Annotated in this window: 52 protein-coding genes (1 of these 52 running past the window's edge); 26 read left to right on the top strand and 26 right to left on the bottom strand. The window is 66.3% G+C overall.

What is annotated here, in order from left to right; genetic code table 11:
- Positions 1–272, bottom strand: partial view of a TatD family hydrolase gene (locus tag Q9R30_RS14520; protein ID WP_311217996.1) — the start only. The gene continues 634 nt to the left of window position 1, outside the view; the window shows 272 of its 906 coding nt (coding positions 1–272); its start codon is at positions 270–272; its stop codon lies off the left edge, out of view.
- A 162-nt stretch (positions 273–434) separates the two neighbouring features.
- On the opposite strand from Q9R30_RS14520, the gene Q9R30_RS14515 reads away from it, so the two are divergent.
- The 3 genes from Q9R30_RS14515 to Q9R30_RS14505 are packed head-to-tail and all read left to right on the top strand — an operon-like array spanning position 435 to position 5543.
- Positions 435–1562: a MoxR family ATPase gene (locus Q9R30_RS14515; RefSeq protein WP_104997245.1), complete on the top strand. Its 1128-nt coding sequence runs from the start codon at positions 435–437 to the stop codon at positions 1560–1562.
- A 10-nt stretch (positions 1563–1572) separates the two neighbouring features.
- Positions 1573–3021, top strand: a complete 1449-nt coding sequence (locus Q9R30_RS14510) for a DUF58 domain-containing protein (RefSeq protein ID WP_104997244.1) — start codon at positions 1573–1575, stop codon at positions 3019–3021.
- Complete coding sequence (locus tag Q9R30_RS14505) at positions 3018–5543, top strand: DUF3488 and DUF4129 domain-containing transglutaminase family protein (protein WP_396136731.1); 2526 nt, start codon at positions 3018–3020, stop codon at positions 5541–5543. Before Q9R30_RS14510 ends, Q9R30_RS14505 begins: the two co-directional genes overlap by 4 nt.
- A gap of 20 nt (positions 5544–5563) precedes the next feature.
- On the opposite strand, the gene Q9R30_RS14500 is transcribed toward Q9R30_RS14505, so the two are convergent.
- Positions 5564–7063 carry an NAD-dependent succinate-semialdehyde dehydrogenase gene (locus tag Q9R30_RS14500; protein WP_311217994.1) on the bottom strand — a complete coding sequence of 500 codons (1500 nt, stop codon included), beginning with the start codon at positions 7061–7063 and terminating at the stop codon, positions 5564–5566.
- Between the two features lie 187 nt (positions 7064–7250).
- A complete protein-coding gene (gene rsmI, locus Q9R30_RS14495; RefSeq protein ID WP_104997241.1) occupies positions 7251–8126 on the bottom strand; it encodes a 16S rRNA (cytidine(1402)-2'-O)-methyltransferase in 876 nt (291 codons plus the stop codon).
- A 46-nt stretch (positions 8127–8172) separates the two neighbouring features.
- Between rsmI and Q9R30_RS14490 the strand changes: the two genes are divergently transcribed.
- Together Q9R30_RS14490 and Q9R30_RS14485 are read left to right on the top strand one after the other, a co-directional pair.
- Positions 8173–9900, top strand: a complete 1728-nt coding sequence (locus Q9R30_RS14490) for a phospholipid carrier-dependent glycosyltransferase (protein ID WP_311217993.1) — start codon at positions 8173–8175, stop codon at positions 9898–9900.
- A gap of 66 nt (positions 9901–9966) precedes the next feature.
- On the top strand, positions 9967–11796 hold the full coding sequence (locus Q9R30_RS14485) for an AMP-dependent synthetase/ligase (RefSeq protein ID WP_311217992.1): 1830 nt from the start codon (positions 9967–9969) through the stop codon (positions 11794–11796).
- A gap of 54 nt (positions 11797–11850) precedes the next feature.
- Here the strand turns inward: Q9R30_RS14485 and Q9R30_RS14480 are convergent, their stop codons facing one another.
- The gene (locus Q9R30_RS14480; protein WP_311217991.1) at positions 11851–13020 is read right to left on the bottom strand and encodes a TIGR01906 family membrane protein; all 1170 of its coding nucleotides are present in this window, start codon (positions 13018–13020) and stop codon (positions 11851–11853) included.
- A gap of 124 nt (positions 13021–13144) precedes the next feature.
- On the bottom strand, positions 13145–14137 hold the full coding sequence (locus Q9R30_RS14475; RefSeq protein ID WP_199775344.1) for a stage II sporulation protein M: 993 nt from the start codon (positions 14135–14137) through the stop codon (positions 13145–13147).
- Positions 14138–14209: 72 nt separating this feature from the next.
- On the opposite strand from Q9R30_RS14475, the gene Q9R30_RS14470 reads away from it, so the two are divergent.
- Positions 14210–15010, top strand: coding sequence for an RDD family protein (locus Q9R30_RS14470; protein ID WP_311217990.1), 801 nt, complete (start codon positions 14210–14212; stop codon positions 15008–15010).
- A 3-nt stretch (positions 15011–15013) separates the two neighbouring features.
- On the opposite strand, the gene Q9R30_RS14465 is transcribed toward Q9R30_RS14470, so the two are convergent.
- The 4 genes from Q9R30_RS14465 to Q9R30_RS14450 form a co-directional block, all read right to left on the bottom strand.
- A complete protein-coding gene (locus Q9R30_RS14465) occupies positions 15014–16252 on the bottom strand; it encodes an Ig-like domain-containing protein (RefSeq protein WP_104997235.1) in 1239 nt (412 codons plus the stop codon).
- Positions 16253–16315: 63 nt separating this feature from the next.
- Entirely contained in the window at positions 16316–17803 is a 1488-nt protein-coding gene (gene ahcY, locus Q9R30_RS14460; RefSeq protein ID WP_104997234.1) for an adenosylhomocysteinase, read from the bottom strand.
- Positions 17804–17812: 9 nt separating this feature from the next.
- Complete coding sequence (locus tag Q9R30_RS14455) at positions 17813–18040, bottom strand: Trm112 family protein (protein ID WP_104997233.1); 228 nt, start codon at positions 18038–18040, stop codon at positions 17813–17815.
- A gap of 78 nt (positions 18041–18118) precedes the next feature.
- Positions 18119–18508 (bottom strand): DUF3499 domain-containing protein, encoded by a 390-nt coding sequence (locus tag Q9R30_RS14450; RefSeq protein ID WP_104997232.1) that lies wholly within the window; start codon positions 18506–18508, stop codon positions 18119–18121.
- 118 nt (positions 18509–18626) lie between these two features.
- Here Q9R30_RS14450 and Q9R30_RS14445 point away from each other — a divergent pair, with 118 nt between their 5' ends.
- Positions 18627–19139, top strand: coding sequence for a metallopeptidase family protein (locus Q9R30_RS14445; protein WP_104997231.1), 513 nt, complete (start codon positions 18627–18629; stop codon positions 19137–19139).
- A gap of 27 nt (positions 19140–19166) precedes the next feature.
- Here the strand turns inward: Q9R30_RS14445 and Q9R30_RS14440 are convergent, their stop codons facing one another.
- From Q9R30_RS14440 to Q9R30_RS14430, 3 genes are read right to left on the bottom strand one after another with little or no spacing between them, the layout of a single operon-like run.
- Positions 19167–20855: a DUF5719 family protein gene (locus Q9R30_RS14440; protein WP_311217989.1), complete on the bottom strand. Its 1689-nt coding sequence runs from the start codon at positions 20853–20855 to the stop codon at positions 19167–19169.
- Entirely contained in the window at positions 20848–24213 is a 3366-nt protein-coding gene (locus tag Q9R30_RS14435; protein ID WP_396136730.1) for a glycosyltransferase family 2 protein, read from the bottom strand. Before Q9R30_RS14435 ends, Q9R30_RS14440 begins: the two co-directional genes overlap by 8 nt.
- Before the next feature lie 29 nt (positions 24214–24242).
- On the bottom strand, positions 24243–24776 hold the full coding sequence (locus Q9R30_RS14430) for a WhiB family transcriptional regulator (protein ID WP_104997228.1): 534 nt from the start codon (positions 24774–24776) through the stop codon (positions 24243–24245).
- Between the two features lie 407 nt (positions 24777–25183).
- Here Q9R30_RS14430 and Q9R30_RS14425 point away from each other — a divergent pair, with 407 nt between their 5' ends.
- The gene (locus Q9R30_RS14425; protein ID WP_104997227.1) at positions 25184–25882 is read left to right on the top strand and encodes a TIGR03089 family protein; all 699 of its coding nucleotides are present in this window, start codon (positions 25184–25186) and stop codon (positions 25880–25882) included.
- A gap of 13 nt (positions 25883–25895) precedes the next feature.
- Here the strand turns inward: Q9R30_RS14425 and Q9R30_RS14420 are convergent, their stop codons facing one another.
- Entirely contained in the window at positions 25896–26453 is a 558-nt protein-coding gene (locus Q9R30_RS14420) for a GtrA family protein (protein WP_104997226.1), read from the bottom strand.
- 172 nt (positions 26454–26625) lie between these two features.
- On the opposite strand from Q9R30_RS14420, the gene Q9R30_RS14415 reads away from it, so the two are divergent.
- The 4 genes from Q9R30_RS14415 to manA are packed head-to-tail and all read left to right on the top strand — an operon-like array spanning position 26626 to position 31339.
- Positions 26626–27822, top strand: a complete 1197-nt coding sequence (locus Q9R30_RS14415) for a 5-(carboxyamino)imidazole ribonucleotide synthase (RefSeq protein WP_104997225.1) — start codon at positions 26626–26628, stop codon at positions 27820–27822.
- Positions 27819–28403 carry a 5-(carboxyamino)imidazole ribonucleotide mutase gene (gene purE, locus Q9R30_RS14410; protein WP_311217988.1) on the top strand — a complete coding sequence of 195 codons (585 nt, stop codon included), beginning with the start codon at positions 27819–27821 and terminating at the stop codon, positions 28401–28403. The genes Q9R30_RS14415 and purE overlap by 4 nt, the downstream gene beginning before the upstream one ends.
- Positions 28404–28413: 10 nt before the next feature.
- Entirely contained in the window at positions 28414–30060 is a 1647-nt protein-coding gene (locus tag Q9R30_RS14405; RefSeq protein WP_311217987.1) for an LCP family protein, read from the top strand.
- Between the two features lie 28 nt (positions 30061–30088).
- Complete coding sequence (gene manA, locus Q9R30_RS14400; protein WP_311217986.1) at positions 30089–31339, top strand: mannose-6-phosphate isomerase, class I; 1251 nt, start codon at positions 30089–30091, stop codon at positions 31337–31339.
- 91 nt (positions 31340–31430) lie between these two features.
- On the opposite strand, the gene Q9R30_RS14395 is transcribed toward manA, so the two are convergent.
- Entirely contained in the window at positions 31431–32486 is a 1056-nt protein-coding gene (locus Q9R30_RS14395; RefSeq protein ID WP_311217985.1) for a peptidoglycan bridge formation glycyltransferase FemA/FemB family protein, read from the bottom strand.
- A gap of 88 nt (positions 32487–32574) precedes the next feature.
- Positions 32575–33597: a class II fructose-bisphosphatase gene (glpX, locus tag Q9R30_RS14390; RefSeq protein ID WP_199775395.1), complete on the bottom strand. Its 1023-nt coding sequence runs from the start codon at positions 33595–33597 to the stop codon at positions 32575–32577.
- A 224-nt stretch (positions 33598–33821) separates the two neighbouring features.
- Between glpX and Q9R30_RS14385 the strand changes: the two genes are divergently transcribed.
- The 3 genes from Q9R30_RS14385 to Q9R30_RS14375 all read left to right on the top strand — a co-directional run bounded on the left by Q9R30_RS14385 (position 33822) and on the right by Q9R30_RS14375 (position 36641).
- Positions 33822–34502: a DUF4245 domain-containing protein gene (locus Q9R30_RS14385; protein ID WP_311217984.1), complete on the top strand. Its 681-nt coding sequence runs from the start codon at positions 33822–33824 to the stop codon at positions 34500–34502.
- Positions 34503–34511: 9 nt separating this feature from the next.
- Positions 34512–35126 carry a carbonic anhydrase gene (locus tag Q9R30_RS14380; protein WP_104997219.1) on the top strand — a complete coding sequence of 205 codons (615 nt, stop codon included), beginning with the start codon at positions 34512–34514 and terminating at the stop codon, positions 35124–35126.
- Between the two features lie 87 nt (positions 35127–35213).
- Entirely contained in the window at positions 35214–36641 is a 1428-nt protein-coding gene (locus tag Q9R30_RS14375) for a class II fumarate hydratase (protein ID WP_104997218.1), read from the top strand.
- A gap of 141 nt (positions 36642–36782) precedes the next feature.
- Here the strand turns inward: Q9R30_RS14375 and Q9R30_RS14370 are convergent, their stop codons facing one another.
- Together Q9R30_RS14370 and Q9R30_RS14365 are read right to left on the bottom strand one after the other, a co-directional pair.
- The gene (locus Q9R30_RS14370; protein ID WP_311217983.1) at positions 36783–37253 is read right to left on the bottom strand and encodes an NUDIX domain-containing protein; all 471 of its coding nucleotides are present in this window, start codon (positions 37251–37253) and stop codon (positions 36783–36785) included.
- A gap of 71 nt (positions 37254–37324) precedes the next feature.
- Positions 37325–37879, bottom strand: coding sequence for a prepilin peptidase (locus Q9R30_RS14365; protein WP_311217982.1), 555 nt, complete (start codon positions 37877–37879; stop codon positions 37325–37327).
- Positions 37880–37938: 59 nt separating this feature from the next.
- Here Q9R30_RS14365 and Q9R30_RS14360 point away from each other — a divergent pair, with 59 nt between their 5' ends.
- Complete coding sequence (locus tag Q9R30_RS14360; RefSeq protein WP_311217981.1) at positions 37939–38733, top strand: hypothetical protein; 795 nt, start codon at positions 37939–37941, stop codon at positions 38731–38733.
- 43 nt (positions 38734–38776) lie between these two features.
- Positions 38777–39424, top strand: a complete 648-nt coding sequence (locus Q9R30_RS14355) for a GNAT family protein (RefSeq protein ID WP_311217980.1) — start codon at positions 38777–38779, stop codon at positions 39422–39424.
- A gap of 97 nt (positions 39425–39521) precedes the next feature.
- Here the strand turns inward: Q9R30_RS14355 and Q9R30_RS14350 are convergent, their stop codons facing one another.
- Both Q9R30_RS14350 and Q9R30_RS14345 read right to left on the bottom strand, forming a co-directional pair.
- Positions 39522–40937, bottom strand: coding sequence for a PhoH family protein (locus tag Q9R30_RS14350; protein WP_311217979.1), 1416 nt, complete (start codon positions 40935–40937; stop codon positions 39522–39524).
- A gap of 239 nt (positions 40938–41176) precedes the next feature.
- Positions 41177–41938, bottom strand: coding sequence for an isoprenyl transferase (locus Q9R30_RS14345; protein WP_104999660.1), 762 nt, complete (start codon positions 41936–41938; stop codon positions 41177–41179).
- Between the two features lie 151 nt (positions 41939–42089).
- Between Q9R30_RS14345 and Q9R30_RS14340 the strand changes: the two genes are divergently transcribed.
- Positions 42090–42833 carry a hemolysin III family protein gene (locus tag Q9R30_RS14340; protein ID WP_396136729.1) on the top strand — a complete coding sequence of 248 codons (744 nt, stop codon included), beginning with the start codon at positions 42090–42092 and terminating at the stop codon, positions 42831–42833.
- A 45-nt stretch (positions 42834–42878) separates the two neighbouring features.
- Here the strand turns inward: Q9R30_RS14340 and Q9R30_RS14335 are convergent, their stop codons facing one another.
- Positions 42879–43223: a hypothetical protein gene (locus Q9R30_RS14335; RefSeq protein ID WP_104997212.1), complete on the bottom strand. Its 345-nt coding sequence runs from the start codon at positions 43221–43223 to the stop codon at positions 42879–42881.
- A 93-nt stretch (positions 43224–43316) separates the two neighbouring features.
- The gene (gene mca, locus Q9R30_RS14330; protein ID WP_104997211.1) at positions 43317–44222 is read right to left on the bottom strand and encodes a mycothiol conjugate amidase Mca; all 906 of its coding nucleotides are present in this window, start codon (positions 44220–44222) and stop codon (positions 43317–43319) included.
- Between the two features lie 123 nt (positions 44223–44345).
- Here mca and Q9R30_RS14325 point away from each other — a divergent pair, with 123 nt between their 5' ends.
- On the top strand, positions 44346–44798 hold the full coding sequence (locus Q9R30_RS14325) for a DUF4307 domain-containing protein (RefSeq protein ID WP_311217978.1): 453 nt from the start codon (positions 44346–44348) through the stop codon (positions 44796–44798).
- Positions 44799–44990: 192 nt separating this feature from the next.
- On the top strand, positions 44991–45485 hold the full coding sequence (gene greA / locus Q9R30_RS14320; protein ID WP_104997209.1) for a transcription elongation factor GreA: 495 nt from the start codon (positions 44991–44993) through the stop codon (positions 45483–45485).
- Between the two features lie 71 nt (positions 45486–45556).
- Here greA and Q9R30_RS14315 read toward each other — a convergent pair whose 3' ends face one another.
- The 4 genes from Q9R30_RS14315 to Q9R30_RS14300 are packed head-to-tail and all read right to left on the bottom strand — an operon-like array spanning position 45557 to position 49763.
- Positions 45557–46177 (bottom strand): rhomboid family intramembrane serine protease, encoded by a 621-nt coding sequence (locus Q9R30_RS14315; protein ID WP_311217977.1) that lies wholly within the window; start codon positions 46175–46177, stop codon positions 45557–45559.
- Between the two features lie 10 nt (positions 46178–46187).
- Complete coding sequence (gene ilvA, locus Q9R30_RS14310) at positions 46188–47426, bottom strand: threonine ammonia-lyase (protein ID WP_104997207.1); 1239 nt, start codon at positions 47424–47426, stop codon at positions 46188–46190.
- Positions 47427–47429: 3 nt separating this feature from the next.
- A complete protein-coding gene (locus Q9R30_RS14305; RefSeq protein ID WP_199775342.1) occupies positions 47430–48764 on the bottom strand; it encodes an AI-2E family transporter in 1335 nt (444 codons plus the stop codon).
- Between the two features lie 39 nt (positions 48765–48803).
- The gene (locus tag Q9R30_RS14300; protein ID WP_311217976.1) at positions 48804–49763 is read right to left on the bottom strand and encodes an aldose 1-epimerase family protein; all 960 of its coding nucleotides are present in this window, start codon (positions 49761–49763) and stop codon (positions 48804–48806) included.
- A 102-nt stretch (positions 49764–49865) separates the two neighbouring features.
- Here Q9R30_RS14300 and galT point away from each other — a divergent pair, with 102 nt between their 5' ends.
- Positions 49866–51017 carry a galactose-1-phosphate uridylyltransferase gene (gene galT, locus Q9R30_RS14295; RefSeq protein WP_104997205.1) on the top strand — a complete coding sequence of 384 codons (1152 nt, stop codon included), beginning with the start codon at positions 49866–49868 and terminating at the stop codon, positions 51015–51017.
- Complete coding sequence (gene galK, locus Q9R30_RS14290; protein ID WP_311217975.1) at positions 51014–52201, top strand: galactokinase; 1188 nt, start codon at positions 51014–51016, stop codon at positions 52199–52201. The genes galT and galK overlap by 4 nt, the downstream gene beginning before the upstream one ends.
- 94 nt (positions 52202–52295) lie before the next feature.
- Here the strand turns inward: galK and Q9R30_RS14285 are convergent, their stop codons facing one another.
- Positions 52296–53180, bottom strand: a complete 885-nt coding sequence (locus Q9R30_RS14285) for a Bax inhibitor-1/YccA family protein (protein WP_104997203.1) — start codon at positions 53178–53180, stop codon at positions 52296–52298.
- Between the two features lie 359 nt (positions 53181–53539).
- On the opposite strand from Q9R30_RS14285, the gene Q9R30_RS14280 reads away from it, so the two are divergent.
- The 4 genes from Q9R30_RS14280 to Q9R30_RS14265 are packed head-to-tail and all read left to right on the top strand — an operon-like array spanning position 53540 to position 57638.
- Complete coding sequence (locus Q9R30_RS14280) at positions 53540–54823, top strand: branched-chain amino acid ABC transporter permease (protein WP_199775341.1); 1284 nt, start codon at positions 53540–53542, stop codon at positions 54821–54823.
- Between the two features lie 9 nt (positions 54824–54832).
- Positions 54833–55801, top strand: coding sequence for a branched-chain amino acid ABC transporter permease (locus Q9R30_RS14275; RefSeq protein ID WP_104997201.1), 969 nt, complete (start codon positions 54833–54835; stop codon positions 55799–55801).
- Positions 55798–56868 (top strand): ABC transporter ATP-binding protein, encoded by a 1071-nt coding sequence (locus tag Q9R30_RS14270; protein ID WP_311217974.1) that lies wholly within the window; start codon positions 55798–55800, stop codon positions 56866–56868. The genes Q9R30_RS14275 and Q9R30_RS14270 overlap by 4 nt, the downstream gene beginning before the upstream one ends.
- Positions 56865–57638, top strand: coding sequence for an ABC transporter ATP-binding protein (locus tag Q9R30_RS14265; RefSeq protein ID WP_104997199.1), 774 nt, complete (start codon positions 56865–56867; stop codon positions 57636–57638). The genes Q9R30_RS14270 and Q9R30_RS14265 overlap by 4 nt, the downstream gene beginning before the upstream one ends.
- Positions 57639–57671 lie beyond the last annotated feature (33 nt).

Here is a 57671-nt window from a genome sequence, read left to right as displayed (position 1 = left end):
TCCACCGCCCGGACCGTGAACCGGGACGATTCAAGGTCGCAGCCCACCTGGACTGCTCCCCGGACACCCACGGCGGCGGCGGCATCCAAAGCCGCCTTCACTCCGACAGGGGCCTGCCCGTCCGGGAAGTCAAGGTGCGTGTGGTTGTCCATAACGGGCACCGGAAGGGGTTCCGGAGCGGGCGGAAACGCCTTTGGCCGTGAACTCCCCGGCTCCGGTGCGCCTGCCGTTGCGGGGTCCTGGTAGGCAGCGGGAGGAAGCGAATTGCACATCCGTCCAGCCTAGCCGCGGATGGTCCCGGATATTTGTCGGAACTCTCTGTCTGCTGCGGCAGTTGTGTTAGTAGTCTGGTACGAACACATGCGAACGCCCACCCGACGGGCGAAGGCAGGCCTGCTGTCCCGTCCAGGTGAACCAGCGCTGAAAGGTTGCCGATGGAACCCCACCGACGCACTGCCAACGATGTGAGCGCTGTGAACCGCAACCTGGCGGGGATCGCTGATCCTGTCAGCCATTTGAACGGTCACCGCCCCGCAGCCATGGACGCTGCTTCCTTCCACGCGGCGAGCCAGCGCATCCTCACATCCGTCAATACAGTCATCGATGGGAAATCCGACGCCGCCAGACTGGCGCTGACCGTACTGCTGGCCCAGGGACACCTGCTGCTTGAAGATGTCCCGGGCGTAGGGAAGACACTCCTCGCCAAGACGCTGGCACGTACTATCGACTGCACTGTCAACCGCATCCAGTTCACCCCGGACCTTTTGCCGTCCGATGTGACCGGCGTGTCCATCTACAACCAGTCCTCCCGGCTGTTTGAGTTCCGTCCGGGGGCTGTCTTCGCCAACATCGTCATCGGCGACGAAATCAACCGCGCCTCGGCCAAGACCCAGTCCGCGCTGCTCGAATGCATGGAAGAGCACCAGGTGACAGTGGACGGCAACTCGTACCGGCTCGACGAGCCGTTCATGGTGGTCGCTACCCAGAACCCCATCGAAATGGAGGGAACGTACCCGCTGCCCGAGGCGCAGCGGGACCGTTTCATGGCCAGGATTTCCATGGGATACCCGGACAAGGACGCCGAGATCGAGATGCTCGAGACGCACCAGGCAACCTCGCCCCTGGCCAAGGTTTCCGCGGTCGTCACTGCCGCAGAGGTGGCAGCCATGATCACCACCGTCCAGCAGGTTTACGTGTCCCAGGCTGTCAAGGAGTACACAGTGTCCGTGGGCAGGGCCACGAGGGAAAGCCCGTTGCTTCGGCTGGGTGCCAGCCCCCGGTCAATGCTGCAGCTGCTGCGCGCGGCGAAAGCCACAGCTGCCCTGGACGGGCGCGACTTCGTGCTGCCGGATGACGTCGTCCACGTCGCCGAGGCCGTGCTGGCACACAGGATCATCCTGGACCGGAAGGCTGCTGGTGCCGGGGAGACCCCGCACAGTGTCCTGCGGGGCATCCTGTCACGCTTGCCCGTCACTTCCGGGACCACTGGAGCCGGCACCAGGGCTCCTGTATCTGCCGGCCGGACGGCTGCCCCGGTCACCGGCCTGGGCAGGAACCACTAGGCGGCTACCCATGGCCCTGCTGGACAGGGTGCCCCGGCACCTCTTCACAACTCGTGGCTGGGGCATGATTTCTGCCGGTGGCATCGCCCTCGGAGCGGCGTACATCATGGGCCGCAGGGACCTGTTGACGTTGAGTGTGCTGCTCATGGTCCTTCCTTTGGTTTCGCTTGCCGGGATCCGGCTGGTAAAGCCCAGGTTCCAGGTGTACCGGGAGTTCAACCCCTCCCCCGTGGAAACCTCCGCGCCCACCACCGTCCGGCTCGCGGTGGCCCGGACGGGAATCGGCAGCGGCAGCGGCAGGGCGACCATGGAAGAGCGGCTGCCTGCCCGCCTGGGCGAGTCGCCGGCGTTCCGTTTCCCCTCCCGTTCCGCCACCGGCGGCACCAGCCGGTACGAGTACCACCTGCGCTCAGCCCGGCGGGGGCAGTACCTCATTGGCCCGGTGACGGCCGAGTTCACGGACCCGTTCGGCCTTTCGCTGCACCGCCAGGCGATTGACGACGGCGACGTCCTCACCGTGACGCCCGCCGCCGTCGTGCTTCCCCTGACCGGGCTGGCCGGTGCCCGGGGCAACGATGGCGTCACGGCCACCAGGATCCGGGCCAATCCCAGCGACGACGACGTCATGACCCGCGAGTACCGGCATGGGGATCCCATGCGGCGGGTGCATTGGGCTGCCACTGCACGCCATGGCGACCTCATGGTGCGGCAGGAGGAGTCGGTTACCACCCCCGAGGCAACAATCATCATGGACCACCGGTACAGCGCGTTTTCCGGGGGCTCCGGTAACGGTCCGGCCGGACAAGCCGGCCAGGACGGGCACCCCATGGCCAGCTGCGCGACCTTCGAATGGAGCGTTGTGGCGGTCATGTCGATCAGCGCCCATCTGGCGGAGCGAAACTACGCGCTGCGCCTGCTGGACACCGGCGGCGGGCCGGCCTTCCTGCACTCGCCGTCCGCGCCCGAACCTGAGGTTGAGGAGTACAGCGGCGGTGCCGGGCTCCAGTCCATTGGGGAAAGCCTTGCTGCCATCCAGTTGACCGGATCCCATCACGCCCGGCGTGACAATGTCCTTCACGAGTGGGCGGCCCGGGCGGGGGGCGGCGACCGCGCGTCGCATGATCCGGGGCCGGAAGCCTTCGACGACCTCCTCATGGATAAGCTGTCCGCACACCGCATGCGGGGTCCCGTCATCGCGGTGCTCGGAACCATTTCGCGCATGGAGGCCCTTGCCCTTGCCCCGGCGGCAAACTACGCCACCAATGCCTTTGCAATTATCGCTGCTGACAGGCCCGCAGAGTATGCGGACGTCCTGGAGGTGCTCCGCCAGGGAGGCTGGCGGGCAGTGGCAATCGCCCCCTCGGTTCCCGTGGCGGCAGCCTGGAGCCAGTTCGACCAGGATCTGGCCATACCCACCCCCACCGCCGACGTCCGCCGCGGAACGGGGGTGTCCCTGTGACCATGGCACCAGCGCGCAAACACGGGACGGGCCTGCCGTCCGGGACGCCGGGCGAGCAGCCCGCCGCCAGGCCGCCGGTTGGCGCCTATCCCTGGGCCATGGCCGGCGCGATCGCCGTGGCTGTCTGCGGTGCCGCCCTGTCGCTGAACGGCGTGCTCCGGGGCTGGGGCTGGTACTGGCCGGTGCTGACCTCCGTCCTGGTGGTCAGTTTCACCCTGGCCGCCCTCCGGTCCCTGCGCGCGCAGCCCCTGCTGGTGACAGCCGGCGGTTTCCTTTCCCTTGGTGCCATCCTGACGCTGACGTTTTTCCGAAGCTCGAGCTTTGCCGGACTTATTCCCACCGGAGGCAGCTTCGCCGAGCTGGACCGCCTGGTCCGGCGGGCCAGCGAGACTGTTCTCTCCGAGACCGCGCCCGTGGCGCCCAATGTTGGCATCGTCATGGTTGTCTGCGCGGTCCTGGGCCTCGCGGTGATCCTGGTGGATGCACTTGCGCTGCCACTCGGCATGCCGGCCGCTACCGGGGTGGGGCTGCTGGCCATACTGGTGGTGCCAGCGATGATCAAGCCGCAGAGCGTAGGCTTCTGGGGGTTCGCCGCCACAGTTGCCGGATACCTGATGATCCTTGCCTGCAGCCAGTATTTCGCCCCCGACGCCCGGCTTCAGACCGAGGCCGTCCGGAGTCCGGGCCACTTGCGGCGCGCCGTGCTCACGGGGTCGGTTGCACTTGCCGCAACCCTGGTGGCGCCCCTGGCCATTCCCGGGTTTGACCAGGGCACGTTCCCGCAAGGATCCCGCCTTAATCCGTGGGGCACGTCGACCGGACTGAACCCCATGATCACCCTGGGCAACAGCCTGCGCACCCCTGACGGAAGCGGGCGGATCACCTACGCCACCAATGCATCCGCCCCGCTGTACCTGCGCTCCGTCACCGTGGACAATTTCGACGGCGAATCCTGGGGCCCGGACGACCGTGACGCTTCCCGGCTGCCGATGGGCGGCCGGATCGACCCTGGCTATCCGGTGCTTGCCGACGAACAGCTAAGGCTGGTCACGGCCATCGACGCCGGCAGCTTCAACAGCCCCTACCTTCCCGCACCGTATGCCCCCGAAACGGTCCGCGGGCTGAGCGGCCGCTGGACCTGGGACCCGGCGACCTTGAGCATCAAGGGATCGGGCACCACGACCACACGAAGGCAGGAGTACCTGGTGACGTCCTCCGTGCCCAAACTGACGGCTGCGCTCCTGGATCAGTCCTCGGCAGCAGTCCAGGGCATCCCCGAGGACTTCACCCGGATCCCCGGCAATGTTCCCGACGTTGTGCGCGCCACCGCCGATACCGTGGCCGGGACTGGCACGCCGTACCAGAAGGCGATGGCCATCCAGAAGTACCTGCGTTCCGCCGAGTTCACCTACTCGCTGCAGTCTCCGGTGCAGGGCGGCTATGACGGCAACGGGCTCTCGGTGCTGGCTGACTTCCTGGAGCAGAAGAGCGGATACTGCATCCATTACGCGTCCGCAATGGCCGTTATGGCAAGGCTGGAAGGTATTCCCAGCCGGATCGCCGTAGGCTACGCCCCCGGCAGGCTCACCGGCGCCACCGTTTCCGTGGCCGGTCAGGGGGCCCTGCCCGAATACGAGGTGGATGCGCGTGATGCCCACGCGTGGCCGGAACTTTACTTCCAGGGGCTTGGCTGGGTGCCCTTCGAGCCCACCCCGTCCCGCGGCGTGGTCCCCGAGTACGCCACACAATCATCGGTATCTGCCGCCCCCGACGCACTGGACAACAACCAGGACCTGGTGCCCGGCGCCACACCCGCTCCCGTTCCGGCACCCGGCACCACCCCGCTGCCCGCCCCCGGCGGTGGCGGCGGAAGGGCTGACGGCGGCGTCCAGCTCCTGCCGTGGCTCCTGGGCGCCGGTGGCATCCTGGCGATGGCGCTCCTTGCGGCCGCCCCGAGGATGGTTCGGGCGGGACTCCGGGCACGGCGGCTCCGGCCGCAGGACCCCGGCAAGGCCGTGCCCATGGGATGGCGCGAACTGCTGGACCTCGGCACCGACTACGGACTGCCGCCAGGCGCCAGCGAGACACCCCGGGCCTATTCGGCGCGGTTCCGTGGCGCCCTGCTGGGCGACCCGGAAGGCTTGGACCGGCCCGCGCATGCGGCAGCCGCTGCCCTCACGGAAAACTTCGAACGCCACAGCTATGGCCGCCCGCCCCGCACCATCCCGGAACAGGAAACCGACGACGCAAAGTCACGGGCCGCCCGGGACAGGGCAACCGCCATGGCGGCCGACGTTGCGGCCCTGGAAGAAACACTGCGCGCCAATGCCCCGCTCAGGCGGCGGCTGCAGGCCACCTGGATCCCGCCGTCGGTCATGGGCAGGCTGGGGCGCTTTCTCGCCGCCCCGTTCCGCGCCACTGGCCGCGTCCTGGCCAGGACGGCAAAAGCCGCCGCCCGTTCCTGGCCTGGTCCTTCCAGGCGGGGACCGCGCGACGGCGTCCACCGGCGAAGCGGGGGCTGACCGGCCGCCAGCCGAAAGTGTTATCCGGCGTAGGGGTCGGCGATGCCGATGTACTGCGTGTAGAGGTACTCCTCGATGCCTTCAAGGCCGCCCTCGCGTCCCAGGCCGGACTGCTTGACACCGCCGAACGGGGCAGCCGCGTTTGAAATGACGCCGGCGTTCAGGCCAAGCATGCCGGTCTCAAGGCGCTCGCCCATCCGGATGCCGCGGTTCAGGTCCTTGGTGAAGACGTAGGCCACCAGCCCGTATTCGGTGTTGTTGGCCAGGCGCACGGCGTCGTCCTCGCTGCTGAATGTGATGATCGGGGCCACGGGGCCGAAGATTTCCTCGGACAGGATGCGCGTGCCCTCGGTAACCCCGGAAAGGATGGTGGGCTGGTAGAAGTAGCCCGGACCCTCCACCGGCCCGCCGCCCAGGATGGCTTTGGCGCCTGAGGCAACAGCATCGGAGACGAGTTCATGGACCTTGTCCCGGCTCTTGGCGTCAATCAGCGGGCCCACCTTGGACTCCGGCTCGGTCCCGCGGGCGGTGGTCATGTCCTTCATTTTCGCCGCGAACTTTTCCGCGAACGCGGCGGCGATGGACTCATGCACGATAAAGCGGTTCGCTGCAGTGCAGGCCTCGCCCATGTTGCGGAGCTTGGCGAGCATCGCCCCGGCAACGGCGGCATCCAGGTCAGCGTCCTCGAAGACCAGGAACGGGGCGTTGCCGCCGAGTTCCATGGAGGTGCGCAGGACGGTTCCGGAGGCATCGGAGAGCAGGCGGCGGCCCACCTCGGTGGACCCGGTGAAGGAGAGCTTCCGGAGCCGGGAATCCTTGATCAGGGGGCCGGTAGTGGCACCAGCGGTCGAGGTGGGAATGACGTTCAGGACACCGGCGGGCAGGCCGGCTTCCATCATGACGGCGGCGAACAGCTGGGAGGTCAGCGGGGTAAGGTTCGCAGACTTCAGGACCATGGTGCAGCCTGCAGCGACGGCCGGGGCGATCTTGCGGGTTGCCATGGCCAGCGGGAAGTTCCACGGCGTGATCAGCAGGCACGGGCCCACCGGCTTCTTGGTCACCAGCAGGCGGGACTTGCCGTCCGGGGACACTGAGTAGCGGCCGAACGCACGCACTGCTTCCTCGGAGAACCAGCGCAGGAACTCGGCACCGTATGTGACCTCACCGCGGGCTTCGGCCAGCGGCTTGCCCATTTCCATGGTCATCAGCAGCGCGAAGTCCTCGGCGCGCTCGGTGACGAGCTCGAACGCGCGGCGGAGGATCTCGCCCCGTTCGCGCGGGGGCACCTTAGCCCAGGACTCCTGGGCCGCGGCGGCAGCGTCCAGGGCTGCCTTGCCATCCTCTGCACCGGCGTCGGCAAGGCTCAAGAGCACCTTCCCGGTGGCGGGATCCTCGACGTCGAAGGTCTTCCCGGAGATGGCGTCCCGCCATTCACCGTTGATGAGCAGGCCAGTGGGGACAGAGGCCAGAAGGGCGCTTTCGCGGTCTGCGGAAACGGCCGGCTGTGCAGTGACAGTCACGATGACTCCCTCGTCAGTAGGGTTGGTGCAGCCCGATCGGCAGCGGCCGGAGTGACCGGGCCCATACAGGCTGGATTACTGCCAGACTACTGCGGCGGCTTCCGGCTGGTCTACGCCGTTGCGCACTGCCGCATCATGGCGCTGCTGTGCAGCTGCACAGCGGACCAGGCATCGTTTGCGGGGACCGTCAGCGGGCCGCCAGCACGGCGGAGTACAGTTCCCGCTTGCTCACCCGGACGTCCTCGGCCACCGCTGCCACCGCTTCCTTGAGCCGGATGCCCTGGGCCACGAGTTCGTTCACGGCGGCCACATGGTCCTCCGGCGTGCCGGGAGCCTTTTCCGGCGCCCCGCCCAGGACAACGGCGATCTCGCCCCTGATCTCCGTGCTTTCCGCCCACACCAATAGTTCACTGAGCGTGCCGCGGATGACCTCTTCATATGTTTTGGTCAGTTCACGGCAGACGGCGACGGGACGGTCCGGTCCGAACCGTTCGCGCACCGCCCGGAGCATCACCTCCAGCCGGTGCGGTGCCTCGAAGAACACCATGGTCCTGCGCTCCCCCGCAAGTTCGGCCAGCCGCGACGCCCTCTCACCGGCCTTCCGCGGAAGGAACCCCTCAAAGCAGAAGCGGTCCGTGGGCAGGCCGGACAATGCCAGGGCGGTGAGTACCGCCGACGGCCCCGGAACCGCCGTCACGGTGAGGCCTGCAGCGACCGCCCCTTCAACCAGTCGGAAACCAGGGTCCGAGACCGAGGGCATCCCGGCGTCCGTAACCATGACCAGGGTGCTTCCTGCCTGCACCTGCGCCAGCAGCTCGGCGGTCTTGGTGGCCTCGTTGTGCTCGTGGTAGCTGATAATCCGTCCGGCCACGGTCACGCCCAGGCTCTGGACCAGGCGGTGCAGCCGGCGGGTGTCCTCGGCGGCCACGATGTCAGCGGTTCCCAGCAGTTCCACCAGCCTTGCGGAAGCGTCCCCGGTGTTGCCGATTGGAGTGGCGGCAAGCACGATGCGCCCGGGAGTTGCCGGGCCGGAATCTGGAATGGTGCTGGGGTTAGGGTCCACGCCACCAGCCTACTGCTGCGGAGGACTACCGGCCGCAAACGGTAGCATGGGGCTCGTGACGCAGACCTCGACGCGGCCGGGCGGGACCGGACACGCCGCCCCCACTGCAGCAGGCAGGGAAGCAGGGGGGACACCAGGCAGTCCGGGGAGTACCGCACAACGGCCGTGGGTCAGCCGCCCGGCGGAGGCGTTCACGGTGGAATCCCTCACAGCCAGGCTCCTCGGAAGCGTCCAAACGTGGCGCGACTACCCGCCGTCGCTCCGGCTGTGGCTCCTGCTGGTTCCCGTCCTGACTGCCCTCGTCGGCGGGATCCTGCGCTTTGTCCGGCTCGAGGCCCCGCCCAAGCTGGTCTTTGACGAAACGTACTACGTGAAGGACGCGTATTCCTACCTGGTCAGCGGCTACGAACGCAGCTGGCCGGACAAGGCCAATGACGCATTCAACTCCGGAAACCCCGGAGTGCTGCTGGACTCCCCCGAGTACGTGGTCCATCCGCCCGTGGGCAAGTGGATGATCACGGCAGGTATGTGGCTTTTCGGCCCTGACAACCCGTTCGGGTGGCGCTTCTCCGCCGCACTGACCGGCACCTTGTCCATCCTGCTGCTGTCGCTGATCGCCCTGAAGTTGTTCCGCTCCCTTTCGCTGGCGGGAGCCGCAGGACTCCTGCTGGCCGTGGACGGCCACCACCTGGTGATGTCCCGGACCTCGCTCCTGGACATCTTCCTTATGTTCTGGGTTCTCGCCGCGTTTGGCGCCCTGCTGCTTGACCGGGATGACGGCCGGCGCCGGCTCGCGGTCCGGCTGGCCCGGGCTGCCGCAGGAAACGGAGGCATCCCCACGGCGGACCACCTGCTCTCCGGCCCCTGGCTGGGCGTCCGCTGGTGGCGGGTAACGGCAGGAGCCTGCCTGGGGCTCGCCGTCGGGACCAAATGGTCCGGCCTGTTTTTCCTGGCCGGGTTTGGACTCCTCACCGTCCTGTGGGACCTGAACGCCCGGCGGGTGGCAGGCATCCGCGGCTGGATCAGCGGGGGCGTCATCAAGGACGGCATCCCGGCATTCCTCAGCACGGTTCCAGTGGCCGGTGTCGTCTACGCGGCCGCGTGGACAGGCTGGTTCCGGTCCGAAAATGCGTACTTCCGCCGGTGGGCCGAGGGCAACCCCTCCGCCGAGTGGGGCTGGCTGCCAGACTCTGTCCGCTCGCTGGCCCACTATCACCGGGAGGCCTACACGTTCCACCAGGGCCTGGGTTCAGAGCACCCGTACGAGGCATCTGCCTGGAGCTGGCTGGTACTCGGCAGGCCGACGTCGTTCTTTTACGAATCGCCCCAACAGGGCACGCCCGGCTGTGCTGTGGAAAAATGCACTTCCGCGATCCTGTCAGTGGGAAACCCCCTGATCTGGTGGGGTGCAGCCGTATCCCTGGTGGTCCTCCTGTTCTGGTGGGCCGGGCGCCGGGACTGGCGCGCCGGTGCGGTGCTGGCCGGCGTGGCCGCGGGATACCTGCCGTGGTTCCTGTACCCCGAACGGACCATGTTCTACTTCTACGCGGTGTCCTTTGAACCGTTCCTCATCCTGGCCCTGACGTACTGCCTGGGGCTCGTCCTGGGCAGGGCAGCCGACCCGCCCTGGCGCCGCCGTTCGGGGCTCTACCTGGTTGCCCTTTTTGTCGCTGCCGCAGTCCTCCTGTCGGCCTTCTTCTATCCTGTCTGGGCTGCCGAAACCATTCCGTACGAGGACTGGAAAGTCCGGATGTGGATGCCGTCCTGGATCTAGGGCAGGATGGCATCAGACCCCCAACAGAGCCGCTGCCGCGGCGTGGCAGCGGAACGGAGACCTGTTGTGAGAGAAGCGAGCACCGAACTGCTGGTTGAGCTTGACGCCGCCAGCAACGTCACTGACCTGCTGCTGGAGCAGCATGCGGCCAACCCTGCCCACGCCCTGTACCGCAGGAAGGGACCCAACGGGTGGGTTGACGTCACAGCACACAAGTTCCTGCAGGATGTCAGTGCCCTGGCCAAGGGCCTGATCGCCGGCGGCATCGAGCCGGGCGACGCCGTGGCCGTGATGTCCCCCACCTCCTATGAATGGACCCTGGTCGATTTCGCCATCTGGTTTGCCGGCGGCGTGACGGTCCCCATCTACGAGACATCCTCCGCACGCCAGGTGGAGTGGATCATGCAGGACGCCGGCGTGCGCCGCGTTTTTGCCGGGGACCGGGCCACGGTGGACCTTGTCACCAATGTGCTCGCCGGCTCCTCCCTGCTCCGGGACCGGCTGGTCAACGTAGTGCGGATGGATTACGACGGCGAAGCGCCGGACCTTGCCAGCCTCGCCGCTGCCGGCGCCGGGGTTACCGACGCGGAGCTTGAGCGGCACCGCAGCCGCGCCGGCCTGGACGACGTCGCGTCCCTGGTGTACACCTCAGGCACCACGGGAAATCCCAAGGGCTGCGAGATCACGCACGGAAACTTCGCCCTGGTGGCGAAGAACATCGTGGCGTTCCTTCCGGAACTGCTGCTGCAGGACCAGGCCCGGACCCTGATGTTCCTGCCGCTGGCCCATGTCCTCGCCCGTGCCGTGCAGGTGGTGTGCCTCTCGGCCGGGGCCACCCTGGGCCATACGCCGGGAGCCGCCCAGCTCCTCGAGGACCTGCGCAGCTACCGGCCCACTTTCCTGCTGGTGGTGCCGCGGATCCTCGAAAAAGTCAGGGCCAGCGCCGCCCACAAGGCTGCCCTGGCGGGCAAGGCCTGGCTCTTCCGGGCCGCCTCGGCCGCGGCCATCGAATTCTCGCAGGAGGAGGATAAGCGGAACCGCGGGAAGGGCAGCGGTCCCGGGCTGCTGTGCCGGGTCCGCCATGGAATCTTTGACCGGCTGCTGTATCCCCGCCTTCGACAGGCTCTGGGCGGGCAGGTGGGGTATACGGTATCCGGGGCAAGTCCGCTGGCCCTTGAGGACGCCCACTTCTTCCGGGGTGCCGGCATCCCGGTACTGGAAGGCTACGGGCTGACCGAAACCACGGCGCCGTGCACCGCCAACACTCCCTCGCGCACCCGGGTGGGCTCAGTGGGAATACCCATCCCCGGCACCACCATCCGGGTAGCGCAAGACGGTGAAATCCTGGTCAAGGGGATTGGCGTCTTCAAGGGCTACCATGCCAACCAGGCCGCGAATGCCGAGGCTTTCGTTGACGGGTTTTTCCGGACCGGCGACCTCGGGGAACTGGATCCGCAGGGGTTCCTCACCGTGACGGGCCGTAAGAAGGACCTCCTGGTCACAGCGGGCGGCAAGAATGTGGCGCCGGGCCCGCTGGAGGAAAAGATCCGTTCGCATCCGCTGGTGGCGCATGCCGTGGTGGTGGGCGATGGGAAACCCTTCGTCTCCGCGCTGGTCACCCTCGACCCCGAGGGCGTGGACAACTGGCGCTCGGAACGGGGCCTGCCCGCCCTGGCGGCCAGCGACGCGACCAAGGACCCGGACGTCCTCGCGGCAGTCCAGGATGCGGTGGACCAGGCGAACCTGCTGGTATCCAAAGCCGAATCCATCCGGAGCTTCTCGCTCCTCGACGCCCGGTTTACCGTGGAGTCGGGGCACCTGACCCCGTCCCTCAAACTGAAGCGTGCCGCGGTTGTTCGTGACTACGGCGACGAAATCGCCAGGCTGTACGCCTGAGCCCGCCGGCCCGGCTGCGTGGAGCCGGTTGCCCGGACGGCGATCCTGTCCTGCCTACTCCTGGCCTGCCGCCGGAGCCGGTTCGTCCTTCACCAGTCCACGCCGCCGGCGGGTGGGCCAGGTGAGGATGAGCGTCAGGAGCGACGTCAGCAGGACCAGGGCGGCGATCACCATGCCGGCATCTATCCAGAACTGGCCCGGGAACAGCCGGATCAGGGTGTCATCCATGCTGAAGGTCCAAGTGCCATCGGCGAAGAAGATCCGGTGGAACTCGGTAAAGAACTGCTGCCAGCCCAGGAACGCCAGCGTCCCGAGGCCCAGGATGAGGACCAGGGTGACAAGGGAACCGGCGAAAAGTCCCCGCCGGACGCCCCCGGTGCTTCGCTTGCGGAGGTAGAGGACGGCGATGAGGCCCAGCAGGAGCAGCAGGACACCTGCGCCGAAGGTTGAGAGGATCACCAGTTTGACGTCCGCCATGTGGCTGACTTCGCCGTCCTTGAAAAGCTTCTCGCCGCCGCGGTGCACCAGGTCTCCCAGGTAGCGCGGGCCGGACCAGTTGCTGAGGTAATCCACTGCATAGGAGCCGTAGGTCATCCGGTCGTCCGTGCTGAACCCGTACCCGTCGCCGGGGAATCCGGGGCGGTTGTATTCAACCCATAGGAACAGCGGACTGGTCACCGCCCGGACAGCCAGGATCAGCAGGATCACCGGGAAGAATATCGCGAGCAACACCTGAATGACGCGCGGCGCCACCGGCTTGGCGTTCGCGGCACTTTCCCGCTGGGCATTGCGGCGCTCCACTTCCTCCTCCGGCGGGCGGACCTGCAGAGCGGATGTGGCAAGGGGCTCCCTGAATACCGGGGAACTGCCCCCGCCGTCGGGATCGGCGGCAGCTTCGGCTGCTTTCCGGTCCGCCCGGGTCTCAGGCCGGCCGGCGCCTTCCGGGACCCTTGGCTTGGCTTGTTCATCGCCTGCGGAACCGGTGCCCTTTGTCCCCGCGGTGGCGGCGGGAGCGGCAGAACCGTCAGCTGTGGATGGGACGGGGGCCGCGGAGGCCGGGGCGGGCGAGGACCCGGATGTTCCGTTGGAATCGCTGGCTGCATTGGAGCCGCTACCCGGGGTCAGCCAGGAAAACGCAGGCTCGTCGGAGTCCCGGGAGGTATCCAGGAGCGGTTCCGGCTGCGGCTCCGGGCTTTTGGCGCGGGCCGGTGTTTCGTCTTTCACAGCAGGTCACTTCCGTCGAATGTCCGCGCCGGGCCGGGGTCAGCAGGCGCGCTTTACCTGTTGACGAGCCTACCGTCCGCGCCTTCGGCTGGGCGAGGAACCACCCCGGTCGGATTACAACGATTCAGGCAGCGATTTCCGGGTAGCCCGCGTCCTCACGCCGGAGGTCCCCGCGTTCTCCGGCCAGGTACGCCGGCCTGCCGCACTTCAGCACGTAGAGCCAGTAGGCAGCCAAAACTGCGGCGCCGATGGCAATCTTGGCCCACACCGGCAGCGCGCTGGGAGTGACAAATCCTTCCACCAGCCCGGAGACAAACAACACCAGGACCAGGCCAAGGGCCACGGTGATCAGGGACCTGCCCTCCTCGGCCACCGCCCTGCCCCTGGTCCTCGCGCCTGGTGAAACCATCGCCCAGAAGATCCGCAGGCCGGCGGCACAGGCGATGAAGACTGCGGTGAGTTCCATCAGGCCGTGCGGCAGGATATAGCTGAAGAAAACGTCGGTTTTGCCTGCGGCGGCAAAAATACCGGCGGCGACCCCCACGCCCTGGGCATTGCTGAAGAGGATCATCGGAACCCAGAAGCCCGTAATCCCCAACGCGACAGCCTGCGCACTGATCCAGGCGTTGTTGGTCCACACGGCGCCTGCGAAGGACGCAGCCGGGTTTTCGGAATAGTAGTTGATGAAGTCTTCCTCGACGTACTGCCGGGCCGCGGCCTCGGACGCCACTGCCCGCAGCGCTTCCGGGGACGTGCCAATCCAGAGTGCGTACGCCGCACCGATGAGGGTGAAGGCCGCGCCGCAGGCAAGCGTGAGCCAGGTCAGGCGGTAGAACGCCGCCGGAAGTGCCACCACGAAGAACCGTGCCAGGTCCGCCATGGGGTTGGACCGCGCGCCGGTGAACCGGGTCCTCGCCTGCGCGAGGGTGGCGGACAGGGAGGCGGAGAGCCCGCTTTCGGGGGCGACCGAGCGGATCAGGGACAGGTGCGCCGACGTGGACTGGTACAGCGCCAGCAGTTCATCGGCCTCGCGGCCGCTGAGCCTGCCCTTGGAGGCAAGCTCATGCAGCCGTGCCCACTTGTCCGCGTTGACGGCGGAAAAGGCGTCCATATCCACGGGACCAGCCTAGCGCTACCGCACTAGACTGTGAGCGACCACACCGAAAGCCTTGAGGAGCGGGAAAGAACTGTGAGTTCGATTGTCACCGGCGAGGCCGTGGTGCTGGAACTGCGGCCGGCGTCCTTTGCCGCCCGCGCCCTTGGCCTGCTCCTTGATGTTGCCTTCAGCGTCATCCTGCTGGTGGCGATCCTGTTTGGCCTGTCAGCTGCCGGTGAGGGCCTCGACGAGGCGGCTACGCGTGCCCTGATCCTGGTGGGCGTGGTCTTTTGCCTGGTGATTGTTCCTGTAGGGGTGGAGACGCTGAGCCGCGGCCTGTCCCTGGGCAAGCTGGCCACCGGCCTCCGGGTGGTTCGGGAGGACGGCGGCGCCATCCGGTTCCGGCATGCGGTCATCCGCGGCCTGACCGGATTCCTGGAGATCTACCTGACCTTTGGGGGGATTGCCCTGACCGTTGCGCTGTTCAATGACAAGTCGCGCAGGCTGGGTGACCTCATGGCCGGAACCTACGCAGTCCGTACGCGGGTCCCCGTTGAGCAGCCGGTTCCGGTGTTCGTTCCGCAGCGGCTGAAGGCGTGGGCTGCCGCCGCCGATATCGGAAGGATCCCCGATGCGACGGCCCGCAGGGCTACCCAGTTCCTCCGCCAGGCAGCGCGGATGGCCCCCCTGTCCCGTTCGGAAATGGCCTTGTCCATCGCCACCGAACTGTCCGCCCACGTGGCTCCGCCCCCTCCCCCCGGTACCGGGCCGGACGACTACCTTGCCGCCGTCGTGGCTGAACGCCGCAACCGTGAGCTGACCCGGCTGGCCCAATCGCGCCGGCGCAACACCGGGACGGGCGAGCGGCTGCAGCGGCTGCCTTTCGGCAGCTGACCGCTAGTTGTCGTACTCACTCCAGGGAATGTTCCAGTCGCCGAACCCGTCGTCGTGGGCGGCGTAGTCGCCCTCGGTGTTGACGATCTGCACCACATCCCCGGTGCCCATGTTGTCGAAGACCCAGGCAGCACCGTCGGGAGCAAACCCGATGCAGCCATGCGAGACGTTCGTGTTGCCGATGAACGGATAGGCCGACTCAAGGGCCTGATGGATGTAGGCGCCGCTGAGGGTGAGGCGGATGGTGTATTCCACGTCGACGTCACCGTAGTAGGCCGGATCGTCGGGTTTCAGGCCGATGCTTGAGGCCCGGAAGTGGTCATGCCGCTTCTTTTCCATCAGCACGCCGTAGCCACGGGCCGACGGGAAGCGCTTGTCCCCCATGCTTACCGGCAGGGTCTTGACCACCTGGTCGTTGACGCTCAGCGTGAAGGTGTGTGCAGCGGCGTCGGCAACGGCCACCTTCTTGTCGCCGATGGAGATGTTCACCTTCTTGTTGAAGTTGGCAATCTGGCCGTTGCCCAGGTCCACGCCGAAGAGTTTCATGTCCATGCTGATGGTGGAGTTGGCGGCCCAGAAGTTCTCCGGCCGGTACCGGACCATGGTGTCGCTGTACCAGTGGAACGCGCCCGGCTGGCCGGCGCTGCTGGTGATGGTGATGGCCTTTTCCACGGCTTCGCGGTTGACCACCGGCTCGCTGAAGATGACCTGCAACGGCTGTCCGACGCCGACTTTCATGCCATCAAGCGGGTAGATGGCGGCGTCCGCCTCGTGCGTGCTGGATACGGTGCTGAAGGACTGCGTGGTGCTTGTTTCGCGGCCCGCTTCGTCCTTGACGACATACGTGTAGCTGTAGTCGGTGTTGAACTTGAGCGGCCCGGCTGCGGACCAGCCGGTGCCCGCAGCGTCAATGCGGCCCTCGATGATTTCACCTGAGGTGCTGGTCAAGGTGACGCGCTCGATGGTGCCGTTGGTTACCTTCAGCGACACCGGGGCCGCCGGATTCACCTGCTTAGCACCGTTGGCCGGCGCGGCGTCGGACTTGACGGGAGCAATAACCGGCGAGGCAATGCCAGGGGAAGTCCGGACTGCGGATCCCGCTTCGGATTCGATGGCGCCCCGGGCGATGCCCGGCGCAACCGCCGCGAAAACGCCGCCCATGGCGGCAAGGACGCAGACAGCCACCACGAGGAGGATTTTCTTGAGGGTCCCCGGACGGCGGGACTGGACTTCGGGCTCCATATGTTGATCCTAGGGGCAGAAAGTAACGGCCCGGGCGCAGTGGGCGCCCGGGCGCTTTACTTCTTAGTAACGATAATGCTCGGGCTTGTAAGGGCCGGCGACGTCAATGTCCAAGTACTCGGCCTGGTCCTTGCTTAGCTCTGTCAGCTCAACGCCCAGGGCATCCAGGTGCAGGCGGGCCACCTTTTCGTCCAGGACCTTGGGCAGCACGTAGACCTGGTTCTCGTATTCGCGTTCGCCTTCGGGCTGGTCCTTCTTGGTCCACAGCTCGATCTGCGCAATGGTCTGGTTGGCGAACGAGTTGCTCATGACGAAGGACGGGTGGCCGGTGGCGTTGCCCAGGTTCAGCAGGCGGCCCTCGGAAAGGACAATGATGGACCGGCTGGCCTCGCCAGTGGCAGGATCCTCCTCGAAAACCCATTCGTGGACCTGCGGCTTGATTTCGACCTTCTTGATGCCGGGGACCCTCGCAAGCCCTGCCATGTCGATCTCGTTGTCGAAGTGGCCGATGTTCCCCACGATCGCCTTGTTCTTCATGCCGGCCATGTGCTCCGCCATGATGACGTCCTTGTTGCCCGTGGTGGTGATGAAGATGTCGCCCTGCGCGAGGACAGACTCCAGCTTGGCCACCTGGTAGCCGTCCATCGCGGCCTGCAACGCGCAGATGGGATCGATCTCGGTAACGATGACCCGTGAACCCTGGCCTCGCAGCGCTTCCGCGGCGCCCTTGCCGACGTCGCCGTAGCCGCAGACGACGGCAACCTTGCCGCCCATGAGCACATCCGTTGCGCGGTTGATGCCGTCCGGGAGCGAGTGGCGGATCCCGTACTTGTTGTCGAACTTGCTCTTGGTGACGGAGTCGTTGACGTTGATGGCCGGGAACAGCAGCTTGCCCTGTTCGGCGAGCTGGTACAGGCGGTGGACGCCCGTGGTGGTTTCCTCGCTGACGCCCTTGATCGTGGCTGCCGTCCGCGTCCACTTCTTCGGGTCCCGGGCCAGGGAGCGGCGCAGGACCTCAAGGAAGATTCCGTACTCTTCGGAATCAGTGGGATCAGCGGACGGCACGTTGCCCGCTGCCTCGAACTCCACGCCCTTGTGCACCAGCATGGTGGCGTCGCCGCCGTCGTCCAGGATCATGTTGGGTCCCAGTTCGGGATCGGATTCCGCGCCCGGCCAGGTGAGGATCTGCTCGGCTGTCCACCAGTACTCTTCGAGGGTTTCGCCTTTCCAGGCGAACACCGGCACACCCTGCGGGTCCTCCACGGTGCCCTTGCCAACCACCACGGCGGCGGCGGCTTCGTCCTGGGTGGAGAAGATGTTGCAGGAAGCCCAGCGGACCTCCGCGCCCAGGGCGGTGAGGGTTTCAATCAACACGGCTGTCTGCACTGTCATGTGCAGTGATCCTGCGATCCTGGCGCCCTGGAGCGGCTGGGTGGGCCCGAACTCCTCGCGCAGCGACATGAGCCCGGGCATTTCGTGCTCGGCAAGGCGGATCTGGTGGCGGCCGGCTTCTGCCAGGGTGATGTCGGCAACCTTGTAGTCAAAAGTCATGGATGGTCCTTAATTCGTTCCGGAGGCAGAGTCATGTTGGTCTGATCCTGCCGCGGAGGCTGCTGCCAGCAGCTCGGGGGGCAGGAGCAGCGGTATGCCGTCCTCGATGGCGTAACGCGGCTTGACCCCGGATTCCGCAGCGACGGCGGCAACCAGTTCCTCGCCTTCCTGCACCAGGGGGGAACCGGTCACGGGACAACGCAGGACGGACAGCAGTTCGGGACTGATCTTGGGCATTTATTGGTGCTCCCTGGCGGGCGCGCTCGCGCCGGTAGCGGACTGATGTGCAGCTTCCAGCCTACCGCCACATGGATGTCAGGAGGGTTCACGCAGGACGCGCAAGTGTCCCCTGCGGGTGCCCTCGGCCCCGGCCGGCGCCTCAAGGGCTGAATGGGGGCCGCGCTGCAGCGGCGGCTGCTTCGCCTGGCTGGGCAGGGCCGCAGCATCCCGGACGGCATTGGCAAGGGCGAGCAGGTCGTCAGGGCCGGGCTGCTGGGGAGTCGACGGCATGGCGAGTCGCAGGACCTCCCAGCCCCGCGGGACCGTCAGGGAGCCGGCATGCTGCTCGCACAAATCGTAACAATGCGGCTCGGCGTATGTGGCCAGGGGACCGAGGACTGCTGTGGAGTCCGCATAGACGTACGTCAGGGTGGCCACCGCCGACTGGCGGCAGGCAGATCTTGAACACTGACGGATAGCTCCCACGACATCCCAGACTACTCCGTATCGCCGCGAAAACAGCGCATTGCCGCCCCGGGCCGCCGCGTCCGTGCCCCGGGCAGAATGTATCGCATAAAAGTTCCCCCGGGTTTACAGTCAATGTATGCAGTCATCGAACCAGAAATCAGGTTTCACGGTCCGGTTGGCTGATCCGGATGCCCGCAGGGATCCAGGGACCGGCTCACCGGGCAAGAGCTTCGCAATGCGCCGCCGCAACCGGCACGGGCGCGGGCTGCGCGGGGAAGTGATGCTCCCAACCCATCCCGGCTACCGGACCCGCTCGGACCGCTTTGATGACATGGTGATGGATTCCGCCCAGCGGCTTCACGACATCTGGGGCAAGACCCTGGACGGGGTCCGGTTCGGCGTGGACGAGATCCCGCCGGACCTGGAGCAGTTGGCGGCCGGCACTTCCCCCGCTCCCTTGGGCTCCTATGCTCCCGCTGCGGACGGGGAAGGACCCATGATTACCGTGTACCGGCGCGTGGTGGAACAGGCGAGCCCCGGCCCGGAAGAGCTCCAGGACCTGATCCACGACGTCGTTGTGGAGCACACCGCCGAAATGCTCGGAGTGGCTCCGGAGACGCTGGACCCGGTGTACCGCCGCCGGTACTGAGCCTGCCGCTGCAGCTGTCCGGCCAGCCTAGTGGCTGAGCGTCACGGGCACTGTTTCCTGGCCGGCGGCTGCTGCCAGGAATGCCAGCGTTGAGACGTCGTTCCTGCCGTCCTGCTGGACCAGCACTGCGCCGTAAGCGGCATCGCCGGACGCGGAAACTACGTAGCCCACGACGCCCGCGTCCTCAACCTTGTCCGGCACCGCTATGGAAGAGGTGGTTCCGCCGGCAATGTCGGCGGTGGACGGCGGCCGGACTTTGCCGTCCGATGTGATCGCCGAATAGGTGATGGTGGCCCTGGCGTCCAAGGCGCCGAAAATCAGGCTGCGGCTGCCGCCCTGGGGAACCGGAACCACGTGCTGGCTGCCCAGCCTCACCCCGGACGCTGCCCAGGCGACGTCCGACGCCTCGCCTTCCTGGAGCCCGCGGGTGATCCGCGTGGCCGCGACAAACGAGACATCCGAGGACGCTGCCACCGTGTACTGCCCGGCGGGGACACCCGCGAGCGAAACTTCAGTGACGGCGCCTGCCTTTGCCGTAATGACGCCGCCGGAGGGCAGGGCCTCTTGGCCGTCCCGGCCGTAGAGCTTGACCTCCACCACTGCGTCCGACGGCCCCGGAACCGTCAGCTGAAGGGCCGGGCCGGCATCCTCATATCCGGACTTCCCGGTCAGCTGGGCCAGTCCGGCAGGGTCCTGGATGTCCACGCCCGTCATGACCTGGCGCGCTGCGGGAGCTGCTCCCGGCGCAATGAAGTCCACTCCCCCGGGGGTGAGGCCGCGCAGGACGCCCTGCTGGATCACCGCCGCGACGGGGCCGCCGGCGCTGCGGACGTGGACGCTGAGTTGCCGCTCCCCCGGCGCCAAGCCTGCGAGGACCACGGATCGGGAGGTGCCCGGAGCGACAAGCAGGCCGCGGCTGCCAGGCGCCTGGATCTGCCCTTGGGCGCCAAAAAGTTCCAGGCTGACGGTGGCCGGCGTGGTGGAAGCATTTGTCAGCACCAGCACGGAGGCCCGGCCCACGGTTGTGCTGGCTCCTGCAAGCCACTGGTCGTTGGACGGCGGCTGGCAGTTGGATGTTGCGGTGCCTTGGAGGTCTCCGTCAGTGGCAGTGAACTTCATCACCGCTGCGGCCGATGCCTTCTGGTTCGCCAAGGCGTCGGCGCTCAGTACGCTGGCCTGTTCTACAGGACGGGCGTCCACCACTCCGGCCAGGAGTTCCTGGGGCGAACCGGCAGTGGCAGCCTGGCCGGGTTCCTTGGAGATTTCGACGGCGGTTGTCCCGTCCAGCTGCGACAGCCGGCTAGCCGGCAGCACGCCCGCCGAGCCGAGCACCGCCCCTGTGACAGAACTGGCCGCCGTAGCTGACACCGGACTGAACTGGGGATCCGTTCCTGTTTCGGTGCCTTCCAGTAGCCGGGCCGGTCCCGGGCACACGCCCAGGCTCGTCCCGGCGGGGACAGCTACTGCCGGGGCCGCCACCGCACGGCTGGAATCCGCCTGTGGCAGGAGGGATCCGCCCACCACCACGGCCCCCGCTCCGGCGAGGATCACCGCCGCCGAGGCGAACCCCATCAGCCTCGCTTTGCGCCCCTGTACTGAAACCGGCTGGGAAGAACGCTGATCAGTGTCCGGGGTGTCTTGGGCGCCCGTTACGCTGTGCGCCCCGCCGGGGGCCTTGGCTTCCGGCTCTTCGGCGGCCGCGGTGTGCTCATGCATTCTGGTGTTCCTTACGCAGGGAGCCCTCGTCCCGTGAAAGGCCGGTCCGTGTCCTTCGGGCGGGCATCGGGATGGCGAGCAGGACCGTCAGGCCAATTACCGTGACCTGCGCTATGGCCGTCCACAGTGCCCAAGGGTTCTCATAGCGGATGGTCAGCTGTCCTCCGGAGGCGGGGAGCGTGAAGGCCTGGGCCCAGCCCGAGGTAGTTGCCGTGAGCCTGCGGCCATCGATCCAGGCGCTCCAGCCGGGATCCGCACGTTCTGCCAGGACCACAAGGCGCCCTTCCGGGCCCGCATCCACGGGGGCGTCGACGTCGGTGTAGGCGGAGGGAACCAGCCCTATGGCAGCACCGTTTGCGTCCACGATCCGTACCCGGTGGGCAACATCGGCAGCCTGCAGTACCGGCTGGTTCAGCGGGGTGATCCGCCAGAGCCATCCCACGTCTGTCTGGCCGACGGCCACAAGTCCGGGTACGGCATCCATCCTGCTTGCTGTCAGTTGCGCCGCAGTGTCCGCTGAGCGCAGCACAATGAACCCGACGCCCAGCTGTTCGAGGTCGATCCGCGGGTCCACGCCCTGGCCGGCAACAAGGATGGCCACTACGCGGCGGACGGCGGCGGCGACGTCATCGTCGTCGCGTACCGACTCCTCCCCCGGCGCACCGATGATGTTGCGTGCGGACGCTATGGCGGAAAAACTGTCCAACGTGGTGCCGGAGCCCCGCATCAGGGTTGCATCGAAAATGCCGTTGTCCCGTGTACTGATCAGCAGGGTGCGGGTCTGCTCGGGGCCGGTACCGCGGTCGATCGCGGTCGCCGGGAGGGTCCGCGGGTTGGCGGGCTCCACCAGGCGGGGGACTCCGAGCGCGCCGGCGTCGCCGGCAACGCCCGATTCCGTGGCACCGGCGCCCGCCTGGACCGTCCCGGCGGCAGTCGCAGGGCGAAGCAGGTTCTGGGCGGACCACGCCGCCATCCCCGCGAGGGGGCCGGTCAGCAGGACGACCATGCTGATGGCAGCGACTGACCGCAGGGCAGTCCTGTGCCTGGTGGTGCTGCTGGCCACAGCTTTGTCGCTCATGGCCAGGAGTTGTTCCGCACCCAGAATGCCTGCCGCCAGGAGTGCGAAGGCCGCGGCCGAGACTGGCGGGCCAGTAAAGGGGGTCACCAGCGTTTCCGCGTTTAGTCCGGTGGCCACGTGGCCGGCCAGCCAGCCGCCGGTCAGGGCAATGATGGCGGCCACCCAGAAACACCTCACTGTCCTGGCCCGGCGTCCGGGGATCAGCAGCCCGGCAACGGCCAGGGCGAGCACCGGGACCGCCACAAGGAGTGCCAGCAGCAAGGCCCACGGAATTGCGCCGCCCGTGAAGTAGGGAAGCCCCTCCAGGCCGCCCTCCGGATCAAACTGCAACGGCTGTCCCAAGAGCTGCTGCCACAAAGGTGCAGCATCAAAAGCCAGCGGCAGACCGGGATCCGCCAGCAACGCCCTCGGCCTGTCGAGCACGGAGATGCCGAAGGGAATGAAAAGGGCCGCAGTGGGCAGCAGGGCCCACCAGACCGTGCGGCCGCGGCGGCCGAGCAGGAGGCCGCAGAGCACGATGACCACGGCGGCCGGAACCAGGAGCGACGGTGCAGACGCGACAACAACAGCCAGTGCAAGCCCCGCGGCCGCGGCGGCGGTCCAGGACGGCGTGCCGTTGATGCCTGGCCTGGCCGGCGGCCTGTCGCCAAGGCGGTCGCTGGAAAGGGCAGGCAGCGTGAAGCGGCCGTGCCCTACTGCAGAGCCGGTGGCCCGCAGCAGCGCAAGGACCAGCAAGGGAAGCATGATGTGGGCAACCAGGGCGCCGGCCCGGCCCTGATTAAGCGCCACCTGGAGGGCAGGGGCGGCAGCCCAGAAGACAGCCGCGGCCAGCCGCAGCCGGCGGCGGACAGTCAGTCCTCCCGCAGCGAACCACGCGGTCAGCCCGGACAGCGGAGTTGCCAGCAGCAGCAGCCAGGCGATGGCGGCGTTGGCGTCGCCTCCGCCAAATACGCCAAGGATCCACAGGACGTATCCAAAGGGGTCTCCCCGCCCGGGCAATCCTGCACCCAGCGTGATCCACCAGCTTGAGGCGTGGTGCCACAGATCGCCGAGGTCGCCGGAAACGGGAATGAGGGCGCCACCTGTAACGGCGTCGGCACGGAAAAGTCCCGTAAGGGCCAGCATCGACGCGACGGATGCGATGATGACGGTGGCCAGGGCGCCGTTGCCCACCCATCCGCGCTTTGAGGTGGCAAGTGCCGCGAAGTCGTCAGACGCGTCCCCCGTGGGTTGGTTTGCCAGTGGATCATGCTCCAGGTCATCGGCAGGTGAATTGTCCGAGCCGAGCGCTTCCATTAACGACCGGCGGTGGCTCCAGACCTCGCGCCTGGGCGTCTGAAGCTTGCGGATCACAGACCTGCGGATCCGGCGGGTTCGGCGGGCGCTGCGGCGGGCCCGGGCCACGGCGCGCGGCCGGCCGAGGGCGGCGCAGGTGGCAACCAGCTGGGACAAGCCGTGGCCGGGATCTTTTACCAGGATACTGAGTACCAGCTTGAACAGGCTGCCCAGGAGGGCCCCGGCTCCATGGATGGGTACCATCCACAGCGGCGAGTGTTTCAGGCGCAGATGGACCTGGGCTTTCCGGGCGGCTGCGGCGTTGCCCAGCGCGTGCGGCCGGTGCGCTACGTGGAACATCCCGGCCGAGGGCACCACCACAACCCGGTGCCCTGCCAGCCGGTTGCGCCAGCAGAAGTCGACGTCGTCGCCGCTGCCGGGCAGGGCGGGATCGAAACCGCCCAGCTGCTCCCAGATGTCGCGGCGAACCAGCATGCCGGCGGAATTGACCGCAAACGTGTCGCTGCGCCCGTCGTACTGCCCCTGGTCCAGTTCATCGGCGTCGATCAGGGTGAGTCGTTCGGCCCACCGGCTGGTGGACAGGCCGACGTCGATCAACTTCCGTCCGCCGTCCCAGTCCAGCTGCTTGCAGCCGGCCACGGTGACGGAAGGCGCGCGTTCGACGGCGCTGAGCAGCTCGGCGAGGGCTTGCGGCGCGGGTGCCGCATCATCATGCAGCAGCCAGATCCACTCAGTCCTGCCGCCTGCAGGGCTTCCGCGCCATGGTGCCAGTTCCGCCAGGCCGGCCAGCACCGCCGCCCCCATGCCGCCTTTACCCCGCTGCTGGCTGACGACGTGGGCCGGGCCCAGGGCCTGCTGGAGAAGGGCCTTGGAATCATCCCGGGAGCCGGTGTCGACGCCAATGGCGTAGTCCACGGGCCGGGTCTGGTCCGCTAGGGCTGCGAGGGTTCTGGGCAGATAGTCACTGCCGTTGTGGGCGACCACAACGGCAGTAACATGGACATCCTGGTGAATTAGATTGCTCGCTTCCTAAGGCGCCGGCGCTCGCGCTCGGAAAGGCCTCCCCAGATGCCAAACCGTTCATCGTTCGCCAACGCGTACTCCAGGCATTGCGAACGCACGTTGCATGCCCCGCATACCTTTTTCGCGTCGCGGGTGGAGCCGCCCTTCTCAGGGAAGAATGCCTCGGGGTCGGTTTGGGCGCACAAGGCGTCCGTTTGCCAGCCCAGTTCGCCTTCGTCGTCGAAATCCTGCTGGAAAGGCAGTCCGATCCATACGGGCTGGATGGCGCTTGGTGCGGCCAGCTCCATGGGAGGGTCGAGTTCATCCTCCGGCTCGGCGCCGCCGTCCAGCAGGGCCTCGTGCGCGGCGAGGAAGGCAGTGGCCTGGTCCTCAAGGGCGCCACCCGCGTTCCTGTTGTACCGCTCGGCGGCATGGGGGTCGGCCGGGTCCACGTACCAGTCGCTCGGCACCCCCCGTGCCCGGTATTTTGCCGTTGCCTGGCCGGCCACGACGGCATCTTCCTGGATACGCTCTGCTTGCCCCATGGCGACCCTCCTGATGTTGCAGCCCCTGCCTGGATACGTGGCACTCGGTTGTGTGCCGGCATTTACGCAGTTGCCTTTAGTTATCTAATTACACGCGTGTAACTAGGGCGAGTCAAGCCGCCGCCGGATAATAATCACTCTCGATCACGAATAAGGCGTACGCCACGCCCGGTAATTTATTACGGGCGTGCGGCGCCATGGTCCAGCAGTCCGAACTGACGGCCGCGAACCGTCAAATTCGCCGCCGTTTGCGGGAAATTACCCGCAAAGACAGTAAATAGCAAGCACACTGAGCAACTCAGTGTGAGATATGTCACGTCGGGTGGCGGGTGCTACTCCAGCGTGCTGCGCCGGCAGTGCCCGGCCAACCGTAGTCCAAGGAGCGCCCCCGGTGGCAGGATGTAGCCATGACCAACCCGGCAGCTGACCTCATGGCAACCCTTCGTTCAGGCAACTCCACTGCCCCGCGCCTCACCTGGTACGGCCCCGACGGCGAACGCGTTGAGTTATCCGGCCGGGTGCTGGACAACTGGGTTGCCAAGACCAGCAACCTGCTCCAGGACGAACTGGACGCGACCCCCGGCATGCGGCTGGGCCTGGAACTGCCGGCGCACTGGAAGTCCATGGTCTGGGCACTTGCCGCCTGGCAGCTCGGCATGCAGACCGTCCTTGACCGCAGCCCGGCGGATTACCTGGTTACTGCTGATCCGGAAACGGTGGAGGGAAAGTACGACGCCGTCATCGCCGTTGCGCTGCCTGCGCTGGCCATGCGCTGGCCCGGTGAGCTGGGCGCCGGCTACCTCGACTATGCAGCGGAAGTGCGCTCCCACGGGGACGTGTTCATGGCCCATGCCGAAGCTGATCCCGCAGGCTGCGCGATCGTGGCCGGCGACGGCCGGAGCTACCTTCACCAGGACCTGCTCGACGGCTTCGCGGTACCTCATGAAGAGGGCGTGCGGCTGCACATCCCGGCCGGGAACGGCCTCGAGGCGGCCCTGTCAAATGCCCTCGGCGCCTGGCGGCGCGACGGCTCGGTGGTGGTAACCCACCCGGATGTGCAGCTGACGGACAACCTGCTCGCAGCGGAACGCATCCACGGAAGTTGAGCTGCCGTGCCGGCTAGCCCTTGCCCTGGCTTTCGGCCGAGGTTTCCCTCTCGACGGGGACGGTGCGCTCCTTGGCGTGGTGGTGCAGCTCGATGAGCTCGTGGTCGTGGGAGAACTCCGGTTCCTGGTCCAGTTCCTGGTTGAACACCAGGAACCGGTAGGCGAAGAAGCGGACAACGGTGGCTACCAGGATGCCAAGTATTCCCGCGAAGAACAGCATATTCTTGTCAGTCACGCCCAGACCGTACTTCGCGAGGGCGGTGAAGCCGGTGGAGATGCCGATGCCGATCCCATTGATGAGGACGAACATCAGGAATTCCCGGAGCACGTTTGCCTGCCGGCGGTGCCGGAAGGTCCAGAGCCGGTTGGCAATCCAGGAGAACACCGTGGCCACCGAGGCGCCGACAAACCTTGCCTTGGCCTCGCTGTCGGTCATGGGGCCGTGCATGAGGTAGTAGGTGAGGCCGTTGTCGATGACGAACGCAACACCGCCCACAGCTCCGAATTTGGCGACTTCGCGCCAAAAAAGGGACGCGAGTCCCCGGATGCGGTCTGCAAGTGCGGTAAACATGGCCCTCCATGGCTGTCTGAACTGTGGGCCATCGGGCCAGAGGCCATTTTAGCCCCCAAACCTGCGTGGCAGCCTCCCTAACCTGCGCCTGGGGCTTTCGGCGCCCGAAACACTCCTGCCCGCCGCGGACCGGAACGTGGGATACCGGTCGGTCTTCGGTAGGCTGGCAAATGTGACTTTTCCAGTAATAGGCGTGGTGGGCGGCGGCCAGCTTGCCCGCATGATGGCCCCGGCCGCAACCGCACTTGGCTTTGAACTCCGCGTCCTTGCCGAAGGTGACGATGTCTCCGCTGTATCGGCGGTGCCGTCCTCGCCTGTGGGTGACTACAAGGACCTGCAGACCCTCCTGGACTTCGCAGAAGGCCTGGACGTCATGACCTTTGACCACGAGCACGTCCCAACGGCCCACCTTCGTGCCCTGCAGGACGCCGGAGTCAACATCCAGCCCGGACCCGACGCGCTCGTTAACGCCCAGGACAAGCTGGTGATGCGTGCAGCCATCGACCGGCTGGAACTTCCCAATCCCGCCTGGGCCTCGGTTGAGGACGTGGCAGGCCTCGTCAGTTTCGGGGAACGGACTGGCTGGCCGGTTGTGCTGAAGATGCCGCGTGGCGGGTACGACGGCAAGGGTGTCCGCATTGTGGGCTCGGCGGAAGAGGCTGCGGACACAGAAGAATGGTTTGACGCCATGAGTCCCCTCCTGGCCGAGGCTAAGGTCGAGTTCACGCGGGAACTGTCCGCATTGGTGGCACGGACGCCGGACGGCGAGGCCCGGGCATGGCCCGTGGTGCACACCATCCAGGTGGACGGCGTGTGTGACGAGGTCATAGCGCCCGCGCTGGATATCCCCGTGGAGGTTGCAGCGGCAGCGGAAGACGCCGCCCTGCGGATTGCCGGCGAGCTGGGAGTGACGGGCGTGCTGGCCGTTGAACTCTTCGAGACGCCGGGTTCGGGGGCAGGGTTCCTGATCAACGAACTTGCCATGCGCCCCCACAACACCGGCCACTGGACGCAGGACGGCTCGGTGACCAGCCAGTTCGAGCAGCACCTCCGGGCGGTACTGAACCTTCCACTTGGCGCCACGGACACCCTTGCCCCGGTGGTGGTGATGAAGAACTTCCTGGGCGGCGAGAACCAGGACCTGTATTCCGCCTTCCCGCTGGCGCTTGCCAGCGAACCTGCCGCGAAGGTGCATTGCTACGGCAAGTCCGTCCGGCCCGGCCGCAAGATCGGCCATGTGAACCTGGTGGGTTCATCAACCACGGACGTTGAGTCCGTTCGCCGCCGTGCCACCATGGTGGCTAACATCATCCGCGACGGGCGGGTAGCGGCGGAGGAAACGCCAAGCACTTTCGAGGAGAACGCATGAGCGCCCAAACCACACCAGCCACCGCGTCGGAGACAGCGCCCTTGGTAGGCCTGGTCATGGGTTCCGACTCGGACTGGCCCGTGATGGAAGCCGCGGCGGACGCGCTGGCGGAGTTCGGCATTCCGTTCGAGGCCGACGTCGTGTCCGCCCACCGGATGCCGACGGAAATGATCCGCTACGGGCAGACCGCCCATGAGCGCGGTTTGAGGGTCATCATTGCCGGCGCCGGCGGCGCGGCCCACCTGCCGGGCATGCTGGCCAGCGTTACGCCGCTTCCGGTCATCGGCGTGCCTGTCCCCCTGAAGACCCTGGATGGCATGGATTCACTCCTGTCCATCGTCCAGATGCCGGCGGGCGTTCCGGTGGCTACCGTTTCCATCGCCGGGGCACGCAACGCGGGCCTCCTGGCCGTGCGGATACTGGCGGCCGGGACGGACGGGCTTGCCGCATCGCTTCGCGCAGACCTCCTTGATTTCGCCGCGGACCTCAACGCCGTCGCTACCCGCAAGGGTGCGAACCTGCGGCAAAAGGTCAGCGAGGTCTTTGCCGAAGGCAACGGCGCCCTGCGGGGCAGCCGCTAGGGCGGCGCGTATGTCCAGCAGCAAGCTGCATGACTCCGCTCCCGGCGGCGCAATGACAGATCCCGTCCGGTACCCGGTCAGCGCTTCCCCGCCCGTCCGCACCAAGCGCGCTTTCGTGCTTGTCCTCCTGACCCTCCTGGTACCGGGCAGCGCCCAGATTGTGGCCGGCGACCGGAAGCTGGGCCGCGCCGCACTGGCCGTAACGCTCTGCGTCTGGACGGTACTCGCGCTCACCCTGCTCCTGCTGCTCCTCAACCGCCCCCTCCTGATCAACATCATCACCAATCCCTTCGCCTCCCTGGCGATCGTGATCCTGCTGGTGGCGCTGGCCGTCGGCTGGGCGGCGCTGTTCATCAACACCCTGCGGCTGATCCGCCCCGTGTTGCTGGAGCCCTCGGTACGGCCCGCCGTCGGGATTGCTTTGGTACTGGCTCTGGTCCTCGGGAGCGGGTCGCTCGGCTATGCCGCCTACCTCCTCAACGTGGGCCGTAACGCTATCGGCAATATCTTTTCCTCCGGGCCCGCCATCGACCCCGTGGACGGGCGCTATAACTTCCTGATGATGGGCGGCGACGCCGGTGAGGACCGTACGGGACGGCGTCCGGACAGCCTCTCCGTGCTGAGCGTTGACGCCGAAACCGGCCAGACCGCCATCATTTCCGTCCCCCGCAACTTCCAGAACGCGCAGTTCAGCGAAGACTCGCCGATGCGGGCCATCTATCCCGACGGCTACAACTGCGGCGACGAATGCCTCATCAATGCCATCAACACCGAAGTAACCAACCAATACGCGGACCTTTACCCGGGGGTGGCCGATCCCGGCGCGCAGGCAACCATGGAAGCCGTCTCCGGAACTCTGGGAATGACAATCCAGGCCTATGTACTGGTGGACATGGAAGGCTTTTCCACCCTCATCGACGCCATGGGCGGCATTAAGATCAAGGCCGGCGGCTGGGTACCCATGAGCGGCTACTTCGACGATTACAGCCAAACCCACGGCATGCCCCTCGGGTGGATCCCCGCCGGAGAGCAGACGCTCGACGGCAACCAGGCGCTCTGGTACGGACGGTCACGCGAGTATGTGGACGACTACGCCCGTATCCAGCGCCAGCAATGCGTCCAGCAAGCCATGCTGAAGCAACTGGACCCGGCCACGCTGCTGGCCAAGTTCGAGGACATCGCCAACGCGGGCACGCGGGTTGTGGAATCCAATATCTCCTCTTCCCAGCTTGGCAGCTTTTTGGACCTCGCCATCAAGGCGAAAGGCCAGGAGGTCAAGCGGCTTACCATCGGCCCCCCTGACTTCGACGCTTCCTTCTCCACCGTCCCGGACTTCGGCCGGCTCCATGAGCGGGTGGCCCAGTTGCTGGCATCGGCCTCCGCCAAGGGCGCCCAGTCGGCAGGAATTGCAGACGACGCCATCGCCGTCCCGAAGGCGGGTTCCGGGCGCATCCAGGCGGCCGGGGCCTCCCCCGCTGGCCTGCTGGCCGGCGGCGGCGCCGCACAGCAGCCCACGCCGTCGGACTTCACCCCGGTGACCACAACCCCCGACGGCGAGCCGATCACCGCAGAGATGCTGAACCAGCTCAAGCGCGATGGCGATGAAGAAGCCATCCGCCAGCTCGTGGCCACCAACGGCCAGTGCGCCCCGCTCTAGAGCCAACCCACCAACGAACGGAACGGTTTTGTACCAGATTGACAACGTCCTCCGGGATTACGCCTGGGGTTCGACGACGGCCATCGCCGCCCTCCTGGGACGCCCGGAGTCCGGCGGGCCCGAAGCGGAACTGTGGATCGGCGCGCACCCCGACTCCCCGTCTGTCGCCCGCGTTCCCGAGGACGGTTCGGCCACCACGCCCTTGGACGCCCTGATCTCGCGCGATCCGGAGCATTTCCTCGGCGCGGACTCCGTTGCCCGCTTTGGTCCGCGGCTGCCGTTCCTGGCCAAGATCCTGGCGGCAGCCCAGCCACTGTCCCTGCAGGTCCATCCGAGCCTGGAGCAGGCACGGGCGGGATTTGCGCGGGAAAACGCGGCGGGCCTGGCCCCGGAGGCACCCAACCGGAACTACCGGGACGACAACCACAAGCCGGAGATGATTCTCGCCCTGACGCCGTTTGAGGCGCTGTGCGGTTTCCGTCCGGCTGCCCGGACCGTGGAAATCCTGCGGCACGTTGCCGCCGCCTTCGACTCCGTGGACGGCGGGGCTCCCGCGCTGATCGATGGGCTGCTTGGGGACCTCCAGTCCGCCGACGAAAGCACGGGCCTGCGGAAAGCCTTCGAGCGCCTGATCAGCGGCGGCCAGTCAGTGGCTGATGCTACTGCGCTGGTGGTGGCCGCGCTCCGCTCCGGAGCGCCCGTTGCACCTTACGAGGCCGAACTCAACACTGTGATCAGCCTGAACGAAAAGTACCCCGGCGATCCCGGGGTCCTGATCTCCCTGCTGCTGAACCGCATCTCGCTGGCACCCGGCGAGGCGGTCTACCTGCCCGCCGGAAACGTCCATGCCTACCTGCACGGGCTGGGCGTGGAGGTCATGGCATCCTCCGACAACGTCCTGCGCGGCGGCCTCACCCCCAAGTTCGTGGATGTGCCCGAGCTCCTGCGGACGGTTGACTTCCAGCCTGTGGCGGTGCCCATGCTCGCGGCCGAAAGGACTGTCCTGGACCAGGAACTGTTCCGCCCGCCGTTCGCGGAATTCCAGCTGCAGCGCATCGAGCTCTCACCCGACGCCGGACCGGTACCGCTGGCACAGTCCGGCGCGGCCGTGGTGATTGTTGTGGCCGGCAACATCTACCTCGATTCGCCCAAGGGCGACCTGCAGCTCGCCCGGGGCGGCAGCGCTTTCCTGGCCGCCGCCGAGGCTCCGGTCAACGTTCACCCGGTGGCGGGGAGCACGGAGCCTGCGCTAGCTTTCGCCGTGACCACGGGCCTGTAGCAGGCCGCGCCCCACGGCTCTCCAGGCAGCAACAGCAAAGGGCGACGGCGGCACCCGGGCGGGTGCCGCCGTCGCCCTTTGCTTGCCGGGGCTAGCTGCCCGGGCGCAGCTTCTGGAGCACAGGGCGGACCCTGCCGGCGGCAGCCTTCAGCAGCCGCCGGCCGGTCTGCAGCCCGCGCCGCGCCAGCGGCATGGCCTGGGCATATGCCGGGTAGAACGGCGAGAGCGGCTTTTCCCAAGTGCCCAGCAGCATGTTCTCGTGCTTGGCAAACTGCTTTTTGAAGTCCGAGATGCCGTCGTTGAGCAGGCCGTTGAAGTCGTAGCGGGAGCAGCCGTCCTCGCGCATCGCCTGCAGCGCCGCCCATTTAACGCCGTAGTTGACGCGCTGCTTCTGCCCCTCGGCAGACACGCCGCCGTAGAGCTCGAAGGCGGTGGAGCCGCTCCTCGCGAGCCAGACAAACGCCAGTAACTGCTCGCCGTCGAACGCCCCGATGATCGGCGAGCCGTCACCCATGTTCTTGAAGATGTCCCGGTAGTACTGGTCCTCGTGGATCCCGAACCCGGCGCGGTCCGCGGTCTCGTGGTAGACGGCCAGTACCTGCTCAAGTTCGGCGTCGTTCTTCACCTTGCGGAACTCCACGTCGCTGCGCATGGCCTTGCGGATGTTGGCGCGGGTGGACTTGGACATGTCCGCCATGAGCTCGTCATCGGTCCTGGTGAGGTCAAGGATCAGGGTCCGCGGGATCAGCACCGTATTGCTGGATGACCGGAACCCGGCGGCCGCCACTTCACCGGCGAAGACTGAATCCCGGTCCCAGTCGGGTTCGATGCTCAGGGCCACGCCCCTGTGCCGGACGGCGGCGTGGCCGGCCAGGCTGTTGAGGACCGCCTGCGCATTTTCCGGAGCACACATGGGGCCGCGGGGAATATACACCAGCGCACGGAACGGAAGGGGAAGGCGCCGGACCAGCAACTGGGCGCAGCCAATGGTGTTCCCGCCGTCATTGATGAGCACACGGTCCACGGACCAGCCGTGCATTGCTTTGGTCTCGCCCCACCCCCAGAGCTGTTGCGGATGTCCCTGGAACCGGTCAACATGGTCGTCCCAGAGGGCGCGGTCAGTACAGGGCACAACAGCAGGAATCATGGCTTCAACCCTATACCAACGGCTTAAAACGCCAGGCCCCCGGAACGCGGTGCGCGCTCCGGGGGCCTGGAATCTCAACGCGGCCGGGTCAGCTCTTGCGGGCGTAACCTTCCCACTTGTCGGCCCGGTGCTCGCCGTCAACGAAGCGGATGGTGCCGGATTTGGAACGCATCACGATGGACTGGGTAAGGACCTTGTCCTTGGAATAGCGCACTCCCTTGAGGAGGTCGCCGTCGGTGATGCCGGTGGCGGCAAAGTAGCAGTTGTCACTGGAGACGAGGTCGTTGGTGGACAGGACCCGTTCGAGGTCGTGGCCGGCATCGATGGCCTTCTGCTTTTCTTCGTCGCTGGTGGGCCACAGGCGGCCCTGGATCACGCCGCCGAGGGACTTGATGGCGCAGGCCGCAACGATGCCCTCCGGGGTGCCGCCAATGCCCATCAGCGCGTCGACGCCGGTTCCCGAGCGGGCAGCTGCGATGGCGCCTGCCACATCGCCGTCCATGATGAACTTGGTGCGCGCGCCTGCCTCGCGGATTTCCTCCACCAGCGGCTTGTGGCGGTCACGGTCGAGGATCATGACGTTGAGCTGGTTGACCTTGACGCCCTTGGCCTTCGCGATCAGGTGCAGGTTCTGCTTGACCGGGAGGCGGAGGTCCACCATGTCAGCGGCTTCCGGACCCGTGACGAGCTTCTCCATGTAGAACACGGCGGAGGGGTCGAACATGGAGCCGCGCTCGGCTACTGCCAGGACGGCAAGGGCGTTGTTGATGCCCAGTGCAGTCAGCCTGGTTCCATCGATGGGATCGACGGCAACATCGCATTCGGGCCCCGTACCGTCGCCGACGCGTTCGCCGTTGAACAGCATGGGGGCTTCGTCTTTTTCGCCTTCACCGATGACCACGACACCGTTGAAGTGGACGGTCTGCAGGAAGGAGCGCATGGCGTCAACGGCAGCGCCGTCAGCCTTGTTCTTGTCGCCGAAACCAACCCAGTGACCGCCGGCGATGGCTGCCGCCTCGGTGACGCGGACAAGCTCGAGGGCAAGGTTGCGGTCCGGCTCATCGTTACCCACTGCAAGGGACGGGGAGAGCGTGGAGTACTTCTGGGTCATGGACGCTGGTGACACGTGAACCTCTTCTTCGAGTGGCGATCATTGAACCCGCCCGGCCGGTGCGGCAGGGCGGTGATTCCTCTGCTACCGATCATAGTCGCGGCACCGCCCACGGGGCGGCGGATGACGCAACACCGCAATGTGCCGGGAGCTGCGCCGCGGAGCCGGCGCCGGCCAAATGGAAGTTGACCGCCGGCATGGGCGACTATAGAGGTGTGAATGACATGCAGGAAAAGACCACTCCCAGTCCCGAGCCGCACGGATCCGGAGGCAGCAACGGACCCGGCGCCACGGCAGGACAGTGGCAGGTTAAGCCCGTCATTCCGGCGGCAGCCGCCAAGCGCGCCAACGCCTCAGTGATTGGAATGGTGATCGCCCTGGTGGTGAGCATCGCGGCGTTCCTGCCCATCATCCTCATGAATCCGCTGCCCAAAAGCGAGGGCTACCGTCCGAACATCGATGTGGGAGCCACCGCACGCAACGCCGCGGATGTGGCGGGATTCACACCTGCAGCCCCGGACACCGGCAACACTTTCCGGCCGAACTACGCCCGCTGGGAAGCCGGAACCGGCAGCGGCGTCCCCACCTGGGAAGTGGGATACCTGACGCCCAGGGAGTCCTTCATCAGCCTGGTCCAGACCAGGAGCGCCAACCCCACCTGGCTTCTTCAGCAAACCAGGAACGCGCCGGTCACCGGCTCCCGGAACGCCGGCGGGCAGGACTGGCAGCTTCGGGACACCGGCAAGGGCGGAAAGTCCCTGGTGCTGGACTACCGCGGCACCACCGTCATCCTGTCCGGGGAGGCCCAACTGGACGAGATCGCCGCGCTGGCGGACGCCGTCGTCAGATCCATGGAAAGCAACCCGGCTGTCACAGTTTCACCCTCTGCGCCCGCCGCGCCGTAAGGTAGGCGCGTGGCTACCTACCTGACTCCTGCACTCGCCTGGCGCCGTCTGCGCGAAGGCAATGAACGATTCGTTAACGGTGAGACCTCGCACCCCAACCAGGATGCGTCACGCCGGTCATCCCTCGTGGAGAACCAGCACCCCTTCGCCGTCATCTTCGGTTGCTCCGACTCGCGGCTCGCCGCAGAGATCATCTTCGATGTGGGCCTCGGCGACGTCTTCGTCGTCAGGACGGCCGGCCAGGTCATTGACGACGCCGTCCTGGGCTCGCTGGAATACAGCGTGGCAGTGCTGGGGGTGCCCTTGATCGTGATCCTGGGGCACGACAGCTGCGGCGCCGTCAGCGCCACCAAATCCGCAGTGGAAACCGGAGAGATGCCGACAGGTTTCATCCGGGACCTGGTGGAACGGATTACGCCGTCGGTCCTCACCTCCCTCCGCAATGAGGAAACCGAAGTCAATGACATGGTGGTGGAACACGTCAAGCAGACGTCGCAGCGCCTCGTGGACAGCTCCCGTGTGATTTCCGACGCAATCGGCTCCGGCAAGACCGCGGTGATCGGCCTCTCGTACAGCCTGGCCGAAGGCCGCGCCAACCTTGTTTCCGGAATCGGCGAGCACTAGGAGCTTCCCAAAACTGCCGCGGCCGTGGGCCTGTAGCAAGCAGTTCACGGTTTTCGGTGCGGCGCCCGTGCGTCCTAAGCTAGCCCCATGACTTCCACTGAAGAGTTCCGCATTGAACATGACACGATGGGCGAAGTCCGCGTCCCCGTGAACGCACTGTACCGCGCGCAGACGCAGCGGGCAGTGGAGAACTTCCCCATTTCCGGCAAGACCCTGGAACGTGCGCACATTGAAGCACTGGCCCGGGTCAAGAAGGCTGCCGCCCAGGCCAACGCTGAGCTGGGTGTGCTCGACGGCGAGCTGGCCAAGGCGATCGCAGATGCAGCCGATGAGGTGGCCGCCGGCAAGTATGACGGCGACTTCCCCATCGACGTCTTCCAGACGGGCTCCGGCACGTCCTCGAACATGAACACCAACGAGGTCATCGCCGAGCTTGCCTCGCGTGCCCTCAAGGCCGCCGGCAGCGACAAGGTTGTCCACCCGAACGACCACGTCAACGCCTCGCAGTCCTCCAACGACGTCTTCCCCACATCGGTCCACGTTGCTGCCACCTCGGCCCTGATCAACGACCTCATCCCGGCCCTCGGCTACCTGGCGGAGTCGCTGGAGCGCAAGGCTGTTGAGTTCAAGGACGTGGTCAAGTCCGGCCGCACCCACCTGATGGACGCCACCCCGGTGATGCTCGGCCAGGAGTTCGGCGGCTACGCCGCGCAGGTCCGCTACGGCATCGAACGCATCAACGCGTCCCTCCCCCGCGTCGCCGAGGTTCCGCTCGGCGGCACAGCGGTGGGCACCGGCATCAACACCCCGGCCGGGTTCCCGGAGCGCGTCATCGAACTGCTGGCAACCGACACGGGGCTTCCCCTGACTGAGGCCCGCGACCACTTCGAGGCCCAGGCCAACCGCGACGGCCTCATCGAGGCGTCCAGCCAGCTGCGCAACATCGCCATCTCGTTCATGAAGATCAACAACGATCTCCGCTGGATGGGCTCGGGCCCCAACACAGGCCTTGGCGAAATCGCCATCCCCGACCTGCAGCCGGGTTCCTCGATCATGCCGGGCAAGGTCAACCCGGTCATCTGCGAGGCATCCATCATGGTGGCCGCACAGGTCATCGGCAACGACACCGCCATCGCCTGGTCCGGCACCAACGGCGCCTTCGAGCTTAACGTCGGCATCCCGGTCATGGCGTCCAACCTGCTGGAATCCATCCGCCTGCTCGCAAACACCAGCCGCGTCATGGCGGACAAGATGATTGACGGCATCACCGCGAACGTGGAGCGGGCCCGCTTCCTGGCCGAGGCGTCCCCGTCCATCGTGACCCCGCTGAACAAGTACATCGGCTACGAGAACGCCGCCAAGATCGCCAAGACGGCCGTGGCTGAGGGCCTGACCGTACGCCAGGCCACCGAGAAGCTCGGCTTCGTCGGTGACGGCGAGGGCAAGGTCTCCGAAGCGGACCTTGACAGGGCACTGGACGTCACCACCATGACGGCTCCGGCCCACAAGGCGTAGGTCCCCTTCCCAGCCAGGCCCGCCTGGCAAGGGACAAGCACGACGGCGGCCGCCCACCTTCCCTGCGAAGGCGGGCGGCCGGCGTCGTTAAGCTCCTCTGCGGGCGCTGGGATTTCCCGCGAAGGCGCAGGGGGGCAGGGCTCAGGGTTCGAAGTGGGCTGCTTCGGCCGGAGCCAGGGCACGGTGGATGCTGGTGAGGTGGCCGGCCATGAGCTCAGGCAACTCATCAACGCCGAACCACCCGACGGCCAGGGATTCGTCGTCATTCACCCGGGCAGTTCCGGAAACGTAGCGGCAGAGGAACACCACATCAAGGAACTCGCACACGTCACCGTTCGGGTAGGTGAAGGGCCCAACAGCCCCCACGGAGACCACTCGCTCGGGTTCGGCCACAACTGCCGTTTCCTCAAAGATCTCCCGCACCAGGCCGCGTGCCGGCTGCTCCCCGGGTTCCAGCATCCCGCTGACCAAAGCCCATTGTCTGTTGTCCGCCCGCTGCGCGAGCAGGACGCGCCCCAGGGCGTCCACCACCACGCCGCGGACGCCCGGAACCCACAGCGGATCATTGCCGATTTTCTTACGGAGCTTCAGGACGTAGTCAGGCGCTGGCATGCCGCCAGCCTACCGAAGTGCTTTCCCCGTTTGCCTGCCGGAAGCAGTCCCCGGTCCCCCGCTGCGGGGGATCAGGCCGGAAGCAGCATGGCCGCAGCAGCTCCGGCGAGCATAAACGGCCCGAAGGGGATGGAGGATTTCAATGTCCCCCTGCCTGCAGCCAGGAGCACGATGGACCACACGCCGCCCAGCAGGAAGGCCAGGAAGGTACCGGCAAACAGGTGGCCCCAGCCGAGGTAGCCGAGGTACATTCCCAGGACTCCTGCCAGTTTCACGTCGCCAAAGCCCATTCCGGGCGGATAGGCCGCCCGGAGAACGAAGTAGAAGAGCCACAGTATGGCGGCTCCGGCCACTACCCGAAGCAGCGGAAGGGCCATCAAGCCTGCCGCGAATCCGGGGGCATCGGGGGCCCCGCCGGCGCCGGCACCGGGAAAGGCCGACGCCGCGAGGAGGAGCACACCGGCAACGGCGTAGGACGGAAAGATAATCCGGTTTGGCAGGAGGTGGTGGCGGACGTCAATCACTGTGAGCCGCACGGCCATCACTGCGAAGTAGGCGCAGGCAGCCAGCACCAGCCAGAAGGCCAGCGGGGTGTGCTGCCACAGTTCGCCCAGTCGTTGGATCACCCTCGGATGCTACTGGATTTCCACTCTCCGGCAGTACTGGCCGCGCGTAAACTGTGGATATGGCGACGTGGGAATCCCGGCACCGGCCGGATCCGGACAGTGGTGCTGCCTCCACGGACCTCGCAGCCATGTTCCGGGACCTCTGCCGGTCCTCTCCTTGGAAGTGGCAGTCGCTGCGCTTTGATTACTGGGATGAGCCGTTCCCGGAGGCTCCCAGTCCTGCTGCTCCGCTTGTCCGCGCCTGGCTGCGCCGCCCCGGGGCACTCCGCCTCGAAAGCCCGGAGGGACTGGTCCTCCACAGCACCACGGGAATCAACGATTCCAAAGACGGCCTTTACACCAGCTCCACCCGGAAATCCTGGCTCCTCCCGCCCCATCTGGTGACGCCCGTCTACGACGACCTGGGCCTGGTGCGGCGCCGCCCGGAAGCAGCCTACGGCGAGCCGGGCTTCGGCAACGGACGCTTCTCCGCCGCCCTGGACCCGGTGGAACTCGCAGGCAACGCGCCCGTGCCCCTCGAGTTCCCCGGCAGCAACGCCGTGGAAATGCACGAGGTCAGCCGCCGGGAGCATGAGGGCCGGCCCGCGCTCGAGGCCGTCGTCTCCCCCACCGCCGCCTATCGCCCCGTGGATCCTGCCGCTCCCCTGTGCCTGCCGGGCCGCACCCGGATCCGGGTGGACCTTGGAACGGGAGTGTGCGTCTCCAGCCGCTCCCTAGAATCCGGCACTGACCAGTACGGGCACTGGCTGCGGATCATCGCCGTCGACGAATATATGCTGGACGACCTGTTCCTTGCCCAGTCCATGAACCTTACCGACGTCCGCCGCCACATCAGCTGGGACGTCCCCGCGTGACCGTGACAGGCCGCCACGCAGGCTCATCGGCTAGGCTTCGCGGATGACTACGCTGGACGCCGTATGGCCGCTCTTCGGCCTGACCCTCAGAACTCCGCGGTTGGAGCTCCGCCCTGTCCTCGACCAGGACCTTCCGGCTGCCGTGGCCGCCGCCCGCAGCGGCATCCACGAGCCCGGCAGGAACCCGTTCAGCACCGCCTGGGCGGAAGCTCCGGAACATGAGCTCGGCCCCAGAATGGCGCAATGGCACTGGCGCTGCCGCGCGGAGTGCACCCCCGAGTCGTGGACCCTCCTGCTGGGCATCTGGCACGCCGGTGAGTTCATCGGCTGCCAGGACGTCGGGGCCAAAGATTTTTCGGCGCTCAAGACGGTCACCACAGGATCGTGGCTCACGCAGTCAATGCAGGGCCGCGGCTTTGGCAAGGAGATGCGTGCCGCCGTCGCCCTTTACGCGTTTGACTGGCTGGGCGCAGAAGTAGCCGAGTCCGAGGCCGCCGGCTGGAACGAAGCCTCCCTCGGCGTATCCCGCTCCCTCGGCTACGAAGCCAACGGCATCACGCGCAAGGCCTGGGGGACGCAGGTCGAGACAGTCCAGCACGTCCGCCTCACCCCGGACTCCTTCAAACGCCCCGACTGGACCCTCAGGGTAGAAGGCCACGAGGCAGCAGCGAAGTACTTGAACATCAGCTAGTGCCGGGACTTGGTGCCTGGGTGCGCCTTCCGGCAGCGTGCGTCAAAGGCGACGAAGGAGCCAGCACGCAGAGGAAGGGGCACCCAGGCACCCCCGCTTAGCCTTCGAGGAGTTCGGTGACCAGGGCTGCGATCGGGGACCGTTCGGAGCGGGTCAGGGTGATGTGGCCGAAGAGCGGGTGTCCTTTCAGGGTTTCGACGACGGCGGCGATGCCGTCGTGGCGTCCGACGCGGAGGTTGTCCCGCTGGGCGACGTCGTGGGTCAGGACGACCTTTGAGTTCTGGCCCATGCGGCTCATGACGGTGAGCAGGACGTTCTTCTCGAGGGACTGGGCCTCGTCGACGATCACGAAGGCGTCGTGGAGGGAGCGTCCGCGGATGTGGGTGAGCGGCATGACCTCGAGCATGCCGCGGTCCATGACTTCCTCCACTACTTCCTGGCTGACCAGCGCGCCGAGGGTATCGAACACGGCCTGCGCCCAAGGGTTCATTTTTTCGGACTCGGAGCCGGGCAGGTAGCCCAGTTCCTGGCCGCCCACCGCGAAGAGGGGCCGGAACACGATGACCTTGCGGTGCTCGCGGCGTTCCAGCACCGCTTCCAGGCCCGCGCACAAGGCAAGGGCGGACTTGCCGGTGCCCGCCCTGCCGCCGATGGAGACGATGCCGACGGCGGGATCCATCAACATGTCGATGGCCAGCCGCTGCTCCGCGGACCGTCCGTGGAGCCCGAACACATCACGGTCGCCTTTGACGAGCCGGACCTGCTTGTCTGCGCCCACCCGGCCCAGGGCGGAACCGCGGTTGGAGAGCAGCACGAGCCCGGTATTGACCGGCATCTCGGCGGCCGCGGGGATGAAGACGGGCTCGTGGCCGTACAGCGTGGAGATCTCCTGTTCGCCGACCTCAACTTCGGCAATTCCGGTCCAGCCTGAATCCTTCACCAGCTCGTTGCGGTATTCGTCGGCGGTGAGGCCCATGGCGGAGGCTTTGACACGCATCGGTAGGTCCTTGGACACCACGGTGACGTTGCGGCCCTCATTGGCGAGGTTCTTCGCCACGGCGAGGATCCGGCTGTCGTTGTCGCCGCTGCGGAATCCCAACGGAAGTACGTCCGAGGAGATATGGTTCAGCTCCACCCTCAGGGAGCCGCCGTCGCCGATGGGGATTGGCTGGTTGAGTCCGCCGTGCTTGACCCGAAGGTCGTCCAGGAGCCGAAGCGCCTTCCGGGCGAAGTAGCCAAGCTCGGGATCGTGCCGTTTTGCTTCCAGTTCCGTGATGACCACCACCGGCACAATCACCTCGTGTTCCGCAAAGCGGAGCAACGCACGGGGGTCGGAGAGCAGGACGGAGGTGTCAATGACGAAGGTGTTAATGTCGGCTTCCCTTCCGGAGACAGCAAAACCGGCCGCAGCATCTTCTGCCGCACCGGTTTGTATGGTGGCTCGCGTGGCGCGAGAGGTAGCTTTCTCTCCCTGGTCGGAAAGGACCTCGGGCAGTTGTTCAGAAGTAGCCACATCGACTCCAGCCCCGGGCGCCAGCCCGGAATTGTTATTGGTGAGGCGGCTCGGCCACGAGGCCGGGTCCGGCCTCCCATACAACCGGTGCGATGTTTCGCTCCATGTACTGGCCTCCCCGATCAGCCGGCGGTTTTGCCTGCTGATGGATATAACGTAAATCCCCGCCAACTAATTTCCGCATCCATTACGCGGCGATTCCTGTTGCGGGACTGTGAACTCGTGATTAACCGGATATGTCAGGAGCCGAAGCGGCGCTGCCGGCCCGCGTAGTCGCGCAGGGCCCGCAGGAAGTCCACCTTGCGGAATGCGGGCCACAGGGCCTCACAGAAGTAGAACTCGCTGTAGGCGCTCTGCCACATCAGGAAGCCGGAGAGCCGCTGCTCGCCCGACGTTCGGATCACCAGGTCCGGGTCCGGCTGGCCGCGGGTGTAAAGGAACCTGGAAATGTCGTCCACGGAAAGGTCGTCGGCCAGTTGGGAGATGTCCGCTCCCCTGGCCACGGCATCGTGGAGGAGTTCCCGCACCGCGTCGACGATCTCCCGGCGGCCGCCGTACCCCACGGCCACGTTGACGTGGATCTTCTCCTTGACGGGAGTCCGCGCCGTCAGCTTGTGGAGCCGTTCTGCCAGGTAATCGGGCAGGAGCTCCGGGGCACCCATCGCATGGACGGAGATGTTGGCGTCCTCGTCCAGGCGGTCCAGGGTGTTGGCGATGATACCCATCAGCAGGTCCAGTTCCTCACTGGACCTGTTCATGTTGTCGGTGGACAGCATGTACAGGGTGACCACTTTGACCCCGAGCTCCTGGCACCAGCCCAGGAACTCGTGGATCTTGTCTGCGCCCGCCTGGTGGCCCTGGCTGGTGGGGGCATTGAACTGCTTCGCCCACCGGCGGTTCCCGTCCACCATGACGCCGATATGCCGGGGTATCCGGTCACGGGGGAGGTCCTTGAGCAGCCTGCGCTCATAGAAGCCGTAGAGGAACCCGGGCAACTCCACGCGCTCACTCACCTGACTTCCTTGCTGTACGTACTTGCACATCCTAGGCTACCGTCCGGAGCGGCCAGGACCTGCCGGCGAGCCCCGGAAGGCCCTTCACGCTCCTTGCTACTCATCAGTAACTTACTGCGGCGTAGGTTATTCTGGGAGCATGAACAGCGACACCCCGGACGCCCCGCGGACGCCGCAGCGCAAGGACAGCAGGGCGGAAACAGGCCACGAAACAAACGCTGTGGATGAGGCCGCCGTCCGGCTGGCCGAACTCCTGATGATCAAGCCGAAATGGCGGGGCTGGATCCATACGGTTACGGCGCCGCTCGCCCTCGTGGCGGGAATCGTGCTGGTGATGCTGGCCCCCACGGCGGACCGCAAGGTTACCTCCGCTGTCTACGCGGCAACGGGCGTCCTGCTGTTCGGAGTCAGCGCAGTGTACCACCGGGGAAACTGGTCGCCAGGGGTCAAGATCGTCCTCAAGCGACTGGACCACACGAACATCATGCTGGTAATCGCCGGCAGCTACACGCCCCTGGCTTGGAGATTGCTGGAGCGCCCCCAGGCGGTCCTCCTGCTGTGGGTCATCTGGTCCGGGGCCATCCTCGGGGTGCTGTTCCGGCTTCTGTGGACGGATGCCCCGCGCTGGCTATATGTACCCATCTATGTAGCCCTGGGCTGCGGCGCTCTCGTTTACCTGCCGCAGTTCTTCCAGGCCAGCATTCCCTCCGCTGTCCTCATCTGCGTGGGCGGCGTCCTGTACATCACGGGCGCCGTGTTCTATGCGCTGAAAAAACCGAACATCAGCTACCACCACTTCGGCTTCCACGAACTGTTCCACGCCCTGACCGTGGTGGCTTTCGCGGCACACTTCACGGCCATAGCCATGGCGGTCCTCAGCTAGCCGCCAGCCTACGGCGGAGCCGGGCGCAGTGCCGGTGCCGCCTTATCAGTGCCGCTGATCTCCCTGCGCGGGCCCTGTCCCGCCGTCGGCCGTTCCCTGCACGGTGCCGGGCTCCTGCCTGCCGGACGCATCCTCGGCGGCGTCCGCCGCCTCGACGTCCGCCGCGGCAGCGGCAGCAATGCGGTCCTCCTCCACCTGCGCCCGGTACCGCACGCGCCGGATGCGCCGCACCATGTCCACGATCAGCAGTGCGGTGGCAATTACGAAAAACGCCGTCATGATGAAGCCCAGCAGGCCGGGCGTGACCTGGTCCTCGGAAATCCCCTCGCGCAGCGTGGGCGTGGGCAGGGGCGTGGGAGTGGTGGCCAAACTGAGGAGCAGGTGATGCACGGTTGTTTACCTTCTGTGGTGCGGGGGCAGCGGCCGGGACCGGCGAGGCGCCAGGCCCCATCTTCTACGCGACATAGAAATTGCCGGCTGCTTCTATCTTAGCCCCGCGAACAGATCCCGTTCGGGGAGCTCCGAAGGAACCCTTGAGTGGATCAGGGAGTAGTCTTCCCACGGCCAGGCCCGGCGCTGCATCTCGGGCGAGACGGCAAAAAAGAACCCCAACGGGTCCACCTGGGTCCGGTGGGCCCGGAGTGCGTCATCACGTACTTCGAAGAAATCCCCGCAGTCCACCTGCGTAGTGGTGGGGTGGATGGCGGGAGGCGGGGTATGGCCCTCCGCGTCCGCTTCGAGCCAGGCTGCCAGCCGTTCGGCGTACGGCGACTGGAGGCCCGCCTCCTCCAGGGCAAAATGCAGCGCACGGAAGCGCTCCGGACTGAACGCCCTGTCGTAGTAGAGCTTGCTGGGTTCCCAGGGCTCGCCGGCGTCCGGATATCGCGAACCGTCACCGGCGGACTCGAAGGCTTCCACTGCCACCCGGTGAGCCATGATGTGGTCCGGATGGGGGTAGCCGCCGTTTTCGTCGTAGCTGAGGATGACATGCGGCTTGAAGGACCGGACCAGCCGCACCAGGGGCGCAGCGGCCTGGTGCAGGGGCAGGGTGGCGAAGGATCCGGCGGGAAGGGGCGGAAGCGGGTCACCTTCGGGCAGGCCCGAGTCAACGAAGCCCAGCCACCGCTGCCTGATGCCCAGGATGGCCGCTGCCCGTTCCATTTCCAGGCGCCTGGCGCCTGCCATGTCCCGCTTGGGGTGCGGCTCGCCCTCAACTGCCGGGTTCTGGATGTCTCCCCGGGAACCGTCGGTGCATGTGGCCACCATGACGTCTACGCCTGACGCGGCATATTTGGCCATCGTCGCAGCGCCCTTGCTGGACTCATCGTCCGGATGGGCGTGGACCGCGAGCAGCCGTAGCGGCGCCGGGGAGGTGCTGGACGCTGTCATCGAAGGACGGCTCCTTATTCTTTTCTGCTGCCTGTGGGCGCTGGACGGGTCACTTGGGCGGGGCGGACGCTGGCCTGGCCGGGACCAACAGGCTTCCGCCGGAAAGGGCACTAAACTGGTCTGGTGACTTCCCCGGACCAGCCGGCCCAACCCGCGCCCGCAAACACTAGCCTAGCCAATCGCTATGGTGCTAAAAAGCGCAGGCTTAAGCCAGGAGCCAGGCGCGCCATCGGCGGTGCGGCGCTGGCCGCGGGAATCGGGTTCCTCGCCTGGGTTTCCACATCCCAGTCACTGTCTGACGTTTCGTTCAAGGACATTGGCTACAGGACCACGGACGCCACGCTTGCGGAAGTTGACTTCCAGGTCACGCGCGAGCCCGGAACCGCCGTCAAGTGCGCGGTCAAGGCACTGGACTCCAAGTTTGCGGTGGTGGGGTGGAAGGTTGTGGACATTCCGCCCGCACCTGCCGACGGAACAGCCGACGGCGGCCGCACAGTTGCGCAGCGGGTGGCCGTACGCACGGAATCACTGTCCGTCTCCGGTGTAGTGGACAGCTGCTGGGCCGCTGGCACATAAGTCCGGTGTTGCCTGGGGCCGGCGCCTGAAAAAGTGGCCGGAGCATGTGACGTGCGCCGCTTCGCTGTTGGGTTAACTCCAAGGGATTGACTACAATGAAGGCATACCTTTACCCCGCTGAGCTGGTTACTGTTCCACAAGTGGCCACCGTGGCGGGGTCTTTTGCATGTAGGACCACAAGAGGAGAAGTCCGTGTCTACCACCAACAGCGCAGCTGCAGCCTGGCTCACCCAGGAAGCTTTTGACCGCCTGAAGGCAGAGCTGGACCACCTTTCCGGCGCTGGCCGGGCAGAGATCGTCCAGAAGATTGAAGCAGCCCGGCAAGAGGGTGACCTCAAGGAGAACGGCGGCTACCACGCAGCCAAGGAGGAGCAGGGCAAGATCGAGGCCCGCATCCGCCAGCTGACCGCGCTGCTCCGTGACGCCCATGTGGGCGCGGCCCCCGCGGACGACGGGATTGTGGAGCCCGGCATGATCGTCGTTGCCAGGATCGCGGGCGACGAAGAGACTTTCCTCCTCGGTTCCCGCGAAATCGCCGGCGATTCCGATCTTGACGTGTTTAGCGAGAAGTCACCCCTTGGGGCCGCCATTCTTGGACACAAGGAAGGCGAAACCCTGAGCTACGTGGCGCCCAACGGCAAGGACATCAAGGTGGAGATCCTCTCCGCCAAGCCCTACGCTGCATAGCCGTCCATATCCTGGAAGCGCCGGCCGTCCCGAAAGGGACGGCCGGCGTTCCACTTTAAAGTGGCAGGAACTTAGAGCGCCGAACCCATGGCCCGGCTGCGGCGGCGAAGCAGCAGTGCGGCCACTACTCCCCCGGCTGCCCCGCCAAGGTGCGCCTGCCACGAGATGTAGCCTGCCCCGATGGGCAGGACCCCCAGCAGGATGCTGCCGTAACCCATGAAGAGGACCACCGCCAGGAGGATCTGCCGCCAGCTGCGGTTAATGAATCCCCGGACCAGGAGAAAGGAAAACAGGCCGAACACCAGGCCTGACGCCCCCACGGTGATGCCGCCGTCGCCAATCAGCCAAACGGTCAGGCCGGATCCCAGCCAGCTGAAGGCGAGGGCGGTCAGGAATACCCGGAGCCCCGAGAGGAACACCAGGAAGCCGAAGATGATCAGCGGCAGGCTGTTGGACAGGAGATGGTTCAGGTTGGCGTGCAGGAGAGGGAAGGTGAAGATGTCCAGTAGCCCGTCGGCGCTTCTGGGCCGGAGCCCGAACGTCGCGTTGAGCGAGCGCAGCATCACCATGTTGAACAGTTCGATGACAAAGAGGAACACCACGAAGCTGCCCAGCAGGAGCAGCCCGCCCTTGGCCCGGGCAGCGATTGTCCGCCGCTGCCCAAAGCTCCCGTTTCCCGCCAGTCCGGCCATGGGGCGGGTCCTAGTGCACCACGATGGGCTGGAAGCCTTCGGCACGCAGGGCGCTGAGCACCTGTTCCCCGTGCTCGTGGCCTTTCGTTTCAAGGTTCACCGTGATGGACACGTCTCCCATGCTGATGGAGCCGCCCACGCGGGTGTGGTCCAGGCCGGTGACGTTGGCATCGTTCTCGGCGATGATCCGGGCGATGGTGGCCAGGGAACCGGGGCGGTCATCGAGCATCATGCGGACCGTCATGTAGCGCCCTGCCGCGGAGAGGCCCCGCTGGATGACCTTGAGCATGAGCATGGGGTCGATGTTGCCGCCGGAAAGGACCGCCACCGTGGTTCCCGGGTTCTCGATCTTGCCGTCCATCAGCGCTGCCACGCCAACCGCACCCGCAGGCTCCACCACCATCTTGGCCCGCTCCAGCAGGAAGATCAGTGCGCGGGCCAGCGAGTCTTCACTGACCGTCACCACGTCATCGACGAGTTCACGGATGATGCTGAAGGGAAGCTGCCCGGGCCGGCCGACGGCGATGCCGTCAGCCATGGTGGAGACCTTCTTCAGGGGCACCAGCGCATCTGCGGCGAGGGAGGGAGGATAGGCGGCGGCGTTTTCGGCCTGGACCCCGATGATGCGGATGTTCCGGCCCAGCTCCCTGGCCCTGGCCTTGACGGCGACGGCAACCCCGGCCAGGAGCCCGCCGCCGCCGACGCCCATGAGGATGGTGTCCACGTTGGGAACCTGCTCGAGGATTTCCAGGCCCAGCGTGCCCTGGCCCGCCACCACGTCCACATTGTCGAACGGGTGGACAAAAACGGTGCCCGTCTCGTTGCTGTAGCGCTGGGCCTCGGCGAGCGCCTCGTCCACGTTGTGTCCGTGCAGGATTACCTCGGCGCCGTGGCTGCGGGTGGCCGCCAGCTTAGGCAGCGCCACGCCCAGCGGCATGTAGATGCGGGCCTTGATTCCCAGGCTCTTGGCTGCAACGGCTACGCCTTGGGCGTGGTTGCCTGCAGAAGCGGCCACCACTCCACGCTTCTTTTCCTCCGGGGAAAGCCGCGCCATGCGCACGTACGCGCCGCGGACCTTGAACGATCCGGCCCGCTGGAGGTTTTCGCACTTGAAGAAGACATCCCCGCCCACCATGGTCCCAAGGGCGCGGGATGATTCCACCGGTGTCCGCGCAATAATCCCGTCGAGCAGCTTCTGCGCCTCCAGGACATCGTCCAGCGTGACGGGAAGGGTTTCGAGGATGTTCACGGACTATTCTCCTTTGGATTCGGCCCCGGCGCCCCGTTCCGCAGCGGGAGGGGCATCAGGTTGTTCTGCTTTCGTGCCGGCGGCGGCGCCCTTGCCGCGGCTGAGTACTGCCGGCGGCTGAACGTCCCGGATGGTGTTGTCCACTCCGGCGCCCGCCGTCAAAGGCTCTCCGGTCCATGCCGGCACTTGTTCATGTTCCCACGTTCTGGCGGCGATGTAGCGAATGGCAGTATTTGCGACGGCGAGGATGGGCACCGAAAAGAGGGCACCCGGAATGCCGGCAAGGTAGGACCCGGCTGCCACCGACAGGATCACTGCCACCGGATGCAGGGCCACGGCCTTGCCCATGACGAGCGGCTGCAGGATGTGGCTTTCCAACTGCTGGACAAGCAGGACGATGCCGAGCATGATCAGGGCGTTGATGGGGCCGTTGGCCACCAGTGCCAGCAGGACTGCGACGGCGCCGGTCACCAGGGCGCCCACGATCGGGATGAAGGAACCGATAAAGACGAGCACACTCAAGGGAAGCGCCAGCGGGACGCCGATAATCGCGGCACCCACGCCAATGCCTACCGCGTCGACGAAGGCCACAAACATCTGGATGCGGGCGTAGCTGACCATCGATGCCCAGCCCTTGCGCCCGGCACCGAACGTTGCTGCCCTGGCCTTTTTGGGGAGCAACCGGACCAGGAACGCCCAGATCCGGTCCCCTTCCAGGAGGAAGAAAATCAGTATGAACAGGGCCAGGATGAGACCGGCAGCAAAGTGCCCCGCCGTACTGCCGAAGGACAGGGCCCCGCTGACAATGCTGCTGGTGTTGTTTTGCAGGGCGGTGGTGGCTTCCTTCAGGTACTGGTCCATCTGGTCTGCCGTGACATGGAGGGGCCCGTCAGCCAGCCAGTCCTGGATCTGCTTGACTCCGGCGAGCGCCTCGGACCAGAGCTCCCCGAAACCGGCGACGAGTTGCCTGCCCACCAGCGCCAGGGATCCTGCGATCAGGCCGATGAAGCCGACCACGGTGACGGCCACAGCCACCCCGGACGGCAGTCTGTTTTTCTTGAGCCATCCCACCACCGGGCTCAGGAGCCCGGCGAGCAGGGCAGCCACCATGACCGGAATCATAAGGAAGCTGATCCTGCTCAGCAGCCAGACGAGCGCGCCTCCCACCAGGAGGATCAGTCCCAGGCGCCAGGCCCAGGACGCCGCTATCCGCACGCCGTAGGGTATATCGCGGTCCAGTTCACGGTCCGCGAGGATCCGCAGGGGCTGGTTCATGGCAGGCAGTTGCTGGCTTGGGGAAGTGTTGGGGGAGGTAACGGCATCCTCTGCTGGCGTCATAGCCTAATACTTCCCCAGCCGGGGCCTATTCGGAAACCGCTACCGTTCGCTGCCAGGGGTGTAGTCGATCCCCCATTCGATGGTGAAGGACTCACCCGGGTCCAGCCAGCGCAGGCCGTCCCCGGAGTTGAAGGCGTTGGCCGGCCCGGTCATGGGTTCAACGGCCACCGCGCGGCTGCGTCCCGGATACTCGGTGCTGACGAAGACGTGGACATATCGGCAGGCTTCGCCCTGCCAGAGGCTCACGTTCGTGCCGTCCTTCGCAGCAAGCGTGTGGCGGGCTTTCCCTGCTTCGAACTGCAGGCCTGTCAGCGCCACGTCCACGGCGAGGGCCGCGATGTTCTGCCCTGCCCTGAAGTCGGTCTCCCCCTGCACGGCTGCCGTGCTGCGCGGAATGAGGCGTTCGTCGGCAACCAGGCACGTGTCGGCGGCAACGGTCAGCACCAGGTCCTCGACGGGCGTGTCGCCCAGCCGCAGGTAAGGGTGGGCACCCAGGACGAAGGGTGCCGGCTCCTTGGAATCGTTGAACAGGGTCTGGCGGACTGCCAGCCCCAGCTCGTCGCCGAGCTGGTACTGCACGCGGTGCCGCACCAGGAAGGGGTACCCGTGCTGCGGAAAGATGGTGGCCTCCAGGGAAACGGAGTGCTCTGACTCGTCCACGAGGGCATAGGCGGAATTGCGGAGCAGTCCGTGGCTGGCGTTGTTCCTGGCCACCTCGGTGATGTCCAGCTGCTGCTTTTTGCCGTGCAGGAACCACGTGCCGTCCTCCACGCGGTTGGCCCACGGCGCCAGGGTGATGCCGGCAGCGCCGGGCGCGATCTGGTCGTCGCTGTAGGTTTCCGTCAGGAGCATTCCTCCCCTGCTGAAAGACCGCAGGCCGGCGGCTAGTTCGGTGACCACGGCCAGGGCGTCGCCGCGGCGGAGCTCGTACTGCCTGCCGGTGGCATAGCCGCGCAGGGCAGGCTCGCTGTTGGATTCACGGGGAGAACTGGAAGTCATGGGCACCACCGTACCCCGGCAGGACGTGTGCCCGCAGCAGACCGGATGTTAGATTTTGTTGTTAACTATTCTTTTTTGATCGAACGTGTCACACTTTTATCCATGACAGCTATCACGAGCACCAGGCTCTCCGACGGCAGGGAACTCATCTATTTCGATGACGCCGCAACCCCCAAGCCGCGCGCCGCCGAATTCACCACCGACCATCGCGGTCTCCCCCCGAGGGGGGAACCCGGCGAGGTCCGCTACGACGCACTGACGGACGAGTGGGTTGCCGTCGCGTCGCACCGGCAGGCACGGACCCACCTCCCGCCGGCGGACCAGTGCCCGATCTGCCCCACCACCCCCAGCAATCTTTCTGAGATCCCTGCTTCGGACTACGACGTGGTGGTGTTTGAAAACCGCTTCCCCTCGCTTGGTCCCGCGCTGGGCCCGATACCGGGCGAGGCAGCATGGGGTACCAAGGGTCCCGCGTACGGACGCTGCGAGGTAGTGGCGTTCACCCCCTCCCACACCGGATCCTTCAGTGAACTGGGCGAAGAGAGGTCCCGTACTGTCATCGAGGCCTGGGCCCAGCGAACGCGGGCCCTGAGCGGGCTGCCCGGAATCAAGCAGGTCTTCCCCTTCGAAAACCGTGGCGCGGACATTGGGGTAACACTCCACCACCCCCACGGCCAGATCTACGCCTACCCTTACATCACTCCCCGCGCGGGCGTCCTCGGCGCTGCAGCACGAAGGTTCTACGATGCCCGGGACGGCGACACCCTCACCGGCTCACTGCTGCGCTCCGAGCGGGAGGACGGAAGCAGGATGGTCCTGGAAGGGGAGAACTTCAGCGCGTATGTTCCCTTTGCCGCCCGGTGGCCGCTCGAAATCCACCTGGTGCCCCACCGCCAGGTCCCCGACCTCGCGGCGCTGAGCGGCGAGGAGAAGGACGAACTCGCTTGCGTCTACCTCGAGCTGCTCCGGAGGGTGGACGGCCTCTACCCCACGCCCACCCCGTACATATCCGCCTGGCACCAGGCTCCCCTGGATCCGGTTCTGCGGCCCGCCGGCTACCTCCACCTCCAGCTGACCTCCCCGCGGCGGGCGGCCGATAAGCTGAAGTACCTGGCAGGGTCGGAGGCAGCCATGGGCGCTTTCATCAATGACACCACCCCGGAAAGCGTCGCCGAGCGGCTGCGCACGGTAACCCTTCCGCCTTCCACCACCCCCGCCGTCGCGGCGGCCGCACCTGAAGGAGCCCACGCGTGAACCCCGCACCGGATCCCCTGACCACAAGCGCGCCTGCAGTGACCCAGGATCTTGCGGCACGGTTTTCACAGGAGTTCGGCAGCGCTCCGGACGGAATCTGGCAGGCGCCGGGCCGGGTAAACCTTATCGGCGAGCACACGGACTACAACGAGGGTTTCGTCCTCCCCTTCGCCATCAACCGCACCGCCCGGGTGGCCGTCAGGGTCCGCCCCGGTTCCTCTGTGCGCCTGCTCTCCACCTACGGCGACCAAGGCCTGGTAAGCACCAGGCTGGATTCGCTGGAGCCGGGCTCCGCCAAAGGATGGACCAAATACCCGCTCGGCGTGATGTGGGCGCTGAAACAGCGAGGCATCGCTGTCCCGGGCGTTGACCTGCTGCTGGACTCGGATGTCCCCCTCGGGGCCGGACTGTCCTCCTCCCACGCGATTGAATGTGCCGTCATCTCGGCACTGAACGATCTCACCGGGGCCGGGCTCGAAGCCCAGGAAATGGTGCTGGCCACGCAGCGTGCCGAAAATGACTTTGTCGGCGCTCCCACAGGGATCATGGACCAGTCCGCCTCGCTCCGCGGTTCGGAAGGCCACGCGGTCTTCCTGGACTGCCGGAACCAGAACGTGCGCCTGGTTCCCTTCGAGACGCAGCCCGCGGACCTGGTGATGCTCGTGATCGACACCAAGGTCTCGCACTCGCATGCCGACGGCGGCTATGCCTCCCGGCGGGCATCCTGCGAACTCGGCGCGGAAGTGCTGGGGGTCAAGGCGCTCCGTGACGTGCAGCTGGGCGATCTGGCGGAAGCCAGCGGCCTCCTGGATGAAGTCACGTTCCGCCGCGTCCGCCACGTGGTCACGGAAAACGACCGCGTACTCCAGACCGTCGAGCTCCTGGCAAGCCAAGGGCCAGGCGCCATTGGTCCCCTGCTGGACGCCAGCCACACGTCCATGCGGGACGACTTCGAAATCTCCTGCCCCGAGCTGGACCTGGCGGTGGACGCTTCCCGTGCCAGCGGCGCCATCGGTGCACGGATGACCGGGGGCGGATTCGGCGGAGCGGCCATAGCGCTCACCCCGGTGGCCCTGGAGCAAAAGGTGCGTGACGCCGTCGCCACTGCCTTCGCGGATGCCGGCTTCAAAGCGCCGGACATCTTCGCGGTCTCGCCCGCGGCGGGGGCCCGGCGGATCGCCTAGAGCCAGCCGCAGTGCGCTTAACTGCTGAGGGCCCCACCATATGGTGGGGCCCTCAGCTATTGGGAAGGTCCGACGGCGGGAGCCGCCTTGTGCGCTACTCTTCCCCGCGCAGGATGGACAGCAGGCGGATGATTTCCACGTAGAGCCATACCAGCGTGACCGTCAGGCCGAATGCGGCCGTCCAGGAGAAGCGCTGGGGGGCGCCGTTGCGGACACCCTCCTCGATGCTGGTGAAGTCCATGACCAGGGAGAATGCCGCGAGACCGATGGCCAGGATGCCGATGGCGACGCCGATGATGCCGCTGCGCAGCCCGAAGGGTTCCGATGTCAGGCCGGTCATCATCATGACGAGGTTCACGACAGAGAAGAGGGCGTAGCCAACCAGGGCGATCATGAAGAACTTCATGGCCTTCGGGGTGGCGCGGACCTTGCCGCTCTTGAACAGGAGCAGCGTCACCGTGAAGACGGACAGCGTGCCGAGGACAGCCTGAAGCCCCACTCCCGGGTACATGGCGTCCAGGACCCGGGTGAGGCCGCCGAGGAAGAGGCCTTCAAGGCCTGCGTAAGCAAGAATCAGTGCCGGCGACGGCTGCTTCTTGAAAGTGTTGACCAGGGCCAGCACGAAACCGCCCAGCGCACCAACGATCATCAGGAGCGAAGCCAGGCCCATGCTGACGAACAGCGTCACTGCGGCACCGGCGAGCAGCACCCCGAGGCAGGCGGTGGTCTTGACGATGACGTCGTCGAAGGTCATCCTGCCGGTGTCCGCCGGGCCCGCAGCGGGCTGGTTGTACATCTGCTGCAGCTGCTCATTGGTCATGTTCTGTGGCTGGCCGTACGGCTGCTGGCCGTAGGGCGCCTGCCCGTACGGCTGCTGGCCGTAGGGCGCGTGTCCGTAGGGAGCCTGCGGGACAGGCGGTGCCTGGGTGGCTCCACGGAAGCTTTTTCCGTTGAAGATCGGGTTGCCGCCAAGTGCCATTGCTGGATTCCTCCATAGGGATGTGTTGAAACCTTAAGGTTTACGGTACCAATTCTCACGTAAGTGCGCCCGTGAAAGTTCCCCGCCCCCGCCACGAGAGCGGAGTTGTTATCCGATCGCTACCATCGGCGCCTGAACCGCGGCATTTCCCGCAACATCCGCGCTGTAGCATAAGCCAAGCAGGGTGACGGAACTCACACACGTGCGGTGCCGCGCCAGATTGGCACCATCCTATCCCTGCATCCGTTCGCAACGGCTGCAAAGGCGCAGCCGAGACCGCCCCCAAGTGGAGGTTATTCAATTTGAGAAGTACACCCCAAGGCCGGCCGGCCGAAGGACGCCGCAGGTTGCTGAGGTTAATGGGAGCCATAAGCGCGTCCATCCTGGCAATCCTTCTTGTGGCAGCACCGGCATCGCAGGCCACTTCCCCGTCTCCGACACCATCCCCGTCGAACCAGACATTCCAGAACAACATCAGTGGATTTCTCCGTGATGACACCCGCGCACCCCTGGCGGATGTGTCCATCACGGCCAAGAAGGACGGCTTCACCGGTACGGCCAAGTCGTCGGCGAACGGATCCTGGAACATCGGCGTGCCCGATCAGGGCACGTACACGGTGGAACTGGACGAATCGACCCTTCCCGAGGGCATCAAGCTGGCTGAAGGCCAGGAAAACCCCCGCCAGGTGACCTTCAGCCAGACCTCAAACCTGTCGGTGATCTTCGCCTTCGGCAAGGGCATCGTGGTGCAGCAGCAGGACTTCGGCCAAAACCTGCTCAACCGGCTCGTGGCCGGCCTGAGCTTCGGCCTTCTCCTTGCCCTCGCCTCAGTAGGCCTTTCGCTGATTTTCGGCACCACCGGCCTCACCAACTTCGCCCACGGCGAGATGGTCACCCTCGGGGCGGTGCTGGTGTTTGCCTTCAACGCCATCGGCCTCCCCTTCTGGCTGGCCCTGATCCTGTCCCTGTTGGGCGGTGGTCTGTTCGGATATGCCCAGGACCGAGGCCTGTGGCGGCCGCTGCGCCGACGCGGCACCGGCCTGGTGCCAATGATGATTGTCAGCATCGGGCTTGCGCTTGCTGTCCGGTACGTCATCCAGTTCTACTTCGGCGGCGCCACCCAGCAGCTGCCGTTCGCGCAGAGCCCCGAGATCCAGCTGGGCCCGGTATCCATCTCACCCAACAACCTCTGGTCCCTCGGGATCAGCGCGGTGGTGATCGCCCTGATCGGCATCGTTCTGCTGAAGACCAGGCTGGGCAAGGCAACCCGTGCGGTAGCCGACAACCCGGCACTGGCGGCCGCCTCAGGCATCGACGTCGACTCCGTCATTCGGATTGTCTGGATCACGGGCGGCATGCTGGCCTCCCTGGGCGGCATCCTCTGGGCGTACTACCGTCCCGGCGTCACCTTCGACATGGGCTCGGCCATCCTCCTGCTGATTTTCGCCGGCGTCACCCTCGGCGGGCTCGGCACAGTCTTCGGCGCCCTGATCGGTTCCGTCATTGTGGGCATCTTCGTGGAACTGACCACCGTGTTCGGCCTTGCCGCAGACCTTAAGTATGTAGGTGCCCTGTTCATCATGATCGTTGTCCTATTGTTCCGGCCGCAGGGAATCCTGGGCCGGCGCGAGCGCGTGGGTTAGGAGACAGCCATGGACTTTGGATTCATTCTTGCCAGCGCTGCCGGTGAAATTTTCAGCCCGACGACGGCCGCGTACGCCCTCGCTGCGCTCGGCCTCGCCGTGCACTTCGGCTACTCAGGCCTGCTGAACTTTGGCCAGGCCGGCTTCATGGCGGTGGGAGCCTACGGCTTCGCCATCTCCACGCTCACCTTCGGTGTCCCGTTTTTCGTTGGACTGCTGATCGCCATCATTGCCTCCGCAATTTTTGCGCTGCTCCTCGGCATCCCCACCCTGCGGCTCCGGGCAGACTACCTCGCCATCGTGACCATTGCAGCGGCGGAAATCGTCCGGTACATCGTGACCACCAACCAGCTCACCTCGGTTACCGGTTCAGCCAACGGTCTGGCGGCCTTCGAAGGCGGGTTCTACGCCATGAACCCCTTCCCCGAGGGCTCCTACTTCGGCATGAACAACCGCGACTTCTTCATCCGCGTGGTGGGCTGGGCACTGGTTGCCCTCTGCTGCACCCTGGTGTGGCTGCTGATGCGCAGCCCCTGGGGACGCGTCCTCAAGGGGATCCGCGAAGATGAGAACGCCGTCCGGTCCCTTGGCAAGAACGTCTATGCCTACAAGATGCAGGCACTCATTATCGGCGGCGTCCTTGGCGCACTCGCCGGCATGATCTTCACCCTCCCCCGCGGAGCGGTGCAGCCGGCCAACTACGGCACGGAACTGACGTTCTTCCTCTACACCTGCCTCCTGCTGGGAGGCCTGGGCACCGTGCTCGGACCGGTCATCGGCGCGATGATCTTCTGGGTTGTCCTGTCACTGACCCAAGGCATCCTGTACGGCCTGATCGAGTCAGGGGCCATCACCTGGCTGAACACGGTCCAGGCCGGGCAGCTGCGCTACATCCTGGTTGGCGTCGCGCTGATGCTGCTGATGATCTTCAGGCCCCAGGGCGTCTTTGGAAACAAGAAGGAGCTGGCGTTCGCATGAGCATGCACAGCGAAGAACCAACACCGGCCGGTACGGGCGAGTTGGACTACATGACCGACACCCGGCCCATCGCGGCCGGAGAAGTGGGGCCCGGCTGCAAAAAGCGCGACCCCATCGTGGTGGCAGAGAACGTGACCCGCAGCTTCGGAGGCATCAATGCGGTGGACGTCGAATACCTCGAAATCCCCCGCCACAAGATCACGGCGCTCATCGGCCCCAACGGCGCGGGCAAGACCACCCTCTTCAACCTGCTCACCGGCTTTGATACACCCAATACCGGAAAGTGGCAGTTCGAAGGCAAGAGCCTCGCCGGAGTGTCTCCCTACAAGGTGGCGCGGATGGGCATGGTGCGCACTTTCCAGCTCACCAAGGTCATGGGCAAGCTGACCGTGATGGAGAACATGCGCCTCGGCGCGGCAAACCAGCCCGGCGAGCGGCTGTCCAAGGCGCTGTTCAAGGGCATCTGGGGCGGCCGGGAGAAACAGATCACCGGCGAAGCCAACGTGCTGCTGGAGAAGTTCAAGCTCGACGCCAAAAAGGACGACTACGCTGCGTCGCTGTCCGGCGGCCAGCGCAAGCTCCTGGAGATGGCCCGGTCCCTCATGGTGCGGCCCAAGCTGGTGATGCTTGACGAACCCATGGCAGGCGTCAACCCGGCCCTGACCCAGTCGCTGCTGGACCACATCAAGAACCTCAAAGCCGAAGGCATGACCGTCCTCTTCGTGGAACACGACATGCACATGGTCCGCCACATCGCAGACTGGGTGGTGGTCATGGCCGAGGGGAAAGTGGTCGCGGAGGGCCCGCCGGGCGAAGTGATGAAGAACCCTGCGGTCATCGACGCCTACCTTGGTGCACACCACGACGTCGACCTCGGCGACTCCGAAGGCCTCAAGGAGCTCGCAGCTGAACTTGTGGCGGACGAGGAATCGATCGTCGGAACCGAAAATGCGGGCATTATCTCCCTCGACATTGTGGCCAAGGAGGCGGACGAGGACCGCCCCGACCGGACCCGGGGCCGCCATGGCAGCACGGATACGGGCAGCACAGAGAAGGACAGCCAATGAGCAGCACCAGCGCGGCACCAGCCGCACACCCAGTCATCGACGGGGACTCGGTGGTCAAGGTCACCGACCTTGTGGCGGGCTACCTGCCGGGAGTCAATATCCTCAACGGCTGCAGCATCGAGGCCCGCAAAGGCGAACTGATCGGGATTATCGGCCCCAACGGGGCCGGCAAGTCCACCCTTCTGAAAGCAATGTTCGGCCTGGTGAAGGTCCATTCGGGCACGGTGGTGGTCCGTGGCCAGGACATCACCGGGTTGAAGGCGAACAAGCTGGTGACCCGCGGGGTGGGCTTCGTCCCGCAAACCAACAACGTGTTCGCTACGCTGACCATCGAGGAAAACCTGCAGATGGGCATGTTCCAGCGCCCCAAGGATTTCGCCGAACGGTTCGACTTCGTGGCCGGCCTGTTCCCGGAACTTGGCAAGCGGCGCGCGCAGCGGGCCGGCTCGCTGTCCGGCGGTGAACGCCAGATGGTGGCCATGGGCCGCGCACTGATGATGGATCCGGCCGTGCTGCTGCTTGATGAGCCGTCCGCGGGCCTCTCCCCCGTCAAGCAGGACGAGACCTTCCTGCGCGTCCATGAGATCAACCGTGCAGGCGTCTCGGTGATCATGGTGGAACAGAACGCCCGGCGCTGCCTGCAGATCTGCGACCGCGCCTACGTCCTGGACCAGGGCCGGGACGCCTACACCGGCACCGGCCGCGAGCTGATGAAGGATCCCAAAGTCATCCAGCTCTACCTCGGGACGCTGGCCGACACCGTCGAGTAGGGCACACTCCACACAAAGGAGCCCCCGTCCTGT

The sequence above is a fragment of the Arthrobacter sp. AB6 genome, from assembly GCF_031844545.1.
Taxonomy (GTDB): Bacteria; Actinomycetota; Actinomycetes; order Actinomycetales; family Micrococcaceae; genus Arthrobacter.
This window is presented reverse-complemented; position numbering and strand designations above follow the sequence as displayed.

What these genes read in the sequence shown, in the direction of transcription:
- Q9R30_RS14425 (WP_104997227.1), top strand. Translation starts at nt 25,184, where the DNA reads ATGACCAACCCGGCAGCTGACCTCATGGCAACCCTTCGTTCAGGCAAC.
- Q9R30_RS14270 (WP_311217974.1), top strand. Translation starts at nt 55,798, where the DNA reads ATGAGCATGCACAGCGAAGAACCAACACCGGCCGGTACGGGCGAGTTG.
- Q9R30_RS14430 (WP_104997228.1), bottom strand. Translation starts at nt 24,776, where the DNA reads ATGGGGCAAGCAGAGCGTATCCAGGAAGATGCCGTCGTGGCCGGCCAG.
- galT (WP_104997205.1), top strand. Translation starts at nt 49,866, where the DNA reads ATGACAGCTATCACGAGCACCAGGCTCTCCGACGGCAGGGAACTCATC.
- Q9R30_RS14360 (WP_311217981.1), top strand. Translation starts at nt 37,939, where the DNA reads ATGGCGACGTGGGAATCCCGGCACCGGCCGGATCCGGACAGTGGTGCT.
- Q9R30_RS14455 (WP_104997233.1), bottom strand. Translation starts at nt 18,040, where the DNA reads ATGCCCAAGATCAGTCCCGAACTGCTGTCCGTCCTGCGTTGTCCCGTG.
- Q9R30_RS14285 (WP_104997203.1), bottom strand. Translation starts at nt 53,180, where the DNA reads ATGGCACTTGGCGGCAACCCGATCTTCAACGGAAAAAGCTTCCGTGGA.
- ahcY (WP_104997234.1), bottom strand. Translation starts at nt 17,803, where the DNA reads ATGACTTTTGACTACAAGGTTGCCGACATCACCCTGGCAGAAGCCGGC.
- Q9R30_RS14490 (WP_311217993.1), top strand. Translation starts at nt 8,173, where the DNA reads ATGGGGCTCGTGACGCAGACCTCGACGCGGCCGGGCGGGACCGGACAC.
- Q9R30_RS14420 (WP_104997226.1), bottom strand. Translation starts at nt 26,453, where the DNA reads ATGTTTACCGCACTTGCAGACCGCATCCGGGGACTCGCGTCCCTTTTT.
- Q9R30_RS14465 (WP_104997235.1), bottom strand. Translation starts at nt 16,252, where the DNA reads ATGGAGCCCGAAGTCCAGTCCCGCCGTCCGGGGACCCTCAAGAAAATC.
- Q9R30_RS14510 (WP_104997244.1), top strand. Translation starts at nt 1,573, where the DNA reads ATGGCCCTGCTGGACAGGGTGCCCCGGCACCTCTTCACAACTCGTGGC.
- Q9R30_RS14340 (WP_396136729.1), top strand. Translation starts at nt 42,090, where the DNA reads ATGAACAGCGACACCCCGGACGCCCCGCGGACGCCGCAGCGCAAGGAC.
- Q9R30_RS14395 (WP_311217985.1), bottom strand. Translation starts at nt 32,486, where the DNA reads ATGATTCCTGCTGTTGTGCCCTGTACTGACCGCGCCCTCTGGGACGAC.
- purE (WP_311217988.1), top strand. Translation starts at nt 27,819, where the DNA reads ATGAGCGCCCAAACCACACCAGCCACCGCGTCGGAGACAGCGCCCTTG.
- Q9R30_RS14265 (WP_104997199.1), top strand. Translation starts at nt 56,865, where the DNA reads ATGAGCAGCACCAGCGCGGCACCAGCCGCACACCCAGTCATCGACGGG.
- Q9R30_RS14370 (WP_311217983.1), bottom strand. Translation starts at nt 37,253, where the DNA reads ATGCCAGCGCCTGACTACGTCCTGAAGCTCCGTAAGAAAATCGGCAAT.
- Q9R30_RS14440 (WP_311217989.1), bottom strand. Translation starts at nt 20,855, where the DNA reads ATGCATGAGCACACCGCGGCCGCCGAAGAGCCGGAAGCCAAGGCCCCC.
- mca (WP_104997211.1), bottom strand. Translation starts at nt 44,222, where the DNA reads ATGACAGCGTCCAGCACCTCCCCGGCGCCGCTACGGCTGCTCGCGGTC.
- Q9R30_RS14275 (WP_104997201.1), top strand. Translation starts at nt 54,833, where the DNA reads ATGGACTTTGGATTCATTCTTGCCAGCGCTGCCGGTGAAATTTTCAGC.
- Q9R30_RS14385 (WP_311217984.1), top strand. Translation starts at nt 33,822, where the DNA reads ATGCAGGAAAAGACCACTCCCAGTCCCGAGCCGCACGGATCCGGAGGC.
- Q9R30_RS14300 (WP_311217976.1), bottom strand. Translation starts at nt 49,763, where the DNA reads ATGACTTCCAGTTCTCCCCGTGAATCCAACAGCGAGCCTGCCCTGCGC.
- Q9R30_RS14515 (WP_104997245.1), top strand. Translation starts at nt 435, where the DNA reads ATGGAACCCCACCGACGCACTGCCAACGATGTGAGCGCTGTGAACCGC.
- Q9R30_RS14315 (WP_311217977.1), bottom strand. Translation starts at nt 46,177, where the DNA reads ATGGCCGGACTGGCGGGAAACGGGAGCTTTGGGCAGCGGCGGACAATC.
- Q9R30_RS14355 (WP_311217980.1), top strand. Translation starts at nt 38,777, where the DNA reads ATGACTACGCTGGACGCCGTATGGCCGCTCTTCGGCCTGACCCTCAGA.
- Q9R30_RS14375 (WP_104997218.1), top strand. Translation starts at nt 35,214, where the DNA reads ATGACTTCCACTGAAGAGTTCCGCATTGAACATGACACGATGGGCGAA.
- Q9R30_RS14305 (WP_199775342.1), bottom strand. Translation starts at nt 48,764, where the DNA reads ATGACGCCAGCAGAGGATGCCGTTACCTCCCCCAACACTTCCCCAAGC.
- glpX (WP_199775395.1), bottom strand. Translation starts at nt 33,597, where the DNA reads ATGACCCAGAAGTACTCCACGCTCTCCCCGTCCCTTGCAGTGGGTAAC.
- Q9R30_RS14280 (WP_199775341.1), top strand. Translation starts at nt 53,540, where the DNA reads ATGGGAGCCATAAGCGCGTCCATCCTGGCAATCCTTCTTGTGGCAGCA.
- Q9R30_RS14405 (WP_311217987.1), top strand. Translation starts at nt 28,414, where the DNA reads ATGTCCAGCAGCAAGCTGCATGACTCCGCTCCCGGCGGCGCAATGACA.
- Q9R30_RS14445 (WP_104997231.1), top strand. Translation starts at nt 18,627, where the DNA reads ATGCAGTCATCGAACCAGAAATCAGGTTTCACGGTCCGGTTGGCTGAT.